45 protein-coding genes and 1 tRNA gene are annotated in these 45,122 nt (G+C 66.4%); 23 read left to right on the forward strand and 23 right to left on the reverse strand.

Annotated features, from left to right (window positions below; all coding sequences use genetic code 11):
• Window positions 1-287: 287 nt before the first annotated feature.
• Window positions 288-364 (reverse strand) — tRNA-Arg (locus SSA01S_RS12695).
• Between the two features lie 81 nt (window positions 365-445).
• Between SSA01S_RS12695 and SSA01S_RS12700 the strand changes: the two genes are divergently transcribed.
• Window positions 446-1,180: a queuosine precursor transporter gene (locus tag SSA01S_RS12700; RefSeq protein ID WP_061780650.1), complete on the forward strand. Its 735-nt coding sequence runs from the start codon at window positions 446-448 to the stop codon at window positions 1,178-1,180.
• 303 nt (window positions 1,181-1,483) lie between these two features.
• Here the strand turns inward: SSA01S_RS12700 and purQ are convergent, their stop codons facing one another.
• From purQ to purC, 3 genes are read right to left on the reverse strand one after another with little or no spacing between them, the layout of a single operon-like run.
• Window positions 1,484-2,152: a phosphoribosylformylglycinamidine synthase subunit PurQ gene (gene purQ, locus SSA01S_RS12705; RefSeq protein ID WP_056430531.1), complete on the reverse strand. Its 669-nt coding sequence runs from the start codon at window positions 2,150-2,152 to the stop codon at window positions 1,484-1,486.
• Entirely contained in the window at window positions 2,152-2,382 is a 231-nt protein-coding gene (purS, locus tag SSA01S_RS12710; protein ID WP_042486357.1) for a phosphoribosylformylglycinamidine synthase subunit PurS, read from the reverse strand. Before purS ends, purQ begins: the two co-directional genes overlap by 1 nt.
• A complete protein-coding gene (gene purC / locus SSA01S_RS12715; RefSeq protein WP_007405170.1) occupies window positions 2,382-3,161 on the reverse strand; it encodes a phosphoribosylaminoimidazolesuccinocarboxamide synthase in 780 nt (259 codons plus the stop codon). Before purC ends, purS begins: the two co-directional genes overlap by 1 nt.
• Window positions 3,162-3,439: 278 nt before the next feature.
• Here purC and SSA01S_RS12720 point away from each other — a divergent pair, with 278 nt between their 5' ends.
• From SSA01S_RS12720 to SSA01S_RS12730, 4 genes are all read left to right on the forward strand, one after another.
• Window positions 3,440-3,829: a hypothetical protein gene (locus tag SSA01S_RS12720; RefSeq protein WP_061780623.1), complete on the forward strand. Its 390-nt coding sequence runs from the start codon at window positions 3,440-3,442 to the stop codon at window positions 3,827-3,829.
• A gap of 170 nt (window positions 3,830-3,999) precedes the next feature.
• A complete protein-coding gene (parC, locus tag SSA01S_RS12725) occupies window positions 4,000-6,252 on the forward strand; it encodes a DNA topoisomerase IV subunit A (protein WP_061780624.1) in 2,253 nt (750 codons plus the stop codon).
• 209 nt (window positions 6,253-6,461) lie between these two features.
• Window positions 6,462-6,596: a hypothetical protein gene (locus SSA01S_RS20185; RefSeq protein ID WP_272867559.1), complete on the forward strand. Its 135-nt coding sequence runs from the start codon at window positions 6,462-6,464 to the stop codon at window positions 6,594-6,596.
• 45 nt (window positions 6,597-6,641) lie between these two features.
• Window positions 6,642-8,054 (forward strand): putative bifunctional diguanylate cyclase/phosphodiesterase, encoded by a 1,413-nt coding sequence (locus SSA01S_RS12730; RefSeq protein ID WP_156477777.1) that lies wholly within the window; start codon window positions 6,642-6,644, stop codon window positions 8,052-8,054.
• Here the strand turns inward: SSA01S_RS12730 and SSA01S_RS12735 are convergent.
• The 4 genes from SSA01S_RS12735 to SSA01S_RS12750 are packed head-to-tail and all read right to left on the reverse strand — an operon-like array spanning window position 8,045 to window position 10,921.
• Complete coding sequence (locus tag SSA01S_RS12735) at window positions 8,045-9,205, reverse strand: CCA tRNA nucleotidyltransferase (protein ID WP_061780625.1); 1,161 nt, start codon at window positions 9,203-9,205, stop codon at window positions 8,045-8,047. The genes SSA01S_RS12730 and SSA01S_RS12735 overlap by 10 nt on opposite strands.
• Complete coding sequence (locus SSA01S_RS12740) at window positions 9,193-9,786, reverse strand: CoA pyrophosphatase (RefSeq protein ID WP_061780626.1); 594 nt, start codon at window positions 9,784-9,786, stop codon at window positions 9,193-9,195. The genes SSA01S_RS12735 and SSA01S_RS12740 overlap by 13 nt, the downstream gene beginning before the upstream one ends.
• Window positions 9,783-10,355 carry a DUF1285 domain-containing protein gene (locus tag SSA01S_RS12745; protein ID WP_061780651.1) on the reverse strand — a complete coding sequence of 191 codons (573 nt, stop codon included), beginning with the start codon at window positions 10,353-10,355 and terminating at the stop codon, window positions 9,783-9,785. Before SSA01S_RS12745 ends, SSA01S_RS12740 begins: the two co-directional genes overlap by 4 nt.
• A 47-nt stretch (window positions 10,356-10,402) precedes the next feature.
• Window positions 10,403-10,921, reverse strand: a complete 519-nt coding sequence (locus SSA01S_RS12750; protein ID WP_240954713.1) for a GNAT family N-acetyltransferase — start codon at window positions 10,919-10,921, stop codon at window positions 10,403-10,405.
• A gap of 120 nt (window positions 10,922-11,041) precedes the next feature.
• Between SSA01S_RS12750 and SSA01S_RS12755 the strand changes: the two genes are divergently transcribed.
• On the forward strand, window positions 11,042-11,410 hold the full coding sequence (locus SSA01S_RS12755) for a dihydroneopterin aldolase (protein WP_058717425.1): 369 nt from the start codon (window positions 11,042-11,044) through the stop codon (window positions 11,408-11,410).
• 5 nt (window positions 11,411-11,415) lie between these two features.
• Window positions 11,416-11,703 (forward strand): Rossmann fold domain-containing protein, encoded by a 288-nt coding sequence (locus SSA01S_RS12760; RefSeq protein WP_061780628.1) that lies wholly within the window; start codon window positions 11,416-11,418, stop codon window positions 11,701-11,703.
• On the opposite strand, the gene SSA01S_RS12765 is transcribed toward SSA01S_RS12760, so the two are convergent.
• Window positions 11,679-12,572, reverse strand: coding sequence for a hypothetical protein (locus SSA01S_RS12765; RefSeq protein WP_174521627.1), 894 nt, complete (start codon window positions 12,570-12,572; stop codon window positions 11,679-11,681). The genes SSA01S_RS12760 and SSA01S_RS12765 overlap by 25 nt on opposite strands.
• 215 nt (window positions 12,573-12,787) lie before the next feature.
• On the opposite strand from SSA01S_RS12765, the gene SSA01S_RS12770 reads away from it, so the two are divergent.
• The 5 genes from SSA01S_RS12770 to SSA01S_RS12790 all read left to right on the forward strand — a co-directional run bounded on the left by SSA01S_RS12770 (window position 12,788) and on the right by SSA01S_RS12790 (window position 16,059).
• Window positions 12,788-13,468 carry an energy transducer TonB gene (locus tag SSA01S_RS12770; RefSeq protein WP_061780629.1) on the forward strand — a complete coding sequence of 227 codons (681 nt, stop codon included), beginning with the start codon at window positions 12,788-12,790 and terminating at the stop codon, window positions 13,466-13,468.
• 51 nt (window positions 13,469-13,519) lie between these two features.
• A complete protein-coding gene (locus SSA01S_RS12775) occupies window positions 13,520-14,314 on the forward strand; it encodes a MotA/TolQ/ExbB proton channel family protein (protein WP_061780630.1) in 795 nt (264 codons plus the stop codon).
• 101 nt (window positions 14,315-14,415) lie between these two features.
• Window positions 14,416-14,889: an ExbD/TolR family protein gene (locus tag SSA01S_RS12780; protein ID WP_058717752.1), complete on the forward strand. Its 474-nt coding sequence runs from the start codon at window positions 14,416-14,418 to the stop codon at window positions 14,887-14,889.
• A gap of 34 nt (window positions 14,890-14,923) precedes the next feature.
• Window positions 14,924-15,349: an ExbD/TolR family protein gene (locus SSA01S_RS12785; protein ID WP_058717753.1), complete on the forward strand. Its 426-nt coding sequence runs from the start codon at window positions 14,924-14,926 to the stop codon at window positions 15,347-15,349.
• A gap of 350 nt (window positions 15,350-15,699) precedes the next feature.
• Entirely contained in the window at window positions 15,700-16,059 is a 360-nt protein-coding gene (locus SSA01S_RS12790; protein WP_061780653.1) for a tetratricopeptide repeat protein, read from the forward strand.
• A 258-nt stretch (window positions 16,060-16,317) separates the two neighbouring features.
• Here the strand turns inward: SSA01S_RS12790 and dcd are convergent, their stop codons facing one another.
• The 4 genes from dcd to SSA01S_RS12810 all read right to left on the reverse strand — a co-directional run bounded on the left by dcd (window position 16,318) and on the right by SSA01S_RS12810 (window position 19,144).
• On the reverse strand, window positions 16,318-16,872 hold the full coding sequence (gene dcd / locus SSA01S_RS12795; protein ID WP_058717772.1) for a dCTP deaminase: 555 nt from the start codon (window positions 16,870-16,872) through the stop codon (window positions 16,318-16,320).
• Window positions 16,873-17,538: 666 nt separating this feature from the next.
• Window positions 17,539-17,991 carry a cytidine deaminase gene (locus tag SSA01S_RS12800; protein WP_061780631.1) on the reverse strand — a complete coding sequence of 151 codons (453 nt, stop codon included), beginning with the start codon at window positions 17,989-17,991 and terminating at the stop codon, window positions 17,539-17,541.
• On the reverse strand, window positions 17,988-18,662 hold the full coding sequence (locus tag SSA01S_RS12805) for a GH25 family lysozyme (protein WP_061780632.1): 675 nt from the start codon (window positions 18,660-18,662) through the stop codon (window positions 17,988-17,990). The genes SSA01S_RS12800 and SSA01S_RS12805 overlap by 4 nt, the downstream gene beginning before the upstream one ends.
• On the reverse strand, window positions 18,662-19,144 hold the full coding sequence (locus SSA01S_RS12810) for a UPF0262 family protein (RefSeq protein ID WP_061780633.1): 483 nt from the start codon (window positions 19,142-19,144) through the stop codon (window positions 18,662-18,664). The genes SSA01S_RS12805 and SSA01S_RS12810 overlap by 1 nt, the downstream gene beginning before the upstream one ends.
• 97 nt (window positions 19,145-19,241) lie before the next feature.
• Here SSA01S_RS12810 and SSA01S_RS12815 point away from each other — a divergent pair, with 97 nt between their 5' ends.
• Window positions 19,242-20,735 (forward strand): replicative DNA helicase, encoded by a 1,494-nt coding sequence (locus SSA01S_RS12815; RefSeq protein ID WP_056430330.1) that lies wholly within the window; start codon window positions 19,242-19,244, stop codon window positions 20,733-20,735.
• Between the two features lie 88 nt (window positions 20,736-20,823).
• Here the strand turns inward: SSA01S_RS12815 and SSA01S_RS12820 are convergent, their stop codons facing one another.
• Window positions 20,824-21,402, reverse strand: a complete 579-nt coding sequence (locus tag SSA01S_RS12820; RefSeq protein WP_061780634.1) for a dihydrofolate reductase family protein — start codon at window positions 21,400-21,402, stop codon at window positions 20,824-20,826.
• 287 nt (window positions 21,403-21,689) lie between these two features.
• Between SSA01S_RS12820 and SSA01S_RS12825 the strand changes: the two genes are divergently transcribed.
• Complete coding sequence (locus tag SSA01S_RS12825; protein ID WP_061780635.1) at window positions 21,690-22,790, forward strand: helix-turn-helix transcriptional regulator; 1,101 nt, start codon at window positions 21,690-21,692, stop codon at window positions 22,788-22,790.
• Between the two features lie 9 nt (window positions 22,791-22,799).
• On the opposite strand, the gene SSA01S_RS12830 is transcribed toward SSA01S_RS12825, so the two are convergent.
• The 6 genes from SSA01S_RS12830 to SSA01S_RS12855 all read right to left on the reverse strand — a co-directional run bounded on the left by SSA01S_RS12830 (window position 22,800) and on the right by SSA01S_RS12855 (window position 28,361).
• Window positions 22,800-23,537 (reverse strand): phosphoadenylyl-sulfate reductase, encoded by a 738-nt coding sequence (locus SSA01S_RS12830; protein ID WP_061780636.1) that lies wholly within the window; start codon window positions 23,535-23,537, stop codon window positions 22,800-22,802.
• Entirely contained in the window at window positions 23,530-23,988 is a 459-nt protein-coding gene (locus tag SSA01S_RS12835) for a DUF934 domain-containing protein (RefSeq protein ID WP_061780637.1), read from the reverse strand. The genes SSA01S_RS12830 and SSA01S_RS12835 overlap by 8 nt, the downstream gene beginning before the upstream one ends.
• Window positions 23,981-25,606, reverse strand: a complete 1,626-nt coding sequence (locus SSA01S_RS12840) for a nitrite/sulfite reductase (RefSeq protein WP_061780638.1) — start codon at window positions 25,604-25,606, stop codon at window positions 23,981-23,983. Before SSA01S_RS12840 ends, SSA01S_RS12835 begins: the two co-directional genes overlap by 8 nt.
• 11 nt (window positions 25,607-25,617) lie before the next feature.
• On the reverse strand, window positions 25,618-25,914 hold the full coding sequence (locus SSA01S_RS12845; RefSeq protein ID WP_056430319.1) for a DUF2849 domain-containing protein: 297 nt from the start codon (window positions 25,912-25,914) through the stop codon (window positions 25,618-25,620).
• Window positions 25,911-26,702, reverse strand: coding sequence for a uroporphyrinogen-III C-methyltransferase (gene cobA / locus SSA01S_RS12850; RefSeq protein WP_061780639.1), 792 nt, complete (start codon window positions 26,700-26,702; stop codon window positions 25,911-25,913). Before cobA ends, SSA01S_RS12845 begins: the two co-directional genes overlap by 4 nt.
• Window positions 26,703-26,984: 282 nt before the next feature.
• Window positions 26,985-28,361: a protein adenylyltransferase SelO family protein gene (locus SSA01S_RS12855; protein ID WP_061780640.1), complete on the reverse strand. Its 1,377-nt coding sequence runs from the start codon at window positions 28,359-28,361 to the stop codon at window positions 26,985-26,987.
• A gap of 37 nt (window positions 28,362-28,398) precedes the next feature.
• Between SSA01S_RS12855 and SSA01S_RS12860 the strand changes: the two genes are divergently transcribed.
• The 3 genes from SSA01S_RS12860 to SSA01S_RS12870 all read left to right on the forward strand — a co-directional run bounded on the left by SSA01S_RS12860 (window position 28,399) and on the right by SSA01S_RS12870 (window position 32,086).
• Window positions 28,399-29,259, forward strand: a complete 861-nt coding sequence (locus SSA01S_RS12860) for an alpha/beta fold hydrolase (protein ID WP_061780641.1) — start codon at window positions 28,399-28,401, stop codon at window positions 29,257-29,259.
• A 197-nt stretch (window positions 29,260-29,456) separates the two neighbouring features.
• Window positions 29,457-30,593, forward strand: coding sequence for a glycosyltransferase family 4 protein (locus SSA01S_RS12865; RefSeq protein WP_061780642.1), 1,137 nt, complete (start codon window positions 29,457-29,459; stop codon window positions 30,591-30,593).
• A gap of 89 nt (window positions 30,594-30,682) precedes the next feature.
• Window positions 30,683-32,086: an NAD(P)H-dependent flavin oxidoreductase gene (locus SSA01S_RS12870; protein ID WP_061780643.1), complete on the forward strand. Its 1,404-nt coding sequence runs from the start codon at window positions 30,683-30,685 to the stop codon at window positions 32,084-32,086.
• 61 nt (window positions 32,087-32,147) lie between these two features.
• On the opposite strand, the gene SSA01S_RS19830 is transcribed toward SSA01S_RS12870, so the two are convergent.
• Window positions 32,148-32,291: a hypothetical protein gene (locus tag SSA01S_RS19830; protein ID WP_167348918.1), complete on the reverse strand. Its 144-nt coding sequence runs from the start codon at window positions 32,289-32,291 to the stop codon at window positions 32,148-32,150.
• A gap of 296 nt (window positions 32,292-32,587) precedes the next feature.
• Between SSA01S_RS19830 and SSA01S_RS12875 the strand changes: the two genes are divergently transcribed.
• The gene (locus SSA01S_RS12875; protein ID WP_082795075.1) at window positions 32,588-34,090 is read left to right on the forward strand and encodes a serine hydrolase domain-containing protein; all 1,503 of its coding nucleotides are present in this window, start codon (window positions 32,588-32,590) and stop codon (window positions 34,088-34,090) included.
• Between the two features lie 10 nt (window positions 34,091-34,100).
• Here SSA01S_RS12875 and SSA01S_RS12880 read toward each other — a convergent pair whose 3' ends face one another.
• The gene (locus SSA01S_RS12880; RefSeq protein WP_058753374.1) at window positions 34,101-35,099 is read right to left on the reverse strand and encodes a 2-hydroxyacid dehydrogenase; all 999 of its coding nucleotides are present in this window, start codon (window positions 35,097-35,099) and stop codon (window positions 34,101-34,103) included.
• A 128-nt stretch (window positions 35,100-35,227) separates the two neighbouring features.
• Here SSA01S_RS12880 and SSA01S_RS12885 point away from each other — a divergent pair, with 128 nt between their 5' ends.
• Complete coding sequence (locus SSA01S_RS12885) at window positions 35,228-35,740, forward strand: SH3 domain-containing protein (protein ID WP_082795076.1); 513 nt, start codon at window positions 35,228-35,230, stop codon at window positions 35,738-35,740.
• A 231-nt stretch (window positions 35,741-35,971) separates the two neighbouring features.
• On the opposite strand, the gene SSA01S_RS12890 is transcribed toward SSA01S_RS12885, so the two are convergent.
• Entirely contained in the window at window positions 35,972-37,153 is a 1,182-nt protein-coding gene (locus SSA01S_RS12890) for an acetyl-CoA C-acyltransferase (RefSeq protein ID WP_061780645.1), read from the reverse strand.
• A 97-nt stretch (window positions 37,154-37,250) separates the two neighbouring features.
• Between SSA01S_RS12890 and SSA01S_RS12895 the strand changes: the two genes are divergently transcribed.
• From SSA01S_RS12895 to SSA01S_RS12910, 4 genes are all read left to right on the forward strand, one after another.
• Entirely contained in the window at window positions 37,251-38,012 is a 762-nt protein-coding gene (locus SSA01S_RS12895) for a prepilin peptidase (RefSeq protein WP_061780646.1), read from the forward strand.
• The gene (locus SSA01S_RS12900) at window positions 38,009-38,422 is read left to right on the forward strand and encodes a hypothetical protein (protein ID WP_061780647.1); all 414 of its coding nucleotides are present in this window, start codon (window positions 38,009-38,011) and stop codon (window positions 38,420-38,422) included. Before SSA01S_RS12895 ends, SSA01S_RS12900 begins: the two co-directional genes overlap by 4 nt.
• A 100-nt stretch (window positions 38,423-38,522) precedes the next feature.
• Window positions 38,523-40,736 carry a BamA/TamA family outer membrane protein gene (locus SSA01S_RS12905; RefSeq protein ID WP_061780648.1) on the forward strand — a complete coding sequence of 738 codons (2,214 nt, stop codon included), beginning with the start codon at window positions 38,523-38,525 and terminating at the stop codon, window positions 40,734-40,736.
• Window positions 40,736-44,968, forward strand: a complete 4,233-nt coding sequence (locus SSA01S_RS12910) for a translocation/assembly module TamB domain-containing protein (protein WP_061780649.1) — start codon at window positions 40,736-40,738, stop codon at window positions 44,966-44,968. Before SSA01S_RS12905 ends, SSA01S_RS12910 begins: the two co-directional genes overlap by 1 nt.
• The last annotated feature ends 154 nt before the right edge of the window (window positions 44,969-45,122 follow it).

Raw genomic sequence — 45,122 nt, forward strand, 5'->3', positions numbered from 1 at the left:
ACTAGGGACGGATTGTGAAATCTCAACTCGCTTTGGGGGGCGGGGCGGGGGATTGGTAGTCATGGACCACTCTCGGCCATAACCGCCACGATGAGACGGCGTCTGCCGGGCTCGCGTGTTGTGCGTCCGTTCGTGGCAATGGTCCGAACTACGGCGCCGCAACTTTGTTTTTCTGTAAAACAATAGGCTACTGATGGTGGGCTTGACGTTAAAGTCCCAGCCATTTTCGTGACCCCCATTGTCCTGGCGGCAATCCTGAAATTTCCGAGGATCAGGATTTTGAAAATTGGCGCGCCCGGAGGGATTCGAACCCCCGACCGAGGAGGTAGAAGCTCCTTGCTCTATCCAACTGAGCTACGGACGCGCGGATGGCGGTGTCCCTAGCGTGGTTTGCGTGGGTTGGGAATGGCGATAAATGTCGCCGCTCACGGTGGAAGGGATCGGTATGGGCGTGGAACGAGTGGTGGCGGACCGCGACATGGAACGCGGCGCGTTTCGCTGGTTCGACTTCGTCATGGCGGCGTTCGTGACCATTCTGTTGCTGTCCAACGTCATCGGCGCGGGCAAGGTGGCGGTCATCAATCTGCCGCTGGTCGGGCAGTGGCCGTTTGGGGCGGGCATCCTGTTCTTTCCGCTGAGCTATGTCATCGGTGACGTACTGACCGAGGTCTATGGCTATGCCCGCGCGCGCCGGGTGATCTGGGCGGGGACGGCGGCGGTGCTGTTCATGGCGTTCATGAGCTATGTCGTCGTGGCACTGCCGCCCGCGCCGAGCTGGACCAACCAGGCCGCCTATGAGGTCATCTTCGGCCAGGTGCCGCGCATCGTGCTGGCCAGCGTTTGCGCCTTTTGGGCGGGCGAGTTCGCCAATGCCTATGTGATGGCGCGGATGAAGCTATGGACCGGCGGGCGGCACCTCTGGTCACGGACCATCGGCTCGACGCTGGTAGGGCAGGGGGTGGACAGCCTGATCTTCTATCCGCTGGCCTTCTGGGGCGCGGTGGGCTGGACGCCGCATCTGGTCGTCGTGGTGCTGTTCACGCAATGGGCGCTGAAGGTGGGCTGGGAGGTGTTGCTGACCCCGGTGACCTATCTGATCGTCGGCTGGCTGAAGCGCGCCGAGGGGGTGGATGTGTTCGACGAAGGCACGGACTTTTCGCCGTTCCGGGCGCGGGTTTGAGTTGGGTTTTGGTTCACGCGAAGCCGCGATGGCGCGAAGAAGGGATTGGTTCGCGCGGAGGCGCGGAGGGCGCAGAGAGGTCGTACGCAGCGTCAGCTGCAATATTTCCTGAGCAGCCATAGTGAGGCGGGAAGGCGTTGCCAAACGCGAACCCCCTCCGCGTTCTCCGCGCCTCTGCGCGAACCAATCCCTTCTTCGCGCCGTCGCGTGATTCCAAATGAAAAAGGGGAAGCGAGTTGCCTCGCTTCCCCTTTCAAATGTCATCCCGTGGTCTTCGACTTCGCTCAGGCTAAACGGGAAGGATTACGCCCCCACCATCTCCAGCAGGCCCTCGAACAAGCGGCGGCCATGGTCGCCACCGTGGGCGGCTTCGATGCGGCGCTCGGGGTGGGGCATCATGCCCAGCACGTTGCGCTTCTCGTTCAGCACGCCCGCGATGTTGCGGGCCGAGCCGTTGACGTCCTCGGCGTAGCGGAAGGCCACGCGGCCTTCGCCTTCCAAGCGGTCGAGCGTGTCGGCATCGGCGAAGTAGTTGCCGTCATGATGCGCGACCGGGATGCGGATCGTCTCGCCCTGTTCGTACAGGCGGGTGAACGCGCTGTCGGTGTTCGCCACCTCCAGGTTCACGTCGCGGCACACGAAGTTGAGCGAGCGGTTGCGCATCAGCGCGCCCGGCAGCAGCCCGGTTTCGGCCAGCACCTGGAAGCCGTTGCACACGCCGAACACCGGCGTGCCCTTGTTCGCCGATTCCACCACCGCGCGCATGATCGGCGAACGGGCCGCGATCGCGCCGCAGCGGAGATAGTCGCCATAGGAGAAGCCGCCCGGCACGCCGATCAGCCCCAGCCCCTCAGGCAGTTCGCTGTCGCCGTGCCAGACCATGGCCGGCTTGACACCCGTCACCGCCTCCAGCGCGACGGCGAGGTCGCGGTCGCAGTTCGAGCCCGGAAAGACGATGACTGCGGTCTTCATCAGGCGCGCTCCACCCGGTAATTCTCGATGACGGTGTTGGCGAGCAGCTGGCGGCACATCTCGTCGATCTGCGCGTCGGTCGTCGCATCGGCAACTTCCAGCTCGATCAGCTTGCCCGCGCGCACGTCATTGACGCCCGCAAAGCCCAGGCTCTCCAGCGCATGGTGGATCGCCTTGCCCTGCGGGTCGAGCACGCCGGGCTTCAGGGTGACGAAAATCTTCAGCTTCATTACTTGCCCCGGCTCTTGCGGTGTTCTTCCAGATCGAGGACGGCGGTGTCGCCCCCCTCGGGCAGCAGGCCCAGACGGCGCGCGACTTCCTGATAGGCCTCGACCTCGCCGCCGAGGTCGCGGCGGAAGCGATCCTTGTCCAGCTTCTCGTTGGTGGTCATGTCCCACAGGCGGCAGCCATCGGGGCTGATCTCGTCGGCCAAAATGATGCGACCGAAGTCGTTGTCCCAGATGCGGCCGAATTCCAGCTTGAAGTCGACCAGGCGGATGCCGATCGCGGCGAACATGCCCGACAGGAAGTCGTTCACGCGGATCGCCAGGTCGGCGATGTCGTGCATCTCTTCCTGGCTGGCCCAGCCGAAGCAGGCGATATGCTCGTCGGTGACCATCGGGTCGCCCAGCGCATCGTCCTTGTAATAATATTCGATGATCGTGCGGGGCAGCTTCACGCCCTCTTCGATGCCCAGGCGCTTGGACAGCGAGCCCGCCGCGACGTTGCGCACCACGACCTCGATCGGCACGATCTCGACCTGGCGGATCAGCTGCTCGCGCATGTTCAGGCGGCGGATGAAGTGGGTCGGAACGCCGATATGGTCGAGCATGGTGAAGACATGCTCGGAGATACGATTGTTCAGCACGCCCTTGCCGTTGATCGTGCCCTTCTTCTGGGCATTGAACGCGGTGGCGTCGTCCTTGAAATACTGGATCAGCGTGCCGGGCTCGGGGCCCTCGTACAGGATCTTGGCCTTGCCTTCGTAGATTTGGCGGCGGCGAGCCATGCGGCGGTCCCCTGAAATGAGTACAGCCCCGGCGCCCCCATGCTGAGGCCCGAGGCGGGATGGCGCGGCCTATAATGGATGCCGTGCGGCGGCGCAATGGAGGAGGGGGCTTCGTCCGCGCAACATGCGACATCGCACACACCAGGATTACGTCGTCGTCATCTGCAGTCCATGATGAAGGCTAACTAGATTGAAGATTAAAAAAAGGTAAGGTTCAAAGTATAGGAAACCGATCATCCAAGTCATGGGTTCTGTCTATGCTTGCAAAGGAGGTAGTCATGAACAAGCTGATGATCGGTATTGTTGGTGGGGCTCTGATGGTGACGGCGGGAACTGCAATGGCGCGGCCGCTTCATGTAGCGCAGCAGCCGCAAATCTGGGAACAGGCCCATGTTCCGCTGGCCAATGGCATGGAGGCCATCGCGGTGGTCAAGAACGGCGCCAAGGAACGCACGGTCGCCTGCCGCGACACCGCGGACGTGCTGGCGACCTTCCGCCCCGAAGTCGTGGCGTTCCAGCCGGTCCGCGGACCGCATGGCAAGGTGAAGACCGACGAGGATGTCGCCGGGGTTGAAACCTTCACCCCGGTCGCCTTCCAGAACTGCACCGTCGCCGCAGGCGATCACTTCCAGCAGGACGTGACCCAGGCGCAGGCGGGTCAGGCCTGAGCCGACCGGTATCGCCGAGAACGAAGCGGGCGCGACTCTCCCATCGCGCCCGCTTTGTCGTGGGCGGAGCGACCGGTCGACTGGCTGCATCTGCCCGCATGAGGCCCTTGTTCCCCATTTGATCTGTGCGATTGCCCCTCGGGCGCGGGCTTGCTAGAAGCTCGGCTTCCATGGCGATCGATCTCCGCGACAATCCTCCCGTCGGCATATTGGATGCCCCCTTCGACAGTGCGCTGTCGGAGCGGTATCTGGTCTATGCGCTGTCCACGATCACCGCGCGCTCGCTGCCCGATGTGCGCGACGGACTGAAGCCCGTCCACCGGCGTCTTCTCTGGGCGATGCGGCTGCTGAAGCTCGACCCGGCCTCGGGCTATAAGAAATGCGCGCGCGTCGTCGGCGACGTCATCGGTAAATACCACCCGCATGGCGACCAGTCGGTCTATGACGCGATGGTCCGGCTCGCCCAGGATTTTGCGCTGCGTTATCCGCTGGTCGACGGGCAGGGCAATTTCGGCAATATCGACGGCGATAACGCCGCCGCCTATCGTTATACCGAGGCGCGGCTGACCCAGGTCGCCATCGACCTGATGGATGGCCTCGACGAAGACGCCGTCGCCTATCGCCCGACCTATAATGGCGAAGAACAGGAGCCGGAGCTCTTCCCCGGCCTGTTCCCGAACCTGCTGGCGAACGGCGCGAGCGGCATCGCGGTCGGCATGGCGACCAGCATCCCGCCGCACAATGCGGCCGAGCTGCTGGAGGCCGCGATCCTGCTGGTCGATCAGCCGGATGCGGACGACGATGCGATCCTGGCCCTGGTCAAAGGGCCCGACTTCCCGACCGGCGGTATCGTCGTCGATGCGCCCGCCATCCTGCGCGAAAGCTATACGACGGGGCGGGGCGGCTTTCGCGTCCGCGCCCGCTTCGAGATCGAGCGCGAAAAGGGCGGCGGCTGGCAGATCGTCATCAGCGAAATCCCCTACGGCGTCGCCAAGGGCAAGCTGATCGAACAGATCGCCACGCTCATCAACGATAAGAAGCTGCCGATCCTGGCCGATGTGCGTGACGAATCGGATGCGCAGGTTCGCATCGTCCTCGAACCGCGCGCGCGCACCGTCGATCCGCAGGTGCTGATGGACGGCCTGTTCCGCTTCTCCGACCTGGAGACGCGGGTCAGCCTGAACCTCAATGTCCTCGACAAGGACCGTACCCCGCGCGTCATGTCCTTGCGCGAGGCGCTGGCCGCTTGGGTCGAGCATCAGTTTGTCGTGCTGCGCCGCCGCTCCGAGCACCGGCTGAGCAAGATCGCCGACCGGATCGAGCTGCTCGACGGCTATCTGGTCGCCTATCTCAACCTCGACCGGGTGATCGAGATCATCCGCACCGAGGACGAGCCCAAGGCGGTCATGATCGAGGAGTTCCGCCTGACCGATCGTCAGGCCGAGGCGATCCTGAACATGCGCCTCCGCTCGCTCCGGCGGCTGGAGGAGTTCGAGATTCGCGGCGAGCGCGACAAGCTCGACAAGGAACGCGAGCAGTTGACCCTGCTACTGGGCTCCGAACAGCGCCAGCGGACGCGGATGAAGAAGGATCTGGCGAAGATTCGCGACCGTTATGGTCCCGAAACCGCGTTGGGCGCGCGTCGCACCGCGATCGAGGAAGCCGCCCCGACCCGCGACATCCCGCTGGAGGCGATGATCGAGCGCGAGCCGATCACCGTCATCCTGTCGCAGCGCGGCTGGATTCGCGCGATGAAGGGGCATGTCGACCTCGCTTCGGCCGACACCGCGAAGTTCAAGGAGGGCGACGGCCCCGCCTTTGCCTTCCATGCCCAGACGACCGACAAGCTGCTGCTGGCGGCGGCGAACGGGCGGTTCTTCACGCTGGCGGCGGACAAGCTGCCCGGCGGGCGCGGCTTTGGCGAGCCGGTGCGGGCGATGATCGACCTGGACGGATCGATCGGTATCGTCGGTTTCCTGCCCGCCTCGCGAAGCCCCAAGCTGCTGGTCGCCGCTTCGGACGGGCGTGGCTTCATCGTGCCCGCCGCCGATACCATCGCCGAGACTCGCAAAGGCAAGACGGTGCTGACGCCGCGCGCGGGCGCGACGCTGAAGGTCGTGCGGCCGGTCGGTGCCGAACACGACTATGTCGCGGCGATCGGGGACAATCGCAAGCTGCTGGTCTTCCCGCTGACCGAGTTCGTCGAGCTGTCGCGCGGGACGGGCGTCCAACTGCAGCGTTATCGCGATGGCGGCCTGTCGGACGCGACGACGTTCGCGTTCAAGGACGGGCTCAGCTGGCCGATGGGCGGCGATACCGGACGGGTGCGGACGGAGACCGATCTGTCGGCCTGGCGCACCGCACGCGGCGCGGCGGGACGGATGCCGCCCACCGGCTTCCCGCGCGACAACCGCTTCGATTGATCGGTCGGCCCCGTTGCGGAACGGGGCGGGGCATCGCGCGGCCGATCGGAACCATTTGCGATCGGACTCCCTGGGCGACTTTGGATCGGAATTTAGGCGGTTTTAACGTTCGCCCGCTAGGCCATCCAAAGATGGCTTCGATTGCGTATCCGGCGAAACGCTCCACGACACGGCACGTCGGGTCGATGACGTCGTGCGCCATCGGTATCATGGCCATTCCCGCTGCCGAGATTTCGGCGGCCGGGGGCAAGATCGACATCGTGGCCGCCAATGACGCTTTCCGACGCGCCTGCCTGCACGATGGCCTGACCCAGGCGATGCTGCTGGCCGAGTTGATCGACTGAGTCGAGACGTTCCTGGCGTCGGACCGCCAGTCGATCGAATTTCCGATGCAACTGGGCGATGTGATCGACGCCCGCTATTTCCAGGCCACGCTGACCCGCTCGGCCGAAGACCAGCCCGACGCCTGCGTCCTGATGCTGGTCGACCAGACCGCGCAGCACCACACCGAACGCAGCCTGCGTCGGGAGATGACGACCGACAGCCTGACCGGCCTGCCCAATCGGCAAGGCTTTGGCGACCTGATCGAGGCGGTGATGGCTACTGGTCAGCGCCATGCGGTGCTGGTGATCGACATCAACCGGTTCGGCCGGTTGAACGCCTGCATGGGCTCGCTGGTCGGCGACGAGTTGCTCATCACGGTCGCGCGCCGCCTGAAGGGGGCGCTGCGGTCGCGCGACTCGATCGGGCGGATCGGCGGCAACGAGTTCGGCATCCTGATGATGATCGACGGCAGCGAGGACGAGGCGCATGTCCTGGCCGACCGCATCGATCGCGCGCTTCGGGCGCCGTTCCGGTTGACCGATTATGAAGTGAATGTCGAAGGATCGGTGGGCATCGCCTTCAACGAGGGGCCCGACGACGATGCAGAAGAACTGATCCGGCACGCCCAGTTCGCGGTGAAACACGCCAAGGCGGCGGGCCGCACGCAAATCTATCACCCCCAGGCCTTCACCATCGCCCGCGCCCAGTTCGCGATGGAAACCGCGCTGCGCCGCGCCATCGAGCAGGACGAACTGCATCTGGCCTATCAGCCGATCTGCGACCTCTCCTCCGGCAAGACGGTGTCGTTCGAGGCGCTGGCGCGGTGGTGTGATGCCGATGGCCGGCATCACTCGCCCGCCGATTTCATCCCGGTCGCCGAGGAATCGGGGCTGATCATGCCGCTCGGCCGTTGGGCGGTGACCAAGGCGCTAGGGCAGCTGGCGGCGTGGGACCGCGCGGCGGGTGGCGACTGCGGCGTCCGCATGTCGGTCAATGTCTCGGCCATCCAGCTGCAGCGCGACGACATTCCGACGATGATCCGGGACGCGCTGGCCGATACGGGCATTGCGGGCGAGCGGCTGACGCTGGAGCTGACCGAAAGCGCGATCGTCGGCGACCCCGACCGGGTGACCGCGATCCTGGAGGCGTTGAAGGCGCTGGGCACCACGATCGCGATGGACGATTTCGGCACCGGCTATTCCAGCCTGGCCTATCTTCAGAAGCTGCCGATCGACGTGCTCAAGATCGACCGCAGCTTCGTGTCGGGCATGTTGGCCGACCGCGACAAGATCGCGATCGTCCGCGCGATCCTGGGCCTGGCCCAGGCGCTGGGCATGAAAACCACCGCCGAAGGGATCGAGGCGGTCGAGCTGGGCCAAACGCTGGCCGCGCTAGGCTGCAGCTATGGCCAGGGCTATTATTATTCGCGTCCGCTCGAACCCGATGCCGCCTGGGCGCTGATCGCGCGTCAGGCCTGAGTCACCGCCGCATCGGCCAGCTGGCCAACCCGCGCCGCATCGGGAAAGCCCTCCGCGATCCACTGCGTCTCGACCTGTCGGAGCAGCCGCGCCACCTCGGGGCCCTTGCTGATCCCACGCTCGACCAAGGCACCGCCGGTCAGCGGCAGGGCAGGGGGCGTCCAGTCGCGAAGCGGCTCGATCGACTCGCCCGCCAACAACAACCGGTCGACCGCGCCGACCATCCCCGTGCGATAGGCGAGCGCGCGGGGCCCCTCGTCACCCGGTCCTGCGGTGGCGGCGATCAGCCGCTTGCGATCCGTGTTGGACAGCTTCAGCCGGGCGCCCACCGGCTCGGCGGCTTGGGGCGGCAGCAGCGCGGCGAGTCGCCGGATCGCATCGGGGGCGATCCCGGCCGCCGCCTCGCGCTCGGCCAGCACGGTCAGCCGGGCAACGCCTTCGGCATCGATCTCGGGAATGACGGCGCGGAAGATGCCATGCTCGACCATCAGCGTGACGACCGGCACTGCGCGCGCCGCGACCAGCAGCTTGAGCAGTTCGGCGGCGATCCGCTCGCGCGACAAGGCCATCAGGTCGTTGGACCGCGCGGCACAGGCGGCGAGTCCGGCCTCGTCGACGGTATCGCCGAACCGCGCATGAAAGCGGAAGAAGCGCAGGATGCGCAGATGATCCTCGGCAATGCGCTGCAACGGATCGCCGATGAAGCGAACGCGCCCGGCCTTCAAGTCGTCCTGCCCGCCGAAATAGTCGAAGATCCGCCCCGTCGCCGGGTCGGCATAGAGCGCGTTCATCGTGAAGTCGCGCCGACTTGCATCCTCGCGCCAGTCGTCGGTGAAAGCGACGACGGCATGGCGGCCATCGGTCGACACGTCGCGGCGCAGCGTCGTCACCTCGACCGGCCCGTCGGGCAGGACGGCGGTGATCGTGCCGTGCGCGATGCCGGTCGGCACCGGCTTGAACCCGCAATCGCGCACGCGGTCGATGACGGTTTCGGGAGAGAGCGGCGTCGCCAGGTCGATATCGGCGACCGGAATGCCCAGCAGGCTGTCGCGTACCGCCCCCCCGACGAAGCGCGCCTCGAGCCGCTCGGCCAGCACGACCAACTCCGGGCGGTCGGCCCAAGGGGCTGTGTCCGGGCTCATGCCGTCCATTGCAGCCGCCGCGACAGGTTGACGATCATCGCGGCGGTCGCGCCCCAGATGCGCCGGTCGTTCCATAATATCTCGTAGAAATGGCGGGTACGGCCGCGCCACGGCGCGCTGACCCGGTGGTGATGGGCAGGATCGAGCAGGAAGGATAGCGGCACCTCGAACAGCGCGGCCACTTCCGCCTCGGCGGGTGTCAGGATCAGGTCGGCCGGGATGACCCCCAGCACCGGCGTCACCTCGAACCCCGTGACGGTGCGATAGCGGTCGGCCAACCCGACCACGGTCACCGCGCGCGGCGACAGGCCGATCTCCTCCTCCGCCTCGCGCAGCGCGGTCGCGACCAGATCGACATCGCCCGGATCGGCGCGACCGCCGGGAAAGGCGATCTGGCCCGCATGGTTGCGCAGGCTCTCGGTCCGCTGGGTCAGGACGACGCCCGGCTCGGCCCGGTCGGTCACCGGGACCAGTACCGCGGCGGCGGTGGGCGGCGCGCTTTCGTCCTGCAGCTCGACGCCATCGCCGGTCAGCAAATCCTGAGCCGGAATACGCGCCATCGCCTGAGCCAGCCTTTCGGCCAGCGTCATGCGGGCGCTACCGGGGTCAGGGGAAAGAACGCGCCCTGGCTCCACAGGCCGGGTTGCGCCTCGTCATCGGCGAGCGCCAACTCGGCCAGCTCATAATAGACCGGCCGCGCGATCAGCGCCTCCAGCCCGTCCCGCACATGAAGATAGGGACGGGGCCCGTCCTCGCCTTCGACGAAGCGTAAAGGATGGTCGGGCCCGGCGGCGACCAGATCGCCGGTGTTGAGCTGGAACACCAGTCGCGCGTCGCGACCCTCGCCCTCGGCCTTCAGCGTGGTGGCGACGAAGGGCGCGTCCTCGACCGCGATGTCGAGCTTCTCGACCGGCGTGACCAGAACGTGGCGGCCATCGGGCTCGCGGCGCAGGATGGTGGAGAACAGCCGGACCATCGCCGGGCGAGTGATCGGGCTGCCCTGGTGAAACCAGGTGCCGTCGCGGGCGATCCGCATCTCGCTGTCGCCGCAATGGGTCGGGTTCCACTGCGCCACGGGGGGCAGCTTCTGCGCCTCCATCGCCTGAACGATTTCGGCCAGGCTGAGCGCGGACAGGTCGGGGGGCGGTGCCATCGGCATGATGCGGTCGAGGTAGGGATGCAAAGGCCCCAGGTAAAGCCCGGCGCTCAACCCGCCGCCGGATCGGGGCCGAGCATCCCCGCCAGCGCAGGCACGTCGGGCCCGCGCGCCAGCAGGCGGTGCCGCTCGACCGGGCCGGGCAGGCGCCAGTCGGCGGTGCGCTCGGCGGTGAAGCCGAAGAAGCGGCCATAATATTCCGGGTCGCCGATCAGCATCATCGCGCGATCCAGTCCTTGCGCGGCGGCGACCTCCAGCATGTGGCCGAGCAGCTCACGGCCGATGCCGCCCTGCTGATGATCGGGTTCGACGGCGACCGGCCCCACCATCACCATGGGATGCGCGGTGCCCCGGTCGTCGGTCAGCGCGACCGGCCAGCACTGGATCGACCCGATCAGCGTATCGCCCTCCATCGCGGCGAAGCACAAGGCGGCGATCGGCTGGACGCTCCCGCGCACCTTATAGGCGGTGCGCGCCTGCCGTCCCGGTGGGAAGGCACGGTCGAGCAGCGCCTCGACCGCATCGGGGGCGACCGCGTCGAGCGGGGCGAGGGCGGTCTTCACGGTCAAGGGCCAGGGGTCCGGTGACGGGAGGGGGGACGCGCGCCCTTAGCGCGACGGGGCGGCGATGCAAGCCTTGCGTGGGCCCGGACCCTTCCCTTGCCCGCCCGCTCTGCTAGAGGCGCTGGCATGGAAGACCGTCTCCAACTCGAAGTCCACGACCTCGAAGTCCAGGTGCTGACCGGCATCTATTCCGAGGAAACCCATCTGCCGCAGCCGCTGCGCATCTCGCTGACGGTCGATCTCGACTGTCCGGCGCGCTACACGCCCGACAGTCCGCTGACCGAGTCGAAGAACTATCTCGACCTGAAACACGCTGCGACCCACTTGCCCGAGGGCGTGCATTTCACGCTGATCGAGGGGGTTGCCGACCATATCTGCGACACGCTCTTCCTGCAGGACAAGCGGGTGACGCGGGTGCAGGTGAAGATTGTGAAGCTGGCCATCGCCGAAGACGGCGAGGCGATCGGAATCACCCTGGTCCGGCACCGGCGCTAAGCGGCATGACCGCGCGGCGACTCGATCTGGCGCCCGACGCCGATATCGTCCGCATGGTCGCCGCGCATCCCGGCGTCGATCTGGTGCTGGTGATCCAGCCGGGCCGCGATTCGATCGCCCAGGCGATGGTCGAGGCGGCGGTCGCGCCGCTGGCGGTCGCTGCGGCTCCATCGGCACGGATCAACGCGGTGCTGGTCGGCGACGGGGCGGGAGAGGCGGCGGTCGCGGCGGCGGTCGCCTATCTCGCCGCCGCCCATGCCGTCACCGGTCAGTTGCTGGGCGTCGGCACCTGACGCTCGCGCCCGCAGGGGCCCAGCTTCCGCAGGACGAAGCGATAATCATCGCGCGCCGCCTGCGCATCCTCGGGCGACAGTGACGCGGTGCTGCGATCGGGCAGCGATTCCGGCAGCGCGCAGGCCAGCCGATACCAGAGCAGCGTATCGCGCGCCGGGGGCGCGGCCGATTCGTCGACGATCTCGCTCAGCGCCACGGCATAGCGACGCTCTTCGCCCGGACGGCGCAGGACCGATAGCGAGACCGGGCGATTGTTCGCGGTGGTCAGGAAAATCTGGGTCTCGCCCTCGCCGGGGAGCGTGCCCGGCACGTAAAAGGCGTTGCCGACGCCGGTGATGACCGGCGGCGCGTCCGCCGACAGGGCGTCGCGGGTGATGGTACGGCTGCGCTGTTCCGTGTCGGGCGTCCAGGGCAGCTGGGCGTCGGGCGCGACCAGCTGTAACTGGTCGGCGGCGTTCGGCACCCGCCGCGCATAGATCAGGACGCGCATCTTACGCAGCTTGGGCGCGTGCCCCCGCGCATCGGTCGCTGCATCGAACAGATAGCCGACGCGCGAGGGCAGGCCGCCCGCACCGCGGATCAGTGCGCCGACATCCGCCTCGACATAAAAACGCTGATGGCCGGGCGCGACCCCGGCCGCCTCCGCCCCCTTGATCGTCGTTGCTGACCGGACGGTCACATCGGCGATGACGGGGGCCGACAGCACCAGATCGGCCAGATCGGCATAGCCCGGTCCTGTTGGCGCTACCATCGAATCACCCGGCGGTATCGACGGCGCGGTGGCGACCTGGGCGAAAACGGGGGCGGCAAGGGCGGGAATCGCCAGCGTCAAAACGCAAGCGCGAATGGCGTGGGGCAGCGGATTCATCGTTTCGCGCTACTCCTTTGGCTATTAACGGTACAGAAATAATTTCGTCACGGGACGGTTGTACGTTTATTACGTCCGACAAACTGATTGCACCGCGCCAGCCGTCACGATAGGGTCCAAGGCTCTGCCGCATGCCGTAAGAGCATGGCAGGAGTTTCCCACGTCCCCACGCTACGGCGAGGCGAAACTGGCAGACTGAGGAGTTTCGTTGCTGAATGGCCTATACTGACCAGAAGATGTCCGGGGGCAAGGTGGTCGCGATCGTTATCGTCGTGCTCATCCATGCTGCCCTGGGCTATGCCTTCGTCACGGGGCTGGCTTACCAGTACGTGAAGAAGGCGACCGAGAAGCTCAACACGTTCGACGTGCAAGAGCCGCCGCCCCCACCCCCGCCGGAAGAGCCGCCGCCCCCGCCGCCGCCGGACCAGCCCAACCTGCCGCCGCCGCCGACCACGGTGGTGACGCCGCCGCCCGTCGTTCCGTTGCCCAGCCAGGCACCGACGATGGCCACGACGAACGTCATCCCGCTGAGCCAGCCGACCGCGCCGCCAGCCCCGCCTGCACCGCCGGCTCCGCCTGCGCCGCCGGCCCCGGTGATCTCGAAGGCCGCCGGTCTGAAGGGTAACCCGGGTCAGTTCTTCGGTCCCGACGCCTATCCGCCCTCGGCCCAGCGCGAAGGCGCGGAAGGTCGCGTGTCGGCCAAGCTGTCGATCGGCACCGATGGTCGCGTGACCGATTGCTCGATCCTGTCGAGCAGCGGCAACCGGGCCCTGGACGATGCGACGTGCCGCATTTCGAAGGCGCGCGTTCGCTTCAGCCCGGCACTCGACCAGAGCGGAAGCCCGATCTCGTCGACCTATACGCTTAACATCCGTTGGCAGCTGCCACAGGAATAACGGCTAAAAGCCGAAACAACCCAACGCTTTAGTCAGAGGACCTAACCAACCATGCTCACCACCATCCTCGCCGCGGGCGGCGCAGCGGCCGGTGCCGAAAATCCGTACGGCCTGGGCCAGGCCCTGAAGGAAGGCGGCCTCATCTCGCAGTCGGTGTTCACCATCCTCTGCTTGATGTCGATCGTCTCCTTCTACATCCTGTTCTCGAAGCTGTTCGAGCAGCAGAAGATCATCAACCAGGCGAAGCGCGTCCGTCAGAGCTTCTGGTCGTCGAACTCGCTGCGCGAAGGTTCGGCCAAGCTCGAGAAGAACTCGGCCTATAAGCAGATCGTCGACGACGGTCTGGCCGCGCAGGACCAGCACTCGAAGCTGACCGATCCGGTCGAAGCGCATGACTGGCTGCACGGCTCGCTGGCGCGTTCGGAAGCCGCGATCAACTCGAAGCTGGGCGGCGGTCTCGCCTTCCTGGCGACCGTCGGTGCGACCGCGCCGTTCATCGGTCTGTTCGGTACCGTTATCGGCATCTACCGCGCGCTCATCAAGATCGGCTCGTCGGGCCAGGCTTCGATCGACGCCGTCGCCGGTCCGGTCGGTGAAGCGCTCATCATGACCGCTCTGGGTCTGGTCGTCGCGGTTCCGGCCGTGCTCGCCTACAACTGGCTGCAGCGTCGCAACAAGGGCATCGCCGAAGACCTGTCGTCCTTCTCGAACGACGTGCTGGGCTTCCTGGCCTCGAACGGTGCGGTTCGTCCGGCCATTGCCGGTGCCGCCAAGCCGGCCGCCGTCAAGGCTCCGGCTGGCACCACCACGGCCGGTCAGGCCGGTGGCGTTCAGACCCGCGCCTGAGCTTAAGGGGGCGGAGCGGCGGTTTTCGGATCGTCGCTTCGCCACCCCCCGCCGGTCCAGTTCGGATCGGCGATAGAATGCATGGATAGGATAGCTCTCTCATGGCGATGAGCGTTGGCGGGGACTCCGCCGAGAAACCGATGTCGGAGATCAACACGACGCCCCTCGTGGACGTCATGCTGGTTCTCCTCATCATCTTCCTGATCGCGGTTCCGGTCGTGATTCAGACCGTCAAGTTGAAGCTGCCGAACGTCCGCTTCGACCCGACGACGACCAAGCCGGAAAACGTGTCGCTCTCGGTCACCAGCGAGAATGGCCAGTGCAAGGTCTATTGGGGTCTGAGCCCCGTGACCTCGACCGAGCTGCGCGACCGCGCGGTGGCGAAGCTGAAGGCCGAAGTCGAACGGCTTGGCCCGAACATCACGCCGGATCAGCTGCCCGAGGCGCATATTCGCGGCGACGTGAATGCGCCCTACCGTTGCATCGGCGGCACCATCTATACGATGCAGTCGGCGGGTTTTTCCCGCGTCGGCTTCATCTCCGAGCCGCCCCCCGGCGGCAACCCCCGCGCCTGATCGGCCGGGCGGACACAATAGGAGTTAGCACGCCATGGCAATGAGCGCCGGATCTGATGATGGCGAGCCGATGATGGACATGAACACGACGCCGTTGATCGACGTCATGCTCGTGCTCCTCATCATGTTCATCATCACCATCCCGATCCAGACTCACGCGGTGAAGGTCGACCTCCCCGTCAACTCGCCCAACAATCAGCCGATTGTGAACAGCGAGAAGAACAAGGTGGGTATCGACGCTGCTGGCATCGTGACCTGGAACGGTGCCCCGGTCGACGAAGTGACGCTGCGCCAGTATCTGGACCAGACCGCTTCGATGAACCCGGAGCCCGAACTGCACTTCCAGCCGGCGCCCGACGCAAAGTACGCCAAGGTCGACGAGACCCTGGCCGTGATCAAGCGTTCGGCGGTCAAGAAGCTCGGCTTCATCGGCAACGAGCAGTATCGCAACGACTTCTGATCCTCCGCGATCAGGTCGATGACGAATATCAGGCGGTCTCTCCGGAGGCCGCCTTTTTTCGTTTGCGGAATTGAACCGGAGATCTCGCCACTCCGCTCCATCCTGACGGCCATCCGATTTTACCGGTAGCAGAGCCTGGACGACCCTTTTGGCGCAATGGGGCGGAAGGGGAGGCACTCGGTTGTCCTCTCGAGCGGCTCCTCTCAAGGCCCTTTGCCGAATGCGAGAATCCGGCATGGCGCTACCTTCTAGCCACGCATCTTTCGTTGCTTGCGCATGTTTCGTTGCTTGCGCATGTTTCACAAAAGTGACACTCTAAAGTCACAAAAATGAAACATAGGAGAATGGATATGCGTGGAGTCGTTTCGGTTTTGCTTGTGGCAGCGGCGGGCATGGCGGCCCCGGCCATGGCCCAGGACTCGTGGCCGCAGCGCACGGGGTTTCAGGAAATTGCCGCAGGGAATTTCCTGGGTGCAGAGCGAACCTTGATGGAAGAACGCCGCGTCAGTCCGAAGAGCCCTGAATTGATGCTCAACCTCGCCGCCGTCTATGCCAAGACCGGTCGCGCCGCCGATGCGCGCGCGCTGTATGACGCCGTGCTGCAGGAAAAGCCGATCGCGATGGATATGCCCTCGGGCGCGATCCTGTCGTCGCACACCGTGGCCCGCACCGGGTTGCGCCATCTGCCGCAGGCGATCGCCGCGCGGTAAGTCCCAAAGGCAGGTCCAGGCGGCGACACGTCTGGACTTGCCCTACAGACAGGGCGCGACGGTGCCGCGTCCGGCCTTTACGCCTCTGCCTACGGTTTTGATCGCGTCACGGGTCGATGCCAGCCATCAGGCAGCCAAGGCAATCATCTTGTGCCTGGCCCGGCCCAGAGGGCAAGCCACCCTCATGCTTTCCATGGAGAACTTCGCGGGTACGAGCGTTTTGCTGGTGTCAGGCCCGCCCCGCGCGATGCCAAAGCCTTACAGACGAGGCAGGGTCACACCGCGCTGGCCCATATATTTGCCCGCCCGGTCGGCATAGCTGGTCTCGCAGGGCTCGTTGCCCTTCAGGAACAGGAACTGGCATGCGCCTTCATTGGCGTAGATTTTCGCGGGCAGCGGCGTGGTGTTGGAGAACTCCAGCGTCACATGTCCCTCCCAGCCCGGCTCCAGCGGCGTGACGTTCACGATGATGCCGCACCGCGCATAGGTCGACTTGCCCAGGCAGATGACCAGCACGTCGCGCGGTACGCGGAAGTACTCGACTGTGCGCGCCAGCGCGAAGCTGTTGGGTGGGATGATGCAGACATCGGTCTTGCGGTCGACGAAGCTGTTCGACGCAAAGTCCTTGGGGTCGACGACCGCGCTGTCGACATTGGTGAAGATTTTGAACTCGTCCGCGACCCGCGCGTCATAGCCATAGGAGGACAGGCCATAGCTGATGCAGCCGTCGCGGCGCTGGTTCTCGACGAATGGTTCGATCATCGCCTGGTTCTGTGCGGCTTCGCGAATCCAGCGGTCGGACAGGATCGACATCTTCATTTCCTTCAGGTTTGGCCGCTCATCGCCGGATCGCGGGGGGAGGGCAAGCGCCAACCTCGGAAAAGCGGCCTGTGGTGGACGTCACGTCAAGCGGTACGATGCTGTCCATGCCTAGCATGCCTATCGGGCGCTCTGGATTTCCGGATCGGGGCGGCGTTGCTGATTGCCCCGGATTCTAAGGGGGGCGGGGTGTGATGCGCGGCTGGCACCATTCCTCGCGGTCACTTCAGCGGAGAGGTGTCGCGGTTCGTCCAAACGCATATTGCCGCGATACGCGCCAAGAGAAGAGCTGGCGGCCTAAGGTGGTGGGTTCACGCGAAGTCGCGATGCCGCGAAGAAGAATGATGTTCGCGCGGAGGCGCAGAGACGCGGAGGCGGGGTATCCGATCGTAAGCGATGACCGGTCATCGCCAACGGGCGGGAGACTTTAGTTCCTCTTCTCCGCGCCTTCGCGTGAAAAAATCAGTTGGCGTCACGGCGTGAGCGGCAGGTCATTTGCCACCACGACGGCGCCAAAACTCACGAAGATTGGTTCGCGCAGAGGCGCGGAGGACGCAGAGAGCGCGTGGACGGCCATTGGCAATGGCCAGTTCTCGCTGAAAATGGGCTCTAGACTTCTTCTCTACGTACGCTGCGTCTTTCCGCGCGCCCCGCAAAAGGTCAGCCGATCCCCAGGTCCGCCGGGCCGAACGCGTCCGGCAGAAGCTCGGACAAGCGATAGGTGCGTACCGCGTCGCCCTCGGCCGATCCGCAATAGACGGGCAGGTCGCGGCCACCCATCTGAGCGGCTTCGTTGATGACCTGGCGACAGCGGCCGCAGGGGCTGACCGGGGTGGTGCCGGTCGGCTTGCCGTCCGCGTCCATCGCTCCGCCGATGACGCCGACCGCAACGATCTGACGCAGCCGCCCCGCCGCCGAGGCGGTGGCGATGGCGACAGTCTCGGCGCAGAGCGACAGGCCGTAGCTGGCATTCTCGAAATTGGCCCCGGTGATGACCGAGCCGTCCTCCATCAGCAACGCCGCGCCGACCGCAAAGCGGCTGTACGGCGCATGGGCGTTGCGTGCAGCGACGCGGGCGGCGGCAATGAGGGCGTGAGGATCGGTGGCATTCATGGCGTGACGACGTCCCAGTTGACGGGGCCTTCCACCCCCTCGACCCGGCGGAAATCGCTGGCACGCCACATGCGCCAGGGGCGCGCGGCATAATCGGGCTTGAACAGATTGCCGACCGACCAGACGGGGCGGGGCAGCGCGGCGGTGATGCTATATTCCGACTCGAACGCTTTCGATACGCGCAACATCACCGGTTTGGCGGTGTGGGTCTCGACCATCGCCACGAAGCGGGTCAGGTCGGCGATCAGCTTGGCGCGGTCGGGCCGGGCGGTGCAGTCGTCGTGGAAGGACAGATCGATGGCGGCGGGCAGGGCGTCCCCTGCGCGCGGCACGAAGATGTTGAAGGCATCGGCCTGCGCGGCGGCGGGCTGGCACAGCGAATAGATATGGATCGCGCCGCGCCGCATCCCCGCCTCGGGCAGCGCGTCCCAATTCCCCTCGAAGGCGGCATCGCGTCGATCGGTGCCCGAAGTCGCGACGATATAGGCGAAGTCCGCGCCGTTCGCGCGCAGGGTGCGCCATTCGACCGCAGGCGGGTTTTCGGGCAGGTCGATACCCTGCAGCGGATAATGCTCGGTCGAGGGCTGCCAATGCGTCACCCAGTGCCGCCCGCCCGCGCTGACCGCGCCCAGGGCCAGCAGCCCGGCACCGATTTTCCAGAGAATCGCCATCAGTTGCGGATATGCAGGACGCAGAGCAGTGTGAAGAGGCGACGTGCGGTATCGAAATCGACCTCGATCTTGCCGGTCAGCCGCTCCTTCAGCATCTGCGCCGAGTCGTTATGGATGCCGCGCCTGGCCATATCGATCGTCTCGATCTGTTGCGGCGTGGCGGCGCGGATCGCCTGGTAGTAGCTGTCGCAGATCGCGAAATAATCCTTGATCGGCCGCCGAAAGCGTCCGAGCGCCAGCACCAGCGTCTCGATATGCGTGCCGTCCTCGCGGTGCATATGGATGCCCAGGCGGCCTTCTTCGGACTCCAGCTTGATGCGGTAAGGCCCGGCATAGCCGTCGGGCTGGGGCCGCTGGGGCGCGAAATAATTTTCCTCGATCAGGTCGAAGATCGCGATCCGCCGCTCCTGCTCAACATCGGCCGAGCGCCAGCCCAGGCTGCGCTCGTCAAGGTCGATAGAGATGATCCGCGGATCGGCCATCCGGCAGGGATAGTCGCGAAGCGCGTGCGCCGCAAATCCCGCGCTGATCGACTGAATGCGTTTTCATCCGGGGCCAGTCCGCGCTAACGCCGAAGAAATGGCCACCCTAGCATTTCAGAACCCCGCTGCCGCCACCGAGCCGCAGCAGCTTCCCCGCAATATCGAGGCGGAGGCCGCGCTGCTGGGCGCGATGATGATCGACAACCGGCTGGCCGACGATCTGGTCGATCGTCTGGACCCGGAGCATTTCTTCGAGCCCGTCCATGGCCGGGTGTTTTCCGCGATCAAGAACCTGCGCGCCACCGACATGCTGGCGACGCCGGTCACGCTGCGCCCCATGTTCGAGGCGGACGAGGGGATGAAGGCGCTGGGCGGTCCGTCCTATCTGGCGCAGCTGACGGGCTCGGGCGCGGGCCTGATCGGCGCGCGGCAGTTCGCGACGCAAATCTATGATCTGGCGATGCTGCGCGCGCTGGTGACGGTGGGCCGGACGCTGGTCGACCGGGCGATGGACACCTCGGAGGAGGTGAACCCGCGCGCGCAGATCGAGCTGGCCGAGAATGAGCTATTCAAGGTCGCGGCCGATGGCGGCTCCGAAAATGCGGTGAAGAGCTTCTCCCAGGCCACCACCATGGCGGTGAAGAATGCCGAGCGCGCACTCAATTCGGGCGGCCATGTCTCGGGCATCACCACGGGTCTCGACTCGGTCAATGCCAAGATCGGCGGTATGCACCGGTCCGACTTGATGATCCTGGCGGGCCGTCCGGGCATGGGCAAGACTTCGCTGGCGACCAACATCGCCTTTAACGCCGCGCGCCGCTGGATGCGCGACATGCAGGACGGCATCCCGCCCTCCGAGTCGGTCGGTGCCAAGGTCGCGTTCTTCAGCCTCGAAATGTCGGCCGACCAGCTGGCGACGCGTATCCTGGCCGAGCAGTCGGGGATCAGCTCCGAAGCACTGCGCATGGGCAAGATCAGCCGCAACGAGTTTGCCCAGCTCGCGGCGGCCGCCGCCGAACTGGAGCAGTTGCCGCTGTTCATCGACGATACCGGCGGCCTTACCATCTCCGCGCTGCACACTCGCGTCCGGCGTTTGCAGCGGCGGCTGAACAACGAGCTTGGACTGGTCGTCGTCGACTATCTCCAGCTGCTGACCGGCTCGGGCAAGTCGTCCGAGGGCAATCGCGTGCAGGAAATCTCGGAGATTTCGCGCGGTCTGAAGACACTGGCCAAGGATATGAACGTGCCGGTGCTGGCGCTGTCGCAGCTGAGCCGTGCGGTCGAACAGCGCGAGGACAAGCGGCCGATGCTGTCCGACCTTCGTGAATCGGGCTCGATCGAACAGGACGCCGACATGGTCTGGTTCGTGTTCCGCGAAGACTATTATATGATGCAGCGCGAGCCCAAGCGCCCGATGGAAGGCGATGACGGCAAGGTCTTCGAGGACCACGCCAAATGGGCGACCGAGGTGGAGCGGGTCTATGGCCTGGCCGAGCTGATCGTCGCCAAGCAGCGCCACGGTGCGACCGGCAAGGTGGTGATGAAGTTCGATCCGACGATCACGCGCTTTACCGACTTCGCGGGTTATTGAGGCCGCTGGGACCGTTCGCTCCGTGCGAATGGTCCCAGAAAAATGCGCCTTCGTTGGAACGCGGGGTGCGGCCGCCTCCGGCGCTCCGTCAGGCCGGCTGGTAGATTTTCGTCACCGCTCCGCCGGGAAAGGCGATGGCCTCGGCCAGATGCAGCGCAAGTGGCGAGTCGAGGTCCGAAAACAGCGCTTCGCCACGTCCCAACGCCACGGGCACGACCAGCAGAGCGAACCGATCCACCAGCCCATGCGCGATCAGGCTGCGCGCGAAGCAAACCCCGCCATGCGCGATGATCGGCCCGCCCAACTCGGCCTTGAGGGCCGCGATCTCCTCGCCCAGATCGCCGCTGGCGACATAGGCATTGGCCCAGCTCTCGCCGTCTGGCGGCAGGGTTGCCGCGTCCGGCGCGATCTCATCACCCTCGCGTGAAAACACGGCCTTCGGGATCGCGTTCATGGGCGCGGCAAACGCATCGGTTGATCCCGGCCAATGGTCGGCCATCGCGTGAAAGGTCTCGCGCCCCATGATGTGCAGACCGGCCTGGGCGAGATAATCGACGCTCCAGGCCTTGGCGGCCGGGTCCTGTCCGAACATCCAGCGATTGTCGCCATCGGCGGCACTGACGAAACCATCGAGCGACATCGTCATCTTCAGGATCAGTTCGCGCATGGGCACCTCCGTTCGCAAGGTGAAACGGCCAGCGTTACCGGTGTATCCCGGCGGCCCATCCGATCTCCGTCCTGCTGCGACCACCGCCTGGGTCTGGACCATCGCCCGAGGATAGTCGCACAAGCTGACTGGCATGCGGTCGTCCGCGCGAATCCGGTGGATGGTCCGCTCGAGCGCTTTTCATCCTGGCGCCGTGAATGGCAATCGAGATCGTCATCACGACATGGCCATGGACTCGGACAGGGTGCGTAACGCATCCTGTGATCTGGGTTAAGGCGGGGGCGGGCATGGACGAAGGTCTGCGGACGGCGATCGAGGGAGCGTATGCGGCCGCGCTCGATGACGGGCGATGGGCCGATTGGACGTGGCAGACCGCCTCGATGCTTGGCGGGGCGTGCGGCGCCTTCCATGTGGTCGAGGCGCCGGGTGTCCTTCGGCACCAGCAGATATTGCTCAAGAACCCGGCACCACTTGAACGTTATGTTGCCGAGGATATTGGCCGCCTCGATCCGCAGCTTTCCTATGTGGCGCGCTTGCGCCGCCCAAAGGTCTTTACCGATACGGATCATGCGGACCGCGACGATCCAACCACGCGCGCATATTTCGCCTGGCAGGCCGCGAACGGCAAACTGCAACATTATCTGACCGCGACCGTGCCGCTGGACGGCGGGCGTATCTGTGCCGGTCTGTCCGTTCACCGGCATGTCGAGGATGGGGCCACGCCGACGGAGGCGCGCCACAGGCTGGAGATGCTGTTGCCCGATATCCAACGGGCGCTCGAACTCGGCTTCGTTCATGCCGCCAAGCTGACCCATGCCTATTGGGAAGGCCTGCTGACCCGGCGCACCGAGCCATGTCTGCTGCTCGGTGAGCGGGGAACCGTGTTGCGGGCCACGCCGCCCATGGAGGCATTGCTGCGTCATGGCGATGGTTTGCAATGGAGGCGAGGGCGGCTGACCTGTGGCGGCGGTATCGCCGATGCGGTGCTCGATCGGTTCATCGGGCTGGCGACGACGGGCGCACGCGCGCCGGGCACCTGTCGCATCGATCGCCCGTCGGGCAAGTCGGCCTATATCCTGAACGCCTATCCCCTGCACGGACCGGCGCGCCCGGTGGCGCCGCTGGAGGCCGTCGCGCTCGTCACCCTGATCGACCCCGACACCGCACCGCAGGCATCGCCGGAGCGGTGGCAACAGGCGTTCGGGCTGACCCGGCGGGAAAGGGATCTGGCCGAGCAGCTGGTTGCGGGCCATTCGCTGGAGACGGCGGCGAACAGCCTGGAGATGAGCGTGTCGACCGCACGCGTCCATCTGCGCCACATCTTTTCCAAGACCTATACGGGACGTCAGGCCGAACTGATCCAGCTGCTCGCGCGGATCGGAACTTGACCTTCCGATTCAGGAAGCCGGGATCGGCCGATGTATCCCGCATTCCACCTTGTCAAAGCCGCGCCAGCGCCCGGCGCGCGGGTCTTCGCCGGGCTTGACCTTGCTGGTGCAGGGCGCGCAGCCGATCGACAGATAGCCTTGCGCCTCCAGCGGGTGGCGCGGCAGGTCGTGCTCCGCGAAATAACCGTCCAGCGCGGCCTTGTCCCAATCCGCCAGGGGGTTGAGCTTCAGCCGTCCCTTTTCGACCTCGAACCGGGGCAGCGCGCGGCGCGTACCTGCCTGAAAGCCCTTGCGGCCCGAAATCCATGCCTCGAACGGAGCCAGGCCGCGCGCCAGCGGTTCGACCTTGCGCAACTCGCAGCAACCATCGGGGTCATAGCCGTGGCGGATGCCGTCGGGGTCCTTGGCGGCCAGCAGCGCGGGGTCCGGCTGGATGACGCGGACGTCCAGCAGGCCCAGTCGCTCGACCAGCGTGTCGCGATAGGCCAGCGTTTCGGGAAACATCTTCAGCGTGTCGGTGAAGACCACCGGCGTCGCCTGATCGGCCTGTGCGACCATGTGCAATAGCACGGCGGACTCTGCCCCGAAGGACGACACCGCCGCGATCTGCCCGTGCAACTCGCCGGTCAGCAGCGTGCGCAGCATGTCCGGCGCGGGCACACCGGCAAACCGCGCTTCATACGCCGCCGCATCCTCCGCCGTGTAAGCAGGCCGCACGTCGATCCGGTCGAGCGCGCGCTCAGCCATGGCGCAGCTTCCACACCGGCACGCGGGCGTCGGCGGCCTTCTGATAGGGCTGGGGATAGAGCGCCAGCAGCTTGGTCAGCGTGGCGGCATCGACCGGCTTTTCTGGCGCGAAGCTGTCGAAGCCGCAGCGGCGCATATGCGGAATCTGGTCGACCAGCACGTCACCCGCCGCGCGCAACTCGCCCTCGAACCCCGCCTCGCGCAGAATGCGCGCCGCCGAATAGCCGCGCCCGTCGCGAAAGGTCGGGAAGCTGATCTCGACCAAAGCGATCTGTCCCAGATGCGGCAGGAGTTCGCGCGCATCGTCGCCCGCCTCGAGCCGGACGGCGGTGGCGTTGGTCTGGCCCAGGAACGCGTCCAGCGTCACCGCCGGTTCGTCATGCACCACATCGTCGCGGAAACGCAGCAGCGTTGCGCCCGCATCGGTGTTCACGGTGATGGGATCAACCATAGATCGCTTCCTTGAACGGCTGCATGCCGACGCGGCGATAGGTGTCGAGGAAGCGCTCACCGCCCTCGCGGAGTTCGACATAGCGGTCGGTCACGCGCTCGATCGCATCGACCACGCCGTCCTCGTCGAAGCCGGGGCCGGTGATCTTGCCGAGCGAGACATCCTCCGCGCCCGATCCGCCGAGCAACAGCTGGTAATTCTCGGTGCCCTTCTTATCGACGCCCAATATGCCGATATGCCCGGCATGATGATGGCCGCAGGCGTTAATGCAGCCCGAAATCTTCAGCTTCAGCTCGCCCAACTCGCGCTGCCGCCCGGCGAAACGCTCGCCGATCTTCTGCGCCAGCGGAATGGAGCGGGCATTGGCGAGACTGCAATAATCCAGGCCCGGGCAAGCGATGATGTCGGAGATCAGGTCGAGATTCGCCTCGGCCAGCCCCGCCTCGCGAAGCGCGGTCCAGATCGCATACAGGTCGGCCTTACGGACATGCGGCAGGACGATGTTCTGCGCATGGGTGACGCGCAGCTCGTCATGGCCGTAGCGCTCGGCCAAATCGGCCATCAGGTCGATCTGGTCGGCCGAGGCGTCACCGGGGATGCCGCCGATCGGCTTCAGGCTGATCGTGACGATGGCATGGCCCGGCTGCTTGTGCGCCGCCACATTCTGGTCCAGCCAGACCGCGAAATCGGGGTCGGAGCGGTCGACCGTGTCGGGCGCATCGCTGGCGAAGTCAGGTCCCGCGAACATGGCGGTGATCCGCTCCAGCTCGGCGAGCGGCGGGTCGATGCCGAGGTCGCGAATGGCAGCAAACTCTGCCTCCACCTGCTCGCGATACGCGTCCACGCCGATCTCGTGCAGCAGGATCTTGATCCGCGCCTTGTAGATATTATCGCGGCGGCCATAGCGGTTATAGACGCGCAGGCACGCTTCCAGATAGCTCATCAGATGGTCGGCGGTGATGAAGTCCTTCACCTCATGCGCGATCATCGGGGTACGGCCCATGCCGCCGCCGACGAAGATCTTGGCGCCCAGCACGCCGCCCTGCGTCAGTAGCTGGATGCCGATATCGTGCAGCCGCATCGCCGCGCGATCCTCATCCGCCGCGATCACCGCGATCTTGAACTTGCGCGGCAGGTAGGTGAATTCGGGGTGGAAGGTCGACCATTGCCGCAGCAACTCGGCCCAGGGACGCGGATCGGCGACCTCATCGGCGGCGGCTCCGGCGAACTGATCCGACGAGATGTTGCGGATGCAATTGCCCGAGGTCTGGATGGCGTGCATCTGCACCGTCGCCAGCTCGGCGAGGATATCGGGCGCATCGGCCAGCTTGATCCAGTTATACTGGATGTTCTGGCGCGTGGTGAAATGGCCGTAGCCGCGATCATATTTGCGCGCGATATGGCCCAGCATCCGCATCTGGCGGCTGTCGAGCGTGCCATAGGGCACGGCGACGCGCAGCATATAGGCGTGCAGCTGGAGATAGAGGCCGTTCATCAGCCGCAGCGGCTTGAACTGATCCTCGGTCAGCGCGCCCGACAGGCGGCGTTCCACCTGGTCGCGAAATTCCTCGACACGCGCATCGACGATGCTCTGGTCATATTCGTCATAGCGATACATGAATGGCTCTCTCAGATAACCCAGGCGCCGGCGTCCGCATCGGCGGGCTTCAGCGTCAGGTCGGGGCGCACCGTGGGGCCGAGCGCGCGGATACGGTCCTTGATATGGGCGGGGCGGGGGCCTTGTTCGGTCGCCTCGGCATCGATCAGATAGGGGACGTTGACCCGGCGCGCGCCTTCCTCGGCGCGCAGGATCGCCTCGCCTTGGCCGCCGACATCGACCGCATCCTCGATATGGCGCGACCAGTCGCGCCCCGTCCACCAGACGACATCGCCGGTGCCCAAGTCATTGCCCGTCAACAGCTTCATGCGCTCATTCCTTCCGCCACGCGGGCCCAACGCGCGAGCTTGTCTTCGGCATCCGAGAGAGTCACGACTTCACCGACGACGATGATCGCCGGGCTCTGCACCTTCTCGCGCTCGACCATCGGGCCGAGATCGGCGAGCAGCGTGCGAATGGCGCGATGGCCCTCCAGCGTGCCGCGCTCGAGCACGGCGACGGGCATGTCGGGGGCGACGCCATCGGTCATCAACTTGTCGGCGATGCCGTTCGCGGTCGCCACGCCCATATAGATGACGAGGGTGCGTCCCTGGCCCGCCAGTCCCGACCAGTCCTGATCGGTCAGCCCCTTGCATTGGCCCGCGACGAAGGACACGGCCGAGCTATGGTCGCGGTGGGTCAGCGGCAGCATCGCCTCCGCCGCGCAGCCGAGCGCGGCCGAGACACCGGGGATCACCTCGACCGGAAGCCCGGCGGCGCGCACCGCCTCCACCTCTTCGCCACCGCGCCCGAAGATGAACGGGTCGCCGCCCTTCAGCCGCACGACGATCGCGCCGGTCTTCACATGCGCGACGATCAGCGCGTTGATCGCGTCCTGCGACAAGGTGTGCCGCGCGCGCCGCTTGGCGACCGAGATGCGCTGCGCCTGCGGAGGGGCGAGGTCGAGGACGCGCGGATCGATCAGCCCGTCATGCACGACGACGTCGGCGGTCTTCAGCGCCTCGACCGCGCGCACGGTCAACAGGCCCGGATCGCCGGGCCCGGCACCGACAAGGATCACGCGCCCCCGCGCGGTGGGATCGAGAAGACTAGCCATGCTGCAACAGATGCCCCTCCGCCCGCGCCGCCACAACCGAGCGATGCTTTGGGTGGGGGTAGATCAGCTTTCGGGGCGCATGCAGACGAGTTTGCCGAGAGGCATATCAAATAGTTGAGCCTCCTCGTTGTCGATCCCCGGCCCCGTGAACGGCGCGGAGGATGTCGTATGGCGCACCCAGTTTCGCGCGCGAGCAGCTCCGCAACGGCGTCCGCGCGCTGGCGAGTCCTGTGCGGCGTCGCCGCTTGGGCAATCGTCGATCAGCACTCACATGGCGGGCGGTCAGGCCGCCGCACCGGGGTCGGCCAGCGCCTCACCCATCGCCCGGACTCGCGCGATCTTGTCGTGCAGCATCCCCCAGTCGTCCGCATCCGCGATCGGTGCCCAGATCGCTTCCACCTCATCGATCAGCATCGATTCCGGCTCGCCCTGCCAATAGGCGTGATCGCGGGCGCGGCGGGGGGCATAGGGCTCGATCAAGTCGCGCAGGCTGTTCCACGTCTCGTCATAGGAGTCCGGCACTTGTCCGCCGAACAGGTCGAAATAGACGCGGTGAAGCGGCGCATCGCTGGTGCGCAGCGCCTGCTCGAAGATCTGGACGAGCGCGCGGTCCTCGGTCCCCCCGCGCGGGGCCACGCCCAGCCGCCACAGGATCGCGGTCACGATCTCGGCCTGATAGGCGGTCGCGAACCGATCCAGCGCGGCGATCAGCGGTTCGCTCTCCGCGATCAACCGCAGGCTGGAGGCGAGCTGCATCACGTCCCACTGGATCGCCTCGGGCTGGCGGCCAAAGGCGTAGAGGCCCATCTGGTCGAAATAGGCGGCGGTGAAGCCCGCGTCCCAGCTCGGCGCGAACCGCCACGGGCCATAGTCGAAGCTCTCGCCGGTCACGTTGATATTGTCGGAATTGAGCACGCCGTGGACGAACCCGGCGGCCATATAGCGTGCGGCGAGCCTGGCGGTGCGCTCCGCCACCAGGGTCAGCAGCCGGACGGGATCGTCCGATACCTCGCCATAGAAGTGGCGCAGGACATAGGCGACCAGCCGCCGCATCCCTTCCTCGTCACGCTCAAAGGCGAGCCGCTGGAAACTGCCGATGCGGACATGGCCATGGCTCATCCGCACCATGACGGCCGAGCGGGTGGGGGAGGGCTCGTCGCCCCGGTGCAGCGCCTCGCCCGTCTCGATCAGCGAGAGCGTGCGCGAGGTGGGGACGTTCAGCGCCTCCAGCATCTCGGTCGCCAGGATTTCGCGGACCCCGCCCTTCAGCGTCAGGCGGCCGTCACCGGAGCGGCTGTACGGCGTCTGCCCCGATCCCTTGGTGCCGAGTTCCAGCAACCGGCTGTCACGCGCCACCATTTGCGCGAAGGTGAAGCCGCGCCCGTCGCCGAGATCGCTGTTGTAATGGCGAAACTGATGCCCGTGATAGCGCAGCGCCATCGGCCCGGGCAGCGTGTCGGGCAGAGGGGCGAACCGGCCGAAATGCTGCGCCCATTCGTCATCGGTCAGCGTCTCCACGCCGATTTCGGCGCCGGCGCGGTCGTTGCGATAGCGGATGATGGTCTGCGGAAAATCCGCCGCCTCCACCGGATCGGCGAGAAAATCGGCCACCTCGGTCAGGGCGGTGGACGGGCGATAGGCTTGCGGGGATACGGGCATAAAGCGATATGGAGGCGGCACCGGAGGACCTTCAAGCATGATCCCTCATGAGAATCGATATTGGTGGTCGAAAGACGGCCTGCGGCTCCATGCGCGCGACTATGAGGGGGACGACGCGCTGCCCCCGGTCATCTGCCTGCCGGGCCTGACCCGCAACGCGCGCGACTTCGAGGGGCTGGCCGAGGCTCTCGCGGGCCGCGCGCGGGTGATCGCGGTCAGTTTCCGCGGGCGGGGCGAAAGCGCCTATGCCAAGGACCCGATGAGCTATGTGCCGCTCACCTATGTCCAAGATGTCGAGGCGATGCTGGACGAACTGGGCATTACCCGCTTCGTCGCGGTCGGCACCTCGCTGGGCGGGATCGTGACGATGATCCTGGCGGCCACCGCCCGCGGGCGGCTGGCGGGGGCGGTGCTGAACGATATCGGGCCGGAGATCGAGGCGGCGGGCCTGGCGCGCATTCGCGGCTATGTCGGCAAGGGACAGAGCTTTCCGACCTGGCTGCACGCCGCGCGCTGCGTCCAGGAGAATAACGAGGACGTCTATCCCACCTGGGGCGTCGAAGACTGGCTGGCAATGGCCAAGCGCACGCACCGGCTGACGAGCGCGGGACGGATCGTGCTCGATTATGACCTGAAGATCGCCGAGCCGTTCCGGGTGCCCAACACCGAAGGCGGGCCCGATATGTGGGCGGCGCTGGACGCGCTGAACGGCGTGCCGACCCTGGTGGTGCGCGGCGAGCGGTCGGACATCCTGAGCGCGAACGTCGCGGAGCGGATGGTCGAGCGACTGTCGCCGTCCGAACTGGTGACGGTGCCGGGTGTCGGCCACACGCCGCTGCTGACCGAGCCCGAGGCGCTGGCCGGGATCGGTCGCTTGCTCGACAAGGTGGCAGCGTAGGCCGATTCTCTTCCTCCCCTGCAAGGGGAGGTGTCGCGCGAAGCGTGACGGAGGGGTGTCCCCGATGGTGATTTCGGTCCGACCTCGCAAACCGTGACACCCCTCCGTCAGGCCTTCGGCCTGCCACCTCCCCTTACAGGGGAGGAAATTGGTGCGGGCGGTTTTCAACGCCGCCGCCCCCCGCTAATCCCGCAGGCATGGCCCGTCCGCTGAACATCCTGCATCTCCACTCCTCCTTCTCGCTGGGCGGCAAGGAGGCGCGTGCGGTCGCGCTCATGAACGCCTTTGGCGATGCGGCGAAGCACACTATCGTTTCGGCCATGCCCGACGAGCTGGGCGCGCGCGATTCCATCGCCAAGGGCATACGCTATGAGATTGCGCAGGAGGCGCCGCCCTTGACCGGCAAGCCCTCGGTCAAGCGGTATGAGGCGATCGCCGCCTATATGCGCCGTTTCGACCTGGTGCTGACCTATAATTGGGGCGCGATCGACGGGGTGATGGCGCGGCGCGTCTATCCCAAGGGCGCGCCGCCGCTGGTCCATCACGAAGACGGGTTCAACGCCGACGAGGCGCGCGGCCTGAAGATCGAGCGCAACATCTATCGCCGCATCGCCCTGTCGGCGGCGGATGCGCTGGCGGTGCCGAGCCATATCCTGGAGGGCATTGCGCGTCAGACCTGGAAGCAACCGGACGAGCGGGTCCACCGCATCCCCAACGGCATCGCCACCGAGCTTTATACCCGCGATCCCGACCCCAAGGGCATTCCCGGCTTCGTCCGCCAGCCCAAGGAGACCGTTATCGGCGTGCTGGCGGGCCTGCGTCCGGTCAAGAACCTGCCGATGCTGGTCCGCGCGATGGGCGGCATCCCCAACCGCTTCCGCCTGGTCATCGTCGGCGAGGGGCCCGAGCGCGCGAATATCCAGCAGGCCGCCGCCGCGATGGGCATCGCCGACCGGCTGGTCATGCCGGGCTTCCTCGAACGCCCGTACAATTACATCCGGCATTTCGACATCGTCGCGCTGTCGTCCCTGTCGGAACAGGCGCCGATCTCGGTGCTGGAAGGGATGGCGGCGGGCCTGCCCATCGCCTCGCTGCCGGTCGGCGATGTGCCGCTGATGGTGTCGGAGCCCAATCGCCAGTTCATCGCCGACGCCCCCAACGAGGTGCGTCTGCGCGACGTGATCCAGGCGCTGATCTCGCATCCCGAGCTTCGTGCCGAAGCGGGCGCGGCCAACCAGGCGCGGGTGCGAGCCGAGTTCGACCAGGCGCAGATGATCGCGCGCTACAAGGCGCTGTACGAGCAGGTCCTGGGGCGGCCCGGCGCGCTGGGCTGATCGTCCACACCGGGGCGTGCCTTTAATTCTCCTCGCTAAGCGATCCTAACACGCTATATGAGACCCTTTCGGACCAGTAAGGTGAAGACGTGTTCAAAGGCCTAAGCCCCATCCTGTACAACGGCCGCGAGGTTTGGCCGCTGATCGAAGGCGGGAAGGGCGTTGCTGCGACCAATCACGCTTCTGCCGGTGCCTGGGCGGCGGCGGGCGGCGTCGGCACCGTGTCGGCGGTGAACGCGGACAGCTACGACGCCGAGGGCAAGATCATTCCCCAGATCTACCGCGCGCTGACCCGGCGCGAGCGGCACGAAGAACTGATCGAATACGCCATCGAGGGCGCGGTCCAGCAGGTGAAACGCGCCTGGGACATTGCCGGTGGCAAGGGCGCGATCAACATCAATGTGCTGTGGGAAATGGGCGGCGCGCAGCGGGTGCTGGAAGGCGTGCTGGCACGCACCAAGGGGCTGGTCGCGGGCGTCACCTGTGGCGCTGGCATGCCCTATAAGCTGTCCGAGATCGCGGCGCATCACCAGGTCAGCTATCTGCCGATCGTCTCCTCGGGCCGCGCCTTTCGCGCGCTGTGGAAGCGCGCCTATTCCAAGGCGGCGGAATGGCTGTCGGCGGTGGTGTATGAGGACCCCTGGCTCGCTGGTGGCCATAACGGCCTGTCCAACGCCGAAGACCCCTTGCAGCCCCAGGACCCGTATCCGCGCGTGAAGGCGCTGCGCGACACGATGCGCGAGGGCGGGATTTCCGACGACGTGCCGATCGTGATGGCGGGCGGCGTCTGGTACTTGCGCGACTGGAACGACTGGATCGACAATCCCGAGCTGGGCAAGATCGCGTTCCAGTTCGGCACCCGTCCGCTGCTGACCCAGGAAAGCCCGATCCCCGAGGATTGGAAGCAGCGGCTGATGACGATCGAGCAGGGCGATGTCCTGCTCCACCGCTTCTCGCCGACCGGTTTCTATTCCAGTGCGGTGCGCAATCCCTTCCTGCGCAATCTGGAGGCGCGTTCGGAGCGCCAGATCGCCTTCTCGACCCAGGAAGCGGGCGACCATGTCTTCCAGCTCGACGTGGGCGTGAAGGGCAAGAACTTCTGGGTGACCAAGGGCGACCTGCTGCGCGCGCGCGAATGGTTCGGCGCGGGCTTCACCATGGCGCTGAAGACGCCCGACAACACGCTGGTCTTCGTGACGCCGGAAGAGGCCAAGGAAATCCGCAAGGACCAGGCCGACTGCATGGGCTGCCTGTCGCAGTGCCTGTTCTCGAGCTGGGCCGATAGCGAAACCAACTCCACCGGCCGTCTCGCCGACCCGCGCAGCTTCTGCATCCAGAAGACGCTGCAAGAGATCGCACATGGCGGCGATGTCGAGCAGAACCTGATGTTCGCGGGCCACGCCGCTTACAATTTCAAGCGCGATCCCTTTTACTCGAACGGGTTCGTGCCGACGGTCAAGCAACTGGTCGACCGTATCCTGACCGGCGACTGATCGCGGCGATCAGACATTAATGAGGGGGGCTTTCCTGAACCGGAAAGCCCCCCTTTTTGCATCAGTCGGCGACGGTGCCGACGACCGCCCCGGCGGTGCCGCCGACCGCTGCGCCCTTCTGTACGCTACCCCCAGTCGCGGCGGCGACACCCGCGCCACCAGCGCCACCGATCGCGGCGCCCTTCAATGTCGAACAGGCCGACATCGACAGCGCGGTTGCGGTGAGGGTGAAGGCAATGGCCAGCTTTTTTATAAGGGTAGCTCCTGTTGGGATGACAGGAGGGGAATGCCGCCCGCCCTCTGCGGTTCCGCGTTGCAACATTTTGAAACGGATCGAGAAACGCCGTGACAGGGCAAAAGGACGCTGGGCTGGAAGTGCGGGCTGCCTTTGACGATCCGGGTTGAAGCGATACGATAATCGCGATACCTGTATTGCTTGGGCAATACAGTTCCTCATGTATTCGGGAACTGTGCCCGGAACGACGGGAGCGGGGTAAGCGCATGACGAGCACGTCACGCAGAATGGGGTCGCGCGACACCTATGTCCGGCGGGCGGTCTCTGCCGTCGCGCTGGCACTGGTCCTCGTTGCAGCCCCCCTCGCTGCCAAGGCTCAGGCGGTGCCTGCATCCGTTGCTGCGGATCGGGCGTTGGACGTGGCGCTGAATGCCTATCTCGACGCCGCGACCCGGAACGAGCAATTTTCGGGCACCGTGCTTCTCGCGCGGGACGGCAAGCCGGTCTTCCTGCGCAGCTATGGCATGGCAAATTATGAGCTGAGCGTCCCGAACGGTCCCGACACGGTGTTCCGCCTCGCTTCGATCACCAAGCAGTTTACCGCGCTCGCCGTCATGCAGCTTCAAGAGCAGAACAAGCTCCACGTCGACGATCCGATCTGCCGTTATCTGGTCGACTGTCCGGCCGCATGGCGGCCGATCACCATTCGCCAGTTGCTCAACCACATGTCGGGCATTCCCAACTTTTCCAGCCTGCCCGAATGGGACGAGGTGCTGTCCCGGCGCGACTACACCCCGACCGAGCTTGTCGCGCTGTTCCGCAACCTGCCCTCGAAATTCGCGCCCGGTGAAAAGTACGACTATTCCAATTCGGGCTATCATCTCCTCGGTCTTATCATCGAGCGGACCTCGGGGATGCCTTGGGGCGCCTATGTCAAGCAGCACATATTGATACCAGCCGGGATGACGCACAGCGGGGACGATAATAGTCGCGCCATCGTTCCACACCGCGCGTCGGGCTATTATTCGCTTGGCACCACCTTTATCAACGCGCCGATCATCAGCCATACGGTCGGCTATGCTGCGGGTGGACTCCACTCGACCGTGGGTGATTTGCTGCTCTGGGAGCGAGCATTGGCGCCCGGCAAATTGGTCAGCCAAGCGTCCCTTGATGCGATGTTCACGCCAGCGAAGAACAATTACGGCTTTGGCTGGCGGATCGGGGAGCGGTTCGGCCGCCGCGAGATGGACCATTCCGGAAGCGACAACGGCTTCTCGACCTACATCATCCGATTCCCCGCCGATCGGCTGACCGCGATTGTGCTGAGCAACAGCGATCGTGCCTCGGCGAGCAAGGTTGGCAATGCGATGGCCGCCATCGCCTTCGGTCAGCCGACACCGCTGCCCGTCGCGCAGCTCCGAGAAATTCTCTGGGACCGGATCGATCGTGGCGGCGTCACCGGCGCCATCGCGCTGTATCGGGAACTGAAACAGTCGGATGCCAAGCTCGACTTCAGCGACGACGCGCTGGTGGGGCTGGGCTATGATCTTTATGAAGCCCAGCGCTATGCCGACGCCAAGGCGATTTTCCGCTTCAACCTGACGATCTACCCCAAATCCGCTTATAGCCATGACGGCTTGGCGGACATCGCCGTCGCCGAGGGGGATCGCGAACAGGCGATCAGCCTGTTTCGCCAGTCGCTGGCGCTCGATCCGACCAATGTCTATGCCAGCGATGCGTTAAAGCGGCTGCAAGCCTCGCCCCGCTAGCGGCCCAGCCCTAAAGCCACCCCTCCAACACCTGATCCGGCGGACGGTGGCCGTCGGCCCAGCTGCGGATATTGGCGATGACCTTCTCGCCAGAGGCGACACGACCCTCCAGCGTGGCCGAGCCCATATGCGGGGTCAGCACGACATTGGGCAGCGCCAGCAGGCGCGGGTCGATTTCCGGCTCGTGCCGCCAGACGTCGAGGCCCGCACCGGCCAGTTGGCCCGCCTCCAGCGCATCGACCAGCGCGTCCTCGTCGACGATGCCGCCCCGGCTGGCGTTGATGAGATAGACATGGGGGCGCATCAGGGCGATGCGGCGGCGGTCGATCAGGTCGTGGCTGTCGGCATTCAGCGGCGTGTGGATCGACACGATGTCGACCGCGCCCAGCATCGCGTCGAGATCGGGATGCCAGGTCGCGCCCAGCTCCGCCTCGATGCTGGCGGGAAGGCGGCGGCGGTTGTGGTAATGGATCGACAGGCCGAAGGCGCGTGCGCGCCGGGCAACGGCCTGGCCGATCCGCCCCATGCCGACCACGCCCAGCGCCTTGCCGCCGATCCGGTGGCCGAGCATCCCGCCGGGGCTCCATCCCTTCCAGCCGCCCGAGCGAACCAGCTTCTCGCCCTCGGGCAGGCGGCGCGGCACCGACAGGATCAGCGCCATGGTCATGTCGGCGGTGTCCTCGGTCAGGACGCCGGGGGTATTGGTGACGATGATGCCCCGCGCGCGGGCCGCTTTCAGGTCGATATGGTTCACGCCCGCGCCGAAATTGGCGATCAGCTTCAGCCGGGGCCCGGCACTGGCGATCAGATCGGCGTCGATCGCGTCGGTCACGGTCGGCACCAGCACGTCGCAATCGGCCATGGCGGCGGCCAGTTCGTCGCGGTGCATCTTTTCGTCCGAGCGGTTTAGCTGCGTATCGAACAGCGCGGCCATCCGCTCCATGATCGGATCGGGCAGCTCGCGGGTGACGACCACCCTGGGGTTCAGGCAGCGGCGTGGATCGGTCATGGGCACGGATTGGGCCAAGCCCGCCGGTCCGTCAACCGGGCATGCGCCGCGCGTCTGCGAACATGGTTGAAGCGGCGGCCCGGCTCGGCGTAGAGGCGGGACTGGGCGGGCAGGTAAAAGGATAGACGATGCGCAGGTCGATGGCCGGGCTGGCACTGATCGCGACGACGCTGTCGATGGATCTGGCGACGGGGCTGACCGCGCCGGCCGCCATCGCCGCGTCCGAAAAGCGCGCCATGCCCTATTATGGTTCGATCGGGGCGACGCTAGCCCGGATGCGCACCGGCCCGGCGCGCGCCTATCCCGCCAGCTGGACCTATCGCCGCCAGGACCTGCCGGTAAAGGTGGTGGCCGCGTTCAAGGAATGGCGAAAGGTGCAGGACCCCGATGGGACCGAGGGCTGGATGCTCGCCGTCCTGCTGCGCAACACCCGCACCGCGATCGTGCGCAGTTCCGACCCGCTGCCGATGCGCGCCGCCCCGGACGAGGGCGCCAAGACGCTATGGCGCGCCGCGCCGGGCGTGGTCGGGCGGATCAGCGAGTGCAACGGGGCCTGGTGCCGGTTCGATGTGAAGGGGCAGGCGGGCTTCGTGCCGGTCGGTTCGATCTGGGGTGTCGATCCGGGGGAAGTGTTGCCGTAGAAGTTCCTGTTCGCGGAGGCCGGTCTCTGTGAGACTCCTTGCCCTCCCCCGGCCCCTCCCGCCTGCGGGAGGGGAGAAGAAGGGGGGGCTGATTAGGTCCACAATCATGGATGCGATCCCATGGCTCGCCCCAAGCACGCCCTTCCCGCAGGCGGGAGGGGATGGGGGAGGGCCGCGATGGCCTCGATGAAACTCCAGACCCTTGCCGGGCTGCGACAGCGAAGCAAAAGCTTACAACAACTCCACCGCCATCGCGGTGGCTTCGCCGCCGCCGATGCAGAGCGAGGCGACGCCGCGTTTGGCCCCCTTTGTCTCCAGCGCCGACAACAGGGTCGCGAGCACCCGCGCGCCGCTCGCGCCGATCGGATGGCCAAGCGCGCAGGCGCCGCCATGGACGTTCAGCCGGTCGTGCGACAGGTCCATGTCGCGCATCGCGATCATCGCGACGGCCGCGAAGGCTTCGTTGACCTCGTAGAGATCGGCATCACCGGTCGACCAGCCCGCGCGCTCCAGCGCCTTGCGCATCGCGAAGACCGGCGCGGTGGTGAAACGGGCAGGCGCATGGGCATGGCCAGCCTGCGCCACGACCCGGGCGATGGGGGTGAGGCCCAGCCGCTCGGCGACGCTGGCGCGCGTCATGACCAGCGCCGCCGCTCCGTCCGAGATGGAGGAGGCATTGGCTGCGGTGATCGTGCCGTCCTTGGCAAAGGCGGGCTTCAGCGTCGGGATCTTGGCCGGATCGCCCTTGGCGGGTTGCTCGTCGAGGCTGATCTGCTCCTCGCCCTTACGCGTCTTGATGGTGACCGGCACGATCTCGCGGTCGAACGCGCCGGAGGCCTGCGCCGCCTTGGCGCGTTCCAGCGAGGCGATGGCGAAATCGTCCTGCGCCGCCCGCGTGAACTGATAGTCCTGCGCGGCCTCCTCGGCGAAATGGCCCATCAGCCGCCCGCGCTCATAGGCGTCCTCCAGCCCGTCGAGGAACATATGGTCATAGAGCGTGTCATGGCCGATGCGCGCGCCGCCGCGATGCTTGTGGCTGAGATAGGGGGCGTTCGTCATGCTCTCCATGCCGCCCGCGACGATCAGGTCGGCCGATCCCGCCGCCAGCGCCTCGGCCGCCATGATCGCGGCCTGCATGCCCGATCCGCACATCTTGTTGACCGTCGTCGCCTCGACCTGTTCGCCCAGACCCGCGAAGATCGCCGCCTGGCGCGCCGGGGCCTGGCCCAGCCCGGCGGGCAGGACGCAGCCCATATGGATACGCTCGATGGCGGACGGATCGACGCCCGCCCGCTCGACCGCGCCCTTCACGGCGGCGGCGCCCAGCTGGGTCGCGGACAGGCCCGACAGGCTGCCCTGGAACGATCCCATGGGGGTGCGGGCATAGGACAGGATGACGATGGGGTCCGTCATGGGGACATGCTCTCCAAACAGGTATGTTTTGATGTCGTTGTTGGCCGGGCCTGTACGCCTTTTGCTCGGGCGGCGCAAAGGGGCTAGGGCGGTGGCCATGGCGTTCGGGGCGGCATCGGCGGTGTGGGCCATGTTCTATGGATTGGCGGGCGCGATCGTCGGATCGTTCGTCGCCGCGCTGGTGCTGCGCTGGCTGGAGGATCGCTCAGTCATGGCGGGGCGGTCGGTGTGCGATCATTGCGGGGGGACGCTGCGGCCCTGGGAGCTGGTGCCGGTCCTGAGCTTCGCTGCCCTGCGCGGCCGCTGCGCGCGGTGCCGAGAGCCGATCGATCCGGTGCATTGGCGGATAGAGGCACTGGCGGCGTTGATCGGCGCATCGGCGGGTTGGGTTGCGGGGCCCGATGGCTGGATGGGGGCGCTGTTCGGCTGGTCGCTGCTGGCGCTGGGGGCGCTGGATGCAATGGCCTTCTGGCTGCCGGATCGGTTGACCCTGTGGCTGGCGATGACGGGCGTCCTGACCGGTTTGCTTGGCCAGACGCCGCCGCCGGGCGATCGGCTGGTCGGCGGGGTGATCGGTTTCGGTGGGCTCTGGGCCATTGGTGCGTGCTACCGGTGGTGGCGCGGACGCGAAGGGCTGGGCGGTGGCGACCCGAAGCTGTTGGGAGCGATCGGCTTGTGGCTTGGCTGGCGGATGATTCCGGGGGTGCTGCTGGTCGCCTGCATCATCGGGCTGGGTTTCGTCGGGATGCGGTTTGTCATGGGACGCGGGGCGCGGGGGCAGGACATGGTACCGCTGGGTCTGCTGCTGGCACTGGCGGCTTACCCGGCCTGGGTGATGATGATAGGAATGACGCCATGATGCTCCTGACGATCGTCGCCATGGCGCAAGCCGCCGCCGCGCCCGTTCTGGGCACGCTGCCCAAACAGTCCCTCCCGGACAGGGGCTGTGCCGCCTATCTGTGGACGGTGCAGGACCAGCGTTTCGTCGCCATGGTCGAGCCGGGGCGGCTACGGGTGATGCTGGACGGCAAGCAGGCCGATCTGCCCGCCGCCGAGGTCGGAGGCACGGGCGCGCTGGGGCTGGCGAGCACCACCCGCTATGCCGGGCAGGGCGTCACCGCCACGCTCGACATGACGATCACCCAGCGCGAAACGCTGCAGGACGGGGCCATCGTATCGGACGCGACGATCCGCCTAGCGCGCGGAAATCAGGACGAAATCGTCGTGCCGGTCGGCGGCATGGTAGGGTGCGCGCCAACGGCCCGTTGATCCGCGGAGGGAACTTCGCGGGGCCTCCCCGCGTTGGCGGATCGTTGGGGGATCGTTCCGAATAACGGAAGAGCCCTGTCGGAAAGGGGCTTTTTACGGCGTGGCGGAACGAAACGGCAGACATACCTGGCTCGCGTTCGCGCTGATTGCTCCCTCCCTGTTCTCGTCGCCCGTCTCGGCGCAATTGTCCAAGCCGGGCACTGCGCCCGCCCAAGGGCCGAGCGTGCCGCAGGATCAGCGCGACGGAAACAGCGACCCGCAGGCGAATGCCCCCATCGTCCCCGATGCGCAGTTCGACGCCGCGCTCCCCCCGCTGAGCGGCGATATCAACGCACCGCTGGAATCCATGGCGACCATGGAAAAGAACCAGCCCGCTGCCCAAGCGATCCCGACGCCGCAAACCGCGCCGCCTTTGCCCAGCGCTCAGACCGCCCAGCCGCTGGCGACCGGCGATACCATCGGCCCGATCGCGCCCGAGGACCCGCAACTGGCCCAGCCGCTGACCCCGCTGGCCAGTTTCGACACGACCCCGCTGGAAACCGCCGCCGATCCCAAGGGCACCCGCGCGCCCGAAATCCGCTATGACATGGAGGTGCGGGGCCTGGCCGAGCTGAAGCTGGACGACGAGTTCAAGGGCCTGTCGTCTCTGCGCGAAGGCAAGGGCAAGGCGGCTAATGCGACCCAGGTCTCCGCCCGCGCGCGGGAAGACGAGCAGTTGGCGATCCGGCTGATGAAGTCGCTCGGTTATTACGACGCCACCGCCGTCTCGACGCTCCAGCGCGAAGGGGCGGGCGAGGGCGAGAATGGCCGGTTGAAGGTCGTGCTGACCGCGACGCCGGGGCGGCTCTATCGCCTGTCCTCGGTGACGGTGAAGGCCGATCCGACCACGCCGCCCGATCTGGTCCGCTCCAACCTGCCGCTCAAGGTCGGCGATCCGATCGAGGCGGCGCGCATCCAGGGTGCCGAGGCGAATGTCAGCCTGGTCCTGCCCCAGCGCGGCTATCCCTTCGTCAAGGTCGGCGACCGCGACATATTGCTGGAGGATCAGGGGCCGGAGCCGGTGGGCGCCTATACCCTGCCGGTCGATACCGGCCCTCGCTCGGCGTTCGGCAAGCTGACCACGACGGGCGACGCGGTGTTCGACCTCGATCACCTGAACGTCTTCCCCCGTTTCGAGCAAGGGCAGCTGTACGACTCGCGCCTGACCGACGATCTGCGCAACGCGCTGGTCGCGACGGGCTTGTTCAACGGCATCGCGGTCGAACCCAAGCGCACCGGGCGGATGAACCCCGACGGCACCGAGGCGATCGACCTTCAGGTGACGCAGACCAAGGGGCCCGCACGCACCCTGTCGGGCGAAGGGGGCTATTCCACCGGCCAGGGCGTGCGCCTGCAGGGCAGCTTCACCAACCGCAACGCCTTCAAGCCGGAGGGCGCACTCATCGCCTCGGTCATTGCGGGTACGCAGGAGCAGGGGCTCAGCGGCACCTTCCGCCGCTCGAACGCCGGGCGGCGCGACCGGACGTTCCAGGTCATCGCCTCGGCCAGCCACCAGAATTACGACGCGTTCGATGCGTTCATCGGCACGGTCGCCTTCCGCTGGAGCTATGACTCCACGCCGATCTGGCAGAAGAAATTCACTTATGCGTTCGGCGGCGAGCTGACCGGCACCAATGAAAGCGTCTATGATTTCGCGCGGGGCGAGCGGGTGCGCGGCACCTATGGCATCGCCGCCATTCCGGGGCAGGTGGTGTTCGACCAGTCGAACGACCTGCTCAACCCGACGCGCGGCTATCGCCTGAAACTGAACCTCAGCCCCGAAACCTCGGTGCGCGGCGCGGTGCGGCCCTATGCGCGGACTATGGTGGAGAGCACCTTCTATTATCCGTTCAACGACAGCCTGGTGATTGCAGGCCGAGCGCGGGCGGGCGCGATCTTCGGGATCGAGCGCGACGATCTGGCGCCGTCGCGGCGCTATTATGGCGGCGGCGGCGGCTCGGTGCGCGGCTATGGCTTCCAGCGGCTGGGGCCGCTCGATCCGCAGGGCAATCCGGTGGGCGGACGCAGCCTGAACGAGTTCGCGCTGGAGGCGCGCTATCGCTTCGGCAATTTCGGCATCGTGCCGTTCATCGATGCGGGCAACAGCTATGAAAGCACGCTGCCGACGGGCAAGGACCTGCGCTTCGGCGCGGGCATCGGCGGGCGTTTCTATACCAATTTCGGGCCGCTGCGTGTCGACGTCGCGACGCCGCTGAACCCGCGACCGGGTGACGGCAAGGTCGCCCTGTACATCTCGATCGGGCAGGCCTTCTGATGGCGGACGAACAGACCATGGCGCCCGAGCCCGTCAACGAAACTGTCATCGTGCGGCGTCCCTTGTGGCAGCGTATTCTGAAATGGATCGGCTTCACGATCCTGGGCTTGATCCTGCTGGTCGGGGCGGTGCTGCTGGGCATCAATACCGATCCGGGCCGCCGTTTCGTCGCGGATCAGCTGGGCGGCTATACCACCGCCTCGGGCCTGAACATCAAGGTCGGGCGGATCGAGGGTTCGCTCTATGGCCGGATGCGGCTGATGGACCTGCGGGTCAGCGATCCCAAGGGCGTGTTCCTGTCGAGCCCGCGCCTGGATGTCGATTGGCGTCCTTTTGCCTATACCAAGAATCATATCGACGTCCGCTCGCTTAATGCCGATCTGGTGACGCTGGCGCGGCGGCCGGAACTGAAGCCGACGCCCAGCGACCCCAATGCGCCGCTGCTGCCCGATCTCGACATCGACGTGAACCGGCTGACGCTGAAGCGCTTTGTCATCGGCGCACCCGTGACGGGACAGCGCCATGTGCTGGCGATCGATGGCAAGGTGCATATCGCCGACCGCCGTGCGCAGGTGACGGCCAGCGCGGACGCGCTGCGCGGCCCCGGAATCGCGGGCGGTGACCGACTGCGTCTGGTCCTCGACGCCGTACCCGATGCCGACCGGCTGGCGGTGGACGTGAAGCTGACCGCACCGACCGGCGGCGTGGTCGCGACCATGGCCGGGCTGAAGGCGCCGCTGACCCTGTCGGTCGATGGGCGTGGCGGCTGGAAGGCCTGGACCGGCCGTGCCATCGCCACGCTGGGCGGCGGGGAACTGGCGAACCTGACCGGCACGGCGCGCGACGGGCATATCGAACTGCGCGGTGTGACCCGGCCCGGCCTGTATCTGGAAGGACCGGTCGAGCGGCTGACCGCGCCTGCGCTTCAGGTGGCGATCGACACGACGCTGAACCAGCGGCGCGCGGACACGCGGATGAAGCTGCGTTCCTCGGCGCTGATGGTCGATGCGGGTGGCCTGATCGATCTGGCGAACAGCCGGTTCGGCAATTTCGCGGTCGATGCGAAGCTGCTGACCCCCGGTGCCATCGCCCCGAACCTGCGCGGCCGCGACGTGCTGGCGCGAGCGGTGCTCGATGGCGCGTTCGCGACGCCGACCGTGGATTACAAGATCCGCGCCGCCGCGCTCGGTTTCGGCGAAACCACGGTAGAGAATCTCTATGCCGAGGGTCTGGCCAAGGTGAATGCCGACCGCATCCTGGTGCCGGTCAAGGCACGGGCGAAGCGGATCGCCGGGCTGAATGCCGCTGTCGGCGGGCTGACCAACAATGTCGCGATCCAGGGCGATTTCGCGATCGCCATGCCCAATATCCTGTCGGACAATCTGCGCATTCGTTCGGACAATATCGATGCGACCGCCGTCGTCGTCGCGAACCTGAAGACCGGGCGCTACACCGGCGCGCTGAAGGGCCGGGTGAACAATTACCGGGTCGAGAGCATCGGCATCATCAACCTGACCACCGACGCCAATCTGGTCGCGACGCCGACAGGTTTCGGCATGAAGGGTCGGGTGGTCGCGCGGACGCAGCAGATATTCAACGAAGGCGCGCGCAATTTCCTGGGCGGCAATGCGATCGTCCGCGCCGATGTCGAGTATAGCCCGGAAGGCATCGTGACCTTCGGCGGCCTGCGCCTGACCGCGCCGCAATTCCGCGTGACGCGGGGGAGCGGACGCTACAACCCCGCCAATGGGGCGCTGGCGGTCGAGGCGGATGCCTATTCCAACCAGTACGGCCCGATCACCGCGCGGGTGACGGGATCTCAGACCAATCCAGTCGTCGTGCTGCGCGCGAGCAAGCCCGGGGTCGGGGTGGGCCTGAACAATCTTCAGGCCAGGATCGTCGGCCGCAACGGCGCCTATGTCGTCAATGCCAGCGGCGGCACCAATTATGGCCCCTTCACCGCCGATGTGCTGGTCAGCACCGGGCGGCAACTGGCGGTCGATGTGCGCAGCCTGGTCTTTGCCGGGATCAACGCGACCGGTCGTGTCGTGCAGACGGCGGCGGGGCCCTTTGCGGGGGCACTGCAATTCGCGGGACAGGGGATCAACGGCCGCGTTCAGTTGGCGGATCAGGGCGGCAACCAGCGCGCCGATATCGCCGCGCGGGCCTATAACGCCCGCGTGCCCGGTGCGGTGGACTTCACCATCGGTCGCGCCATCGTCAATGCCAGCCTGGTCATGGTCCCGGGCGCGCCGCAGATCGTCGCCGACGCGCAGCTGGCCGATACGCGTTACGGCGAGGTAGTCATCCAGTCCTCGCGCGCCAAGCTGAACTATGCGGGTGGGCGGGGCACGGCGCAGGCGGTGCTGACCGGATCGTCGAGCATTCCCTTCAACGTCGCGCTGAATGCGCAACTGGCGCCGAACCAGTATCTGGTCGCGGCCAAGGGACAAGCCAACGGCATCAACTTCCGCACCGCCAACCCGGCGCGCATCCAGAGCGCGAAGGGCGAGTGGCAGCTGTCGCCGACCCGGATCGACTTCGGGCGCGGATCGGTGCTGATGGCGGGCAGCTATGGCAACGGGCTGAAGGTGCAGACGCGGCTCGACAAGCTGCAGCTGTCGATCCTGGATGCCTTCGTTCCCAATCTGGGCATTTCGGGCCAGGCGAGCGGTGCGCTCGACTTTACCCAGGCGCGTGATGCCAGCTTCCCGGCAGCCGAGGCGCGGCTGACCATCGCCAATTTCCGGCGCACCGGTCTGGCGGCGGTGTCGGAGACGGTGGACATCGTCTTTGCCGGGCGGCTCGTTTCCGACGGGGGCGAGGCGCGCGCATTGATCCGGCGCGGGCAGATGGTCGTCGGCCGGATGGTCGCCAATCTCCGGCCGTTGCCGCCGGGCAATGGCGGCTGGGTCAACCGGCTGATGCAGGCCCCGCTATCGGGAGGCCTCCGCTATAATGGCCCGTCGGCGGTGCTGTTCTCCTTCGCGGCGCTTCCCAACCAGCAGTTGAGCGGCCCGATCGCGGTCGCCGCCGATTTCGGCGGGCGGGTGTCCGCGCCGCAGCTGAACGGCCTGATGCGGGCCGACAACCTGACCTATGACAACGAGACCTATGGCACCCGGCTGACCAACATGCAGCTGGCGGGACGTTTCAACAACGACCGGCTGGAGATCACGCGGCTTCAGGCCAAGGCGGGCGACGGCAGCATCCAGGCACAGGGCACGATCGGGCTGGCGGCGGACAGCGGCTATCCGATCGACATCCGCGCGCAGTTGAACAATGCGCGCCTGGCCGACAGCGATGCGCTGGCCGCGACGACCAGCGGCACGATCCGCCTGACCCATAACCGGGACGGCGGGCTGATCCAGGGTGACCTGACCGTGCCCAATGCCCGCTACCAGATCATCCGCCAGGGCCAGGCCGAAGTGCCCGAACTGACCGGGGTTCGCCGTCGCAGCGAGATTCGCGTGGCGCGTCCGACCGACCGGCCCGCGCCTGCCGCACCGCCGGGGCTGTTCCGCCTCGACCTGCGGGTGCGCGCCAACAACCAGCTCTTCGTCTCGGGCATGGGGCTGGAGTCGGAATGGGAGATGGACCTGCGGGTCGGCGGCACCAGCGCGGCGCCGACGATCAACGGTGGGCTCGATCTGGTGCGCGGCACCTACAGCTTTGCGGGCAAGCGGTTCGACGTGAATCGCGGCACCATCCGCTTCCGCGGCGGGGCGCTGACCGACCCGGACATCAATATCCAGGCGACGACGACGACCGATGGCATCACCGCCGTCATCAACGTCACCGGTACCGGCCAGCGTCCGCAGATCAGCTTCACCTCGACGCCGACCCTGCCGCAGGACGAGGTGCTGAGCCGATTGCTGTTCGGGACCAACCCCGAAAACCTGTCCGCGACCGAGGCGATCCAGCTGGCCGCCGCGCTCAACTCGCTGCGCGGGTCGGGCGGGGGCGGGCTGAACCCGCTGGGCAAGCTGCGCTCGGCGACGGGCATCGACCGGCTGCGCGTGCTGGGGGCGGACGACGCCACCGGCCGGGGCACCAGCCTGGCGGCGGGCAAATACATCACCGACAATATCTATGTGGAGATCGTCACCGACGCGCGCGGCTTCACCGCCACCCAGTTGCAGATCGCGCTGACCCGCACGCTCAGCCTGTTGACGCAGACGGGTTCGTTCGGCGGATCGGCGGCGAGCCTGCGCTACTCGCGGGATTTCTGACGCTTTGTCCAAATGAACATTCAGATAAGCCCCTCTTCCCTCGGCCCTCTTTGAGGGGAGAGGGTTGCGCAGTCTTGGTCTTTGCGAAAGCAAAGGCTTAGTCGGAGCTGGGTGAGGGGTGCTGCGCTCGCGGAGCGAGCGCGCGAGCCTTTGG

Origin of the sequence: Sphingomonas sanguinis NBRC 13937 (assembly GCF_001591005.1) — a bacterium.
In the GTDB taxonomy this organism is placed as follows: domain Bacteria; phylum Pseudomonadota; class Alphaproteobacteria; order Sphingomonadales; family Sphingomonadaceae; genus Sphingomonas; species Sphingomonas sanguinis.

Coding starts and splice junctions, on each gene's coding strand:
- SSA01S_RS12700 (WP_061780650.1), top strand. CDS start 446: ATGGGCGTGGAACGAGTGGTGGCGGACCGCGACATGGAACGCGGCGCG.
- purQ (WP_056430531.1), bottom strand. CDS start 2,152: ATGAAGACCGCAGTCATCGTCTTTCCGGGCTCGAACTGCGACCGCGAC.
- purS (WP_042486357.1), bottom strand. CDS start 2,382: ATGAAGCTGAAGATTTTCGTCACCCTGAAGCCCGGCGTGCTCGACCCG.
- purC (WP_007405170.1), bottom strand. CDS start 3,161: ATGGCTCGCCGCCGCCAAATCTACGAAGGCAAGGCCAAGATCCTGTAC.
- SSA01S_RS12720 (WP_061780623.1), top strand. CDS start 3,440: ATGAACAAGCTGATGATCGGTATTGTTGGTGGGGCTCTGATGGTGACG.
- parC (WP_061780624.1), top strand. CDS start 4,000: ATGGCGATCGATCTCCGCGACAATCCTCCCGTCGGCATATTGGATGCC.
- SSA01S_RS20185 (WP_272867559.1), top strand. CDS start 6,462: ATGGCCATTCCCGCTGCCGAGATTTCGGCGGCCGGGGGCAAGATCGAC.
- SSA01S_RS12730 (WP_156477777.1), top strand. CDS start 6,642: ATGCAACTGGGCGATGTGATCGACGCCCGCTATTTCCAGGCCACGCTG.
- SSA01S_RS12735 (WP_061780625.1), bottom strand. CDS start 9,205: ATGGACGGCATGAGCCCGGACACAGCCCCTTGGGCCGACCGCCCGGAG.
- SSA01S_RS12740 (WP_061780626.1), bottom strand. CDS start 9,786: ATGACGCTGGCCGAAAGGCTGGCTCAGGCGATGGCGCGTATTCCGGCT.
- SSA01S_RS12745 (WP_061780651.1), bottom strand. CDS start 10,355: ATGCCGATGGCACCGCCCCCCGACCTGTCCGCGCTCAGCCTGGCCGAA.
- SSA01S_RS12755 (WP_058717425.1), top strand. CDS start 11,042: ATGGAAGACCGTCTCCAACTCGAAGTCCACGACCTCGAAGTCCAGGTG.
- SSA01S_RS12760 (WP_061780628.1), top strand. CDS start 11,416: ATGACCGCGCGGCGACTCGATCTGGCGCCCGACGCCGATATCGTCCGC.
- SSA01S_RS12765 (WP_174521627.1), bottom strand. CDS start 12,572: ATGAATCCGCTGCCCCACGCCATTCGCGCTTGCGTTTTGACGCTGGCG.
- SSA01S_RS12770 (WP_061780629.1), top strand. CDS start 12,788: ATGGCCTATACTGACCAGAAGATGTCCGGGGGCAAGGTGGTCGCGATC.
- SSA01S_RS12775 (WP_061780630.1), top strand. CDS start 13,520: ATGCTCACCACCATCCTCGCCGCGGGCGGCGCAGCGGCCGGTGCCGAA.
- SSA01S_RS12780 (WP_058717752.1), top strand. CDS start 14,416: ATGGCGATGAGCGTTGGCGGGGACTCCGCCGAGAAACCGATGTCGGAG.
- SSA01S_RS12785 (WP_058717753.1), top strand. CDS start 14,924: ATGGCAATGAGCGCCGGATCTGATGATGGCGAGCCGATGATGGACATG.
- SSA01S_RS12790 (WP_061780653.1), top strand. CDS start 15,700: ATGCGTGGAGTCGTTTCGGTTTTGCTTGTGGCAGCGGCGGGCATGGCG.
- dcd (WP_058717772.1), bottom strand. CDS start 16,872: ATGTCGATCCTGTCCGACCGCTGGATTCGCGAAGCCGCACAGAACCAG.
- SSA01S_RS12800 (WP_061780631.1), bottom strand. CDS start 17,991: ATGAATGCCACCGATCCTCACGCCCTCATTGCCGCCGCCCGCGTCGCT.
- SSA01S_RS12805 (WP_061780632.1), bottom strand. CDS start 18,662: ATGGCGATTCTCTGGAAAATCGGTGCCGGGCTGCTGGCCCTGGGCGCG.
- SSA01S_RS12810 (WP_061780633.1), bottom strand. CDS start 19,144: ATGGCCGATCCGCGGATCATCTCTATCGACCTTGACGAGCGCAGCCTG.
- SSA01S_RS12815 (WP_056430330.1), top strand. CDS start 19,242: ATGGCCACCCTAGCATTTCAGAACCCCGCTGCCGCCACCGAGCCGCAG.
- SSA01S_RS12820 (WP_061780634.1), bottom strand. CDS start 21,402: ATGCGCGAACTGATCCTGAAGATGACGATGTCGCTCGATGGTTTCGTC.
- SSA01S_RS12825 (WP_061780635.1), top strand. CDS start 21,690: ATGGACGAAGGTCTGCGGACGGCGATCGAGGGAGCGTATGCGGCCGCG.
- SSA01S_RS12830 (WP_061780636.1), bottom strand. CDS start 23,537: ATGGCTGAGCGCGCGCTCGACCGGATCGACGTGCGGCCTGCTTACACG.
- SSA01S_RS12835 (WP_061780637.1), bottom strand. CDS start 23,988: ATGGTTGATCCCATCACCGTGAACACCGATGCGGGCGCAACGCTGCTG.
- SSA01S_RS12840 (WP_061780638.1), bottom strand. CDS start 25,606: ATGTATCGCTATGACGAATATGACCAGAGCATCGTCGATGCGCGTGTC.
- SSA01S_RS12845 (WP_056430319.1), bottom strand. CDS start 25,914: ATGAAGCTGTTGACGGGCAATGACTTGGGCACCGGCGATGTCGTCTGG.
- cobA (WP_061780639.1), bottom strand. CDS start 26,702: ATGGCTAGTCTTCTCGATCCCACCGCGCGGGGGCGCGTGATCCTTGTC.
- SSA01S_RS12855 (WP_061780640.1), bottom strand. CDS start 28,361: ATGCCCGTATCCCCGCAAGCCTATCGCCCGTCCACCGCCCTGACCGAG.
- SSA01S_RS12860 (WP_061780641.1), top strand. CDS start 28,399: ATGATCCCTCATGAGAATCGATATTGGTGGTCGAAAGACGGCCTGCGG.
- SSA01S_RS12865 (WP_061780642.1), top strand. CDS start 29,457: ATGGCCCGTCCGCTGAACATCCTGCATCTCCACTCCTCCTTCTCGCTG.
- SSA01S_RS19830 (WP_167348918.1), bottom strand. CDS start 32,291: ATGTCGGCCTGTTCGACATTGAAGGGCGCCGCGATCGGTGGCGCTGGT.
- SSA01S_RS12875 (WP_082795075.1), top strand. CDS start 32,588: ATGACGAGCACGTCACGCAGAATGGGGTCGCGCGACACCTATGTCCGG.
- SSA01S_RS12880 (WP_058753374.1), bottom strand. CDS start 35,099: ATGACCGATCCACGCCGCTGCCTGAACCCCAGGGTGGTCGTCACCCGC.
- SSA01S_RS12885 (WP_082795076.1), top strand. CDS start 35,228: ATGCGCAGGTCGATGGCCGGGCTGGCACTGATCGCGACGACGCTGTCG.
- SSA01S_RS12890 (WP_061780645.1), bottom strand. CDS start 37,153: ATGACGGACCCCATCGTCATCCTGTCCTATGCCCGCACCCCCATGGGA.
- SSA01S_RS12895 (WP_061780646.1), top strand. CDS start 37,251: ATGGCGTTCGGGGCGGCATCGGCGGTGTGGGCCATGTTCTATGGATTG.
- SSA01S_RS12900 (WP_061780647.1), top strand. CDS start 38,009: ATGATGCTCCTGACGATCGTCGCCATGGCGCAAGCCGCCGCCGCGCCC.
- SSA01S_RS12910 (WP_061780649.1), top strand. CDS start 40,736: ATGGCGGACGAACAGACCATGGCGCCCGAGCCCGTCAACGAAACTGTC.